Source organism: Flavobacterium sp. UMI-01, from assembly GCF_019656315.1.
In the GTDB taxonomy this organism is placed as follows: Bacteria; Bacteroidota; Bacteroidia; order Flavobacteriales; family Flavobacteriaceae; genus Flavobacterium.
The window spans coordinates 1-45273 of sequence record NZ_BPLU01000067.1 but is presented as its reverse complement, the minus strand read 5'-3'; the positions used below and the strand labels follow the sequence as shown (position 1 = coordinate 45273).

Below are 45273 nucleotides of genomic sequence, written 5' to 3'. Positions count from 1 at the left end.
CCAAACAGCCCTTTGTAATAAGTGGCAAACTATTGTAGAACAAGTAATCAAAAGTGAAAATGATACTACCCTTTAGCACACAACTCAACGGAAAACCCACTTATTTTGTTGAAAAAATATGGAAGTCATTAAAGCCAATAGATTTAAGTGAGGTCATTGCTGAAATAGATATGAAATATTTAGCTCCTTCATATAAACATAATGAACTCAAACCCAAACTCCACACCATCCGCCTCGACGAAAACGACCTTTGGGAAGCAGGAACAATAATTGACTTCTTTATCAATTGCCGTCAACCAAATATGTTTAGGTTTGCGCCTCAAATTCCTGTTGTTAGTGTTCAAGAAATATTTATGACCCGAAGAGGTTCAATGTTAGAAATTTCTATTGCAAAAGTAGATTCATATATAGGTGATGACGACTTTCAGTTAGATGCTTTTCAACAGGGAGATTTAGCCTTAAATGACGGCTTCGAAGATTACAACGACTTCAGAAATTACTTTTTAGATATTATTGAAAAGAAAGGAAAAGAGACAGGTAATTATTGGTTTAAAGGCAAAATAATTCACTGGACGGATTTAAAATATTAAATTATTTGTAAGACATATTGTAAAATAAATTAAATTTGAGCCAATTTTAAAACCAATTATCATGAAAAAGAAATTACTTATCGGGGCAATTGTAATTGCACTTACTGGCGCATTTTATGCCTTTAACTCAACTGATGCTACATGTACAGGATCAAAAAATTGTTCAGCTTGTAAAAACTGTAAATATTGTGGTCATTGTGCCAAAAATGGGGGTAGCTGTGGGGTTTGTAAATAAGTGTAACGAAAATAAGAATTTTTATGAAAGCAATTAAATGGATCGGGATTGTCTTTGTAGGACTCCTTTTATTAGGTTTGTTAATGCCAAAAAATGATAAAGATAAAAACCTAAACTCAGAAGCCGACAGTGAGCTAATTGTAGTGGACACAATGGATAGTAACTCAGGCAATTTAAAAGTTAATATAGATAGTGCTAAGATTAAAGAGTTAAAACCACTTTTTAAGCACAAGAAAGATGAATTTAGTGAAGAACAAACAGAATGGATTACACCTATCGCCTCAGCTCGTTATAGGAACGAAAATGGAATCTATTGTTATTTCTCTGAAAACAATTTAAGATTCGTTTTTCAATATCATGCAGATGATTGGTTATTTATCAAAAATTTCCAATTTTTGATAGATGATAAGCCCTATAGCTTCACGCCCGATGACATAAAAAGAGATAATGACGAAACGGGAATAACAGAATGGTTTGACTCAAGCGTAAACAGTAGCAATGGTTCCAGACAAATCGTAGAGGCACTTGCAAAAGCAAAATCAGCTAGGGTTAGGCTAAATGGTGATAATTATCATCACATAACTAATTTTACAGCAAAGCAATTAAAATCAATAAAAAACACTTTAGAGTATTACAATGCTTTAGGATATACTTTAAACTAAAATTGGAAAATGAAAAAACTATTATTACTCACCGCATTATTAATCGGTTTTTTTAGTCAGGCGCAAGATTACAGCAGCTATTTGGCCGCAGCAAACAAAGCTTTCGAGTCTGGAATGTATCGCCAAGCTTATGATAACGCTACGAAAGCCATCGAACTAAACGCCACCAACGAGGCTCGATGGTTAAGAGTGCAATCTTCACTTACTGCAAACGCTCCAAAGGAAAGACTGGAAACCGCAATAGTCGATTTGAACCTGATAGCTCAAAAAGAGCCAACGGCTAAAACCTATAAAACGCTTGGACTAGCCGAGGAGCAATTAGCGACATTCATTTTACATTTTAATAAAACAGTACCCGGATATTTAAATGAATCGGAAGCGCACTATCGAAAAGCAAGCGAGGCATATAAGAAGGCAGTGGGGCTGTCCCCGGAGCTTGAACCGAAGCTTAAGTATGACATAAAAAACATTGCCAACAAATTAGAAGAGATTAAGGCAACTAAAGCCTAAATTAAAACAATAAGCCCACCCGAAAAAGTGGGCTTTTTTTGTATGATAAAGTTTTCTATTTTTGTGATATGGCAGTAAAACCCAATACCGTTAGATTACACCAGGATATCAAAAAGGAATTTGATAAAATGAGTAATATCCGCGAATATGGAGTTCAAAAATACTCCACGGATTACATTTTACACGCGATTGCTCAAAAGTACTACAGAGCCGCAAAAACAGTCGAAAATATTGTTTTTGGCCGTGTAAATTACCCTAACCAAAACCAAACTGAATTATTTACGGATTAATGATGTAATTATTGTCTTCCTTTGGTTCTATAGCCACATCTAGAAACTCGCCCTCTTCCCACTCTTTACTTGCGCTATAGTCGATAAGCTCACACTTATAAGTAATAGTATATAAATTACCTGCGCCGCCCGTATCTACAGGTGAAAACGAAATACGGCGCATATTGCTGTAACCAATTCCCGTGCTGCCATGTAACAATTTATTAACCTCGTCAATAATGTCTAAAAAGGCAAGCGCCCCGTCCTCATTATAAGCCCCTTTATAGGTGTCTAAAAAAGTTTCGTAAAATAAAAATACATCGACCTGCATTTCTACTTTTTGCATTTTTGCACCCGCATCTTGCATTTGGTTACTACGGAACGCCAAAAATAAAGCAGGTGCCGGAAATGGATGTTCGCCCTCTAAATTGTAAACTTGAGAGTTCCATAAATCGAGCCACTCAATTGCCTCAATTTTGCCGGTTAGTAATGTGGCCAGTTCTTTGTATAATTCTTTAAAGTTTTGCATCGCTATGTTGTTTAAAACGTATTGAAATTTGATTTAAAAGCCATTTATCCAAACTGCTCATCATTTGCTTACTTTCGCCTATAAACTGGCGTTTTGGGTACCGGGTGTCTATTTTACGGCTATGAGCTTTTACTTGTTCCCGTTTCCCTTTTCGGGTTCTGTGGTGCGCTCTGACATATTGTACCGCTCGCATACGTTCCCCGTTGTTGTGTAAGCCTGCATAAGGCACGTGTGTTCCAAAGGAAATTTGCGTGTCGTTTTCCCCTAAAACACCCAAACTTTTACGTAAAAAAGTCGTGTCCTGCAAGATGGCTCCACCCGGTCTTTTGTCCGGTTCTTTTCGCTTTTCCCAAGCCTGAAAACTCGCATCTGTAAAGCCCTGATTTTGGAAACTATCATCAAACCATTGCAAACAAAACACTTTTGCGTAGCGTCTTGCATCGTCTTTAATACCCTCCGCAATGGCTAAAAAATCAGGAGTTTGTATTTTACTCATAATTATTTGTATATTTGCATTGTAGTTAAGCACGCGGGTTATTCCAAGTGCGTCCGCTACAGAAAAGCAATCTATTTTTTAGGTTGCTTTTTTCTTTTATACACTCTTACTTCCTTACCGTCTTTTGACACGATATAAACCGTTTTAATAAACGGATGAATGCCGTCTAACTTCAATACATTTTCAATTTTAGTATAAGCGTTATCAATGCTATCCTTGTTCACAGATAAGTCAAAAACAACTACCTCACATTGTTGGTCATTGGCCTTTTTCAATGACTTTTTATAATTGGTAGATTCCGGCGCTTTTCGCTCCCCTAAAACTCCATTAATTAAGTATTCCGGATTTTTATGTCCTTTAACAATATGCCCGTCTATATGTGGACGTATTTGGATATTTAAGCCCAGATTATCCACAAGCACAATAGCCGTTTTTACATTGCCTTTTAGGTCGGATTCATCGGCAAAAATGCTACCCTCTAATTTCTTACCCTCTTTGGATTTATAAACAAGCTCCACAGGGGCGTTAAGTTTAGAAAGCTCCGTATTTCTGAGGGCGTTGTCATTTGTTTTTAAAAGTTTAAAAAACGAACCTTTAGCCGTAAAAATTTCTTTATCCTTGGCCACATTGCCTTTAAATTGCGGTTGCGGTAAATCCTCTTCTTTGTCGCCCGTGATATCCTCAGCCGTAGCGACCACATCACAACGACAACGCCAGTCCAAAGGCGGGTAATATTTAGCCCAAAAATCGTCGTCAATGGGCTTGATTATCCCGTTTAGCCTTTCATGTTCCGGGCGCACTCTACTGTCTCCCACACTTTGGTATTTAAGGTTCGGGAATAAGTCTTTATTTTCCTGTAAGCGCTCCCATTTTTGCGCCATTTGTGCCGCCGTTCTTGCTGTTTGGTACTCCGCCTGTAAATAGTTGACGTTGTACTGCCTGTTAATACTTTTGGCAAGTTGTGCAAATTCATTAAAAGGTCTTAGTTTCCCGTCCTGATCATAAAGCAACTGGTTTAACTGCTCAAGCTGTGCGTAAGTTTTAGCCCCCGAAAAAACATAAATGTTCTTTTTTAGCTCATTTGGGAGCGAGCCTTTACCATCTGCGGGAAATTTAACCCAGTCTTTACCATAGCCTTTTTTTGCCCCGTCTGCTAAATCGGAGTAGGTTTTTGATACAAGTTCCTGGCTTAAATCTTCGGGCTTGATTTTTCCGTTGTGTAAATCATTGGCTAGTTTATCGATAAGGGCATCATAGCCACTAAAATCAACCGCCTTGAAGTTATCGGTCAAACAAGTTTCACAGCCGCAGTCTTCAGCGTGATAACTGGAAAATATTTGTTTATAAATGGCCGCTACTTCTCGCTCAAGCTTTTTTTTTTAATAGCATCGGCGGGCTCTGTTGGAACGGCTCTGGCGCTTTTTTGACCTAATATGGTAAAGCCCGTTTTTTGGCTTATTTCTTCGGGGTCTAGTTCGAATTGCTGCCCTAAAATATTAACCAAGTCGGCTACCTCCTTAGGTGTTTGCGATTCGGTATTATCCCAGTCAAAATAATGACCTTGCAGGACACCATAAGCGGGACTAATTTTTATAAGTCTTGGGAATAGCTGCTCGTTAATAATGTTTTTTACTAAAAGCTTATCACTTTCAAAACGGTCTTTTGCCAAACGAAATTGAATTTCGGAACTACCTACAAAGGCTTTTTCATCTGTTAAGCCTGCACCCCCTAAAATACGTTTTGCCATTTCGCCGTTGGCGCGTTCAATGAGTTTGTCAAAATTGTCCGGGTTTCCCCCGTCGGCTTTTCCAATCTCAAATTTTTCCTGACCGCGTCCCACCATAAAACCGTTACCTTTAAAATTACTGGCGGCTTCGAATAATTCTTTTAAACGGGTGTCGTCTTCGCGGTCTGTAGTAATGAATAAAGCGGGTACGCCATATTTCTCCACATAGTCCAACCATGAGCCAAAGCCTAATTTTTTAGCCAAAATAATAGGAGCCATTTGCGCGAGCATACCTAATTCGTTGTCCTTACCCACTTGAATATAAAACTGCTTTAACGCCCCCTCTTTATATGGCCAACCTTTGTTATCACCAGGCGTTTTTGTAATCAACCCTTTTGAGGCATTAAAAAATGGCATTGGAATTTCGTCCACCTCGGCAAGTTCCTGCGTTTCTGGGTTGATATCAAACAGCTCAATAAGCTTAGCCCCCTCAAAGCGTTTCATTAAAACCAGTCTTACGAACTCTTCAAACCAAGTGCGCTCAAAAAGCCATGATAAGTCCTCGTTTTCGTCGCCGTTTTCATTTACGATTTTAAAGGGGGAACGTTGACAAAATAAGATACGGCTGTCAATAATTGATGCTAAATGATTGTCTAGCATCAAATTTTTATACAATGCATGCAATGCCGTTTTATCCGGGTTCTCTGGGTCAGTTGCTAACATGATAGCCTGAGTCCATTCTTTTAAGGTTTGCCTTTGCATGGTCTCGGCCTCATAATTCAACTGGCTTGATGGCGCATTTCCATTTTTAGCCACCGCAACCGCATTTAATAAACGCGGGTCGGCTCTTAGAATGATTTTCTTTTCAATAGCGCGATATAGGGGTAAAAATGGATTTTTCATATATAAAAATTCGAGTTTGAATTGTTCCCCCAGAGGGTATTACTTTTAATAGGGTCGCCGTTGTCATCTACAGGAGTAGGCAAACCGTCGAGCGGTATTTTTCCAGTTGATATGTCGTTAAGCCATTTGATAGCCTCGTCATAGTCTTCTTTGTACTCAGTTGGTACTTTACGCGCGGCATTTCTTTTAATCACTCTATAAAGCACAATTCGGGAAATAATTTGTACTAACATTTCGTTGATTATTGGAGCGCCCTCTGTAAAAATTAAATTAACATTATAGCGGCTTCCAATCATTGTTTTTACAAAGTCAATAGCGCGTTTCTCGGCATTGTCTAAAACCGTTTCGTCGTCTTTTGTACTTTCGTCAATAAAGCGCTCGAAGGCGTCGGTTATAAGGTCTTCCTTTTCTAAATAAATCATTACCAACAATTTTTTTGTTTATACTTCCCGCTTGTATAACCACCTGATCCATTGCCCGAGCCATACACTACATATTTTTCAAGTTCGGCAATACCGCCTTGGTGTGCGTCGGGGTAATCGTCATGCGATTTATAACCCGGCTCAATCCCAAATAATTGGGCTAAACCTACCTGCATATCGTTGGAGTGCTTTAGCTTTTCATTGTAATAAATGCGCCCGTTTTGATAATAAGGTTGTAGCTGTGAAATGCGATCGTATTTACCCGTTTTCGGTCGGTCTCTTTTAATGATGTTTAAACGGCAATTATGTTGCTTTTGCCCCTCGTCAATAGCGCTTTGTACGGCATCGTTCCAAAATTGCGACTCAAAAACCCAATGTATGACCACAGTTTCGGGTAGCGCTTTTTGATACATACACATATAAGAAACCGCCTCTCTCATTTTGCATTGTTTGATAAATCCGTCAATTACCCAAAAATCCTTATCCTTTAGCCCTTGTATGGCAATGGCGTTGTAGTCAGAAGTGGCAGAACCCGCGTAAGCGACGTCCCAATAACCAAAAATGATTTTGAAAGTGTTAAGCTTTGGCAAAGGTGCGTATTGAATGTCTTTTTGTATAAAAATAGTACCTTCAATATGTGGCGAGTTGTTGTACTCCGAACGAGCGGCCAAAGCCCCAATTTCTTGCTCAATAGACCTAAAATAATCCGCCGTGTATTTACTTTTCCAAGTCGGCTCATAAGTAACCGGATCGTAGGCATTAACCCTGTGCACTACCCAATCGGGGTGACGTTCTTGCAAAATGGTTTGTATCATTCTAGCGGCAAAACGGTTGTTTGCCTGTATGAACCTCCTGTACTCGCCGTCCATAGTTGGAATTAAATCCCTTTCCACCCAATTAGCCATTTTCTCCTGTCTAGACGGGTTTTGAACTAAGTCCTTCGTTTCGCAGTCGTCCATTACTATAATTGTAGGACGTTTGTTTTTTACACGCAATCCCCTAACAGATTGCCCCATACCTAAAGCCTGCCCGATAAAGCCACCTTTAGTAATGAAAAAACCGTCTTCCCAGTTACCTGGATTATATTGTACGCCGTAATCATTTATAATTTGCGGGTTTGCCTCAAATTCGGCTCTAATGTCTTCTAGTAATTGCTTGCCCCTGTCCGCATTATTACCCACTAAAACCAAATAAACTGGCTCGTCGTTAATCCATAACCAAAAAGGAAGTAAAACGTCTGCAAAAACTGACTTTGCCTGAGCGCGTCCCCATTCTAAGAAAGCCTTTATAGCTTTGTTTTTTTTGGCTTTACTGGAAAAATCAATATGAAAGTCTGGAACCTCCGCCGTTGCATAGTGCGGAAAATAACGCTCAACACAAGCTTTAAAGCTTTTTTTTGCTTTATCTATGGCGGCTTTGCGTTCTAAGGGTGTCTCATACGGATTTATAGCACTTGAAGAGCCTATAAGCTCCAACTGCTTTAAATACCTCTGAACACTTTCTTTGTCGTTCCTTTTCATTACTTTTTGATTATCCTTTTATCAATAGTGTGATTGATTTTGTTTTCCCCGAAATCGTAGAAAATACCGGTTACCACTTTTACGCGTCTGCGCTCGTGATCAATTCTTTTGGAGTCGACAATTTGCCCAACTTGGACGTTACACCCTTTTTTCAAAAAGTGTGAGCCTATTTCTAAATAGTACTGTTTTTTAGAAGCCTTATTTACCATAAGGCTTAAGATTTTTTTAAATAATGACATAGTTTATCCTAGTTTTTGAGCAATACTTTGTAAATGGGCTTTTTGAAAGTCAAGGGTTTCTAAATAGGCTTTTTTATCAAAGTTTTGAAGCGCCTGAAAAATATCCTCCATTACTTCCAAATAGGTTGAAAGTGATATTTTGAAGTTTTTCTCCATTTTCTCCAAAGCCTTTTGATACATACCCACTTCCTGCGCGATGCGTGTAGTTTCTTTTTTGAGCGCCAAAGCAAGGGGCTTATCCCCGTTGAACTCGGCGACTTTAATTTGCTCTAATACATCTAAAGTAGAATCCGTAAGCTCCGCAATTACTTTCTTTATGTTTTCGGCTCTGTTAGTCGAGTTATTAAGACGTGCGTCGCGTTCCTGCTTCCAGTTGAATTTTTTAACCCAATCGCCAACCGTTTTTTCAGTTACGCCCAAATCCTCCGCAATTTCCTTTTGCGTTTTATAGAGTTCGACGTATAGCTTTTTAGCGACTTCCTGTTCTTTCTTTTTTGCCATTTAATACCAATTTATTAGCCTATCGTTGGTACAAAATTGCCTACTTATTAAGGCAAAAAAAAACTACTATTCTAACTCGATTTTTAATTGTTATTATTTTAGTATCAAATAGTTACTAAGTCGGTAAGCTAATTTTTTTACCCCCTTTTTTCGCTAAATCTTTGTAATCTCAAAATGCAGGAAAAACAACTTTTTTAGATGAAAAACAGACTAATACCTATTGTAACCGCTTCTTTAATGATTGCCTTTAGTGGCTTTGATATAGTGGCGATGTCTCAAAAGTATCCGCTTAGTATTTCGGCAGTGGCAAAAGATGATACTGCCGAAATACGAATAAGTGGCGTAATCCACCAATGGCAAAACTCGGCTCAGGAATTTAAACTACAAATTGACGGCTTACTGGCTAAAGGTGTTACTAATGTTAGACTTTATATCAATACGCCCGGCGGTTCTGTTTTTGAGGCTAACGAAATAGCCAACGAGATAAAACGCTTTACGGGTACGGTTTCTGGCTTTGGTGGCGCGTTAGTAGCCTCGGCGGGTTCTTACCTAGCTCTAATATGTGACACTTTTGAAATGGCCGAAAATGGACAATACATGTATCATAAACCTATGGGAATGATTTCCGGTAATGAGGACAAAGTTAAAGCCGACTTAAAACTACTTGAAAACCTTACGAACCAATACCGCACCGCCTACGCTGAAAAAACGGGAATGTCTGAGGACGAGATTGAAGCGAAGTGGTCAAAAGGCGACGTTTGGCTGTCTGCTAAAGAAGCAATGGAACAAGGCTTTATTACGGATGTATCCACTAAAAAAGAAAAAATTACGGAAGACCAAAAGGCGCTTTTTGTGGCCTGTGGTGCCCCAAAGATTCCTGAAGTAAAAATTTTAAAACCTGAAAACAATATGAAAAACAGAAACGAGCTTATCGCAAAGCTGAAATTAGCGGCTGATGCAACGGATGAGCAAATCCTTGAAGCAGTTAGCAAGGTGACCGAAAAGGCGGGTCAGGTAGATGTGCTTCAACAGTCTCAAGCTGAATTTTTGAAAAAGCAAGCCGAGACATTAGTTGACAACGCCATTACTGCCGAAAAGAAAATCACGGCAGATGTTAGAGACCAATGGGTTAAAGCGGCCACGAATGATTTAGAAGGGACAACTGCTATTTTAAAAGCAATGCCAAGCATCACTAAACCGTCTGCACAACTTCCAAGCGGTGACCCCGCGGCAACCGGTAGAGAAAAATGGACTTTAGAAGATTACCAGACTCAAGACCCAAAAGCGCTTGAGGAAATGATGGTGAAAGACCCTGAGGCCTTCAAAAAATTAGAGGACGCTTATTTCGCAAAATAGCAATCTGAAAAACAAACGTATCAAAGAGCCTTGACAATGGCTAAGGCTCTTTTTTTAAAAAGCAATTAAATACACTTTAAAGAAAATGAAAAACTATTTTAAACTATTGATGTTGTCATTACTTATGATTGTGGCAACCGTTGTGGCTCACGCTACTAATATGGGCGCACCTGAGGGGGTAGCAATGGCGACCTTAACCTTAAGCCCTTTGCAGTTAAAAAATACAACTGCCGAAAAAGAAATGATCAAACAGTTACGCCACGAGCATACGTGGGTTTCTGAAATCAAGTCAAAGCAAAATTGGGTAAACCAGGATACGATTAAAATTCCTAAACGTGGGCAAGCCCCAAAGGTGTTGATTGACAACACGAACTACCCAATCGTTAAAAATGAGCGTGATGATAGCCACGTAATTGTAGCCTTACACAAATTTGATACTGAAAACACAGTAGTAACAAAAGACGAGTTATACGCTTTACCATACGAAAAAGTATCTGATGTACAGGAACAACACCGCGAAACCTTGGAGGATAGTACTCTTGAATATGGTTTATGGGGATTAGCTCCACAAGCTCACGACGCAGCTAATAACTTGTTCGTATTAGAAACTACCGGAGAGGACGACGGAACGGGGCGTTTGAGATTAACTACAAAAGACCTTAGAAGCTTACAGGCTACAATGAATAAGGCGGGTATTGATAAAAACGGTAGAATCCTGATTTTGTCAGACGATCACGTTTCTGACTTATTGGACGAGGATAAAAAATTCTTTACTCAATACCATAATCAGGCTGAGGGAGTAATCTCTAGTAAATACTACGGCTTCAAAGTTTATGAGGACTCCACTACACCTGAATACAACGACACTACATTAGAAAAGCTTCCTTTTGAGTCTGTAACTGTTGGACGTAAATCGTCTGTAGTATTCCACAAGGGAACTACTGCCAAAGCAGTAGGAACTGTAGAGCGTTTCGCAAGACCTGCAGAACTTGACCCAGAGAACAGAGAAAACACAATCGGGTTTAGATTATACCACATTATCGTTGCCTACGGTATTGAGGGGTCTGCCGCGATTATTTCAGGCAAGGCAGCCTAATTTAAAAATGGCGGTCTCAGGCAATGCGCCTAGACCGCACCCAGTGGGGTAATATGGAAGCGAAAAACATAAAATTTATAGCGGTGCATTGCTCCGCGGGTTTTGGAGATGTCAAAGCCATTCAAGCTTTTTGGAAGTCTAAAGGCTGGGTTTCGCCTGGATACCATAGACTAGTAGCCGTTGACGGCACAATACATAAGCTATTAGACTTTAACAAAGTCAGTAACGGAGTTTTAGGCTTTAATTCCCAAACATTAAACATTTGCTACATAGGCGGTGTTGAAAATAAAGGAACTGCTAAAAGCCCAATTTGGAAAGCTAAAGACACACGAACAAATGACCAAAGAACGGCATTGATTACGTGTATTAATGAAGCTTTACAATGGTTAAAAGCCAATGGCAATGACTGCTCTAAAATTATCATTAAAGGACACAGAGATTTTAGTCCTGACAAGAACGGTAACGGAGTAGTTGACAGTTGGGAGCGAATCAAGGAATGTCCTTCATTCGACGCCATCCCAGAGTACAAACATTTATTAAGCTAAAAGATGAAATTCAAATGTCTAATCTATTGGTTTTTGATGCTGTTTATCCTCTTATGGATGACCAGTTGTAAAACGGCAAAGCCGACGGTAATTACCAATACGTACAAAGAAACCATTAAAGAAACGGTACACGATACTGTTTTTGAAATAGCGGCAGACAGTAGTGCCTATCAAGCTTTACTAGATTGTCAAAACGGTAAAGCAGTATTGAAACAAATTACCAAAGCCACACCAGGGAAAAACTTAGCCATTCCAAAAGTAACAATAAAAGACAATCAACTTATTGTTGACTGTTTGGCGGAAGCCCAACGATTATTTGCGCAATGGAAATCATTAGAAGTGTATAAAACCCTAACGAAACAACAACCGGTTTACATAGAACACGAGTTAACTTTTTGGGAGCGTTTCTTTATCGGTTTAGGAAAAATTGCCCTTACTCTTGGAGTGATTACGGCAACCATTTGGATCATTAAAAAACAAATCACGGCTTACGGCCTTAAAAATTAAAGTATGAAAAAAGTTCTAACAGAAGACCAGTTAAAGGAAAAAGCAAACGAGGTCTTTAAACAATATCCAAAAGCAAAACAAGCTTTTGCAACGGTAGACGGGAACGTTTTCCTTGAAAAAAACCGCGCTGAAATACATGCAGGGAAACAGGGGACTGTATTGACCTATGACCGACCAGTTCCGGAGGCTTCGGAATCGGCATTGGGGAATAAACCAGCTAAGGCAGATGATGTAATTAAAGCCATTTCGGAGGTTCAAACAATTGAAGAGCTTGAGCCATTCAAAGCCGACATTAGAAAATCGGTAATCAAAGCCGTTGAAGAAAAAACCGCAGCCTTATTGGCGGCTAACGCGTAATAGTAATGGCTAGATTAACAGGTGTAACTACAGAAAAGCTACAAGGCGGTTTAAACCGCCTTGCTACTGGAACGGATAGCCATATAGCAATTATTTGTGCGGGTGTTCCAGCTGGGGAAATTGCTACGGCAATAAACAATGCGGGTAAAGGCGTAGTTCTTACTGCGGCTTATGATGCGGAGGTTTTAGGAATAAACGAAAGCTTTGACGCTAATAATGGTATTAAGCTTTATGAGGACATAGTAGAGTTTTTTGACCTTGCGCCTACAGCAACATTGTACCTTTTTAACTCGGCCGTAAAAGCAGATATTAAAGGGTTTATCAATCAGAATAAAGAGATTAAAGGCTACGGATTTAATATTGCTTATAACGAGGACGTTCCAAACGTGACAACCGTTGTAAATGAGCAACAACTTATTGTTGACGAGTTTGCCGCCGAAAATCGCCTACTTGATTTTGTAATGGTTGGGTTTGACGGCCTTAATGATTTCTCTTTAGACCTTTACTCTCTAACAGCGGCTAACGTATCCGTTTGCGCCGCTTGTTCTGACGATTCAGGGATTATTCGAGTAGGTTCGGCGTTAGGAATGCTTGCCGCCAGAAAAATCAATGAAAATTTAGGATCGGTTAATATTGAAAATAAACCGCTTGCTAAACGTGGAACTCAAGACTATCCACTTACGGACGAGAAAAAAGGCAGATGGCTTGACGCTTATTTGCCAACTGGAGAAACCGTGGACTCCATTGATAAAGCCGTTTTGAACGCTATCCGTGCAAAAGGTTATATCGTAGTGGCAGCTTATGAGGGCTACGCGGGATTCTTTTTTGAGAACTCCTACACCTGCATAGACCGAGAGTCTGACTTTGCCTTTATCGAAAATAACCGCACTTGGAATAAAGCGGCTCGAATTATTAGAGCTACGCTATTACCAGAGGTTAAAGGGCGCGTTAAAAAAGACCCACAAACGGGGTTTATTGCCTCCACAACTGTGGGGCGCTGGACGGGCTTAGTTAACAAGGCTCTTGAGGGGATGGTAATTGCTGACGAAATAAGCGGCTTTGATGTCTACATCAACGAAAAACAAGTAGTAACCGAAACTTCTCCCGCGAAGGTAAAGGCCTCAATTGTTACGGACGGTATTGTCCATGAATTTGAGGTAGCGGTAGGATTGACAAATAGCATTTAACTATGGCAACAATTATAAATAAGTTTGGTACAATGCAGGGGTGGAACTCCATCATGTGTAACCTTTTAGGCCGCGATGTTGAGGGCTTTACAACTTTAAAATATACCGACAACGTAGATAAGCAAAACGTAAAAGGTGGCGGAATGTACCCAATAGGGCGCTCACAATCTAATTATGAGGCGGAGGCCTCGATTACTTTGTATAAAGAAGAGGTTGACGCAATTCGCAAATCTCTTCCGCCCGGTAAAAGACTACAGGACATTGCGCCTTTTGACATTACCGTTGATTATGTTAACGACGAGGGCGTAATTACCAGAGACCGAATCCGTACTTGTGAGTTTACAAATGCGGGTAACGAAGTTTCCCAAGGCGACGGAACTATCGCCCTGGAGTACAAACTGATTATTTCACATATTGAATACAACGTAATCTAATGGACGATATTGAAAACATGGAAGTGCAGGCGGAACAAGTAATTCCGCCTACAGTAATCCGACCATACTCGGATACGGAGATTGAGGCTCATGCCGCTAAATGTGGAGGTAAAAGAAACTTGCGCGAAATTCCAATTACAACTGACAACAACGAGCAATTTGTGTACTTGGTGAAAAAGCCAACCAGAAACGTAATGCAGGCGTTAGCCGAGGAGGAAAACAAAGGCGAAAAAAAGAATGTAACCACCATTCAAAAATTAATGTTAGGCTGTGTTTTAGAGGGTGATAAAGACGCCTACGAATATGACGGGGCGATTTATTCTCAACTTTTAAAGTCTATTGGCTCACTCGTAAAAACGGCTCAGTCTGACATAAAAAAGATTTAGACGGGTTTTGGCTAAACCCCGAGGATGATAAAGGCTCGGAGGACTGGATTCGTAAGATAAATGCAGTTATCCGGGTACATTATAAAATAAATCCCGAAGAGCTAACAGATCAGGAATGGACACAGCGCTTTCAAGACTGGGTTTATGTCAACCGATTGAATTTAGAAGCTCAGGAGGCCATGCTTGAAAAAACATTTAGAAAAGTACTGGTAGAAGTTGTAAACGAAGCCTTTGGGAGTAATAATCAATAGTAATTTATGGACGTAACTACATCATGGATACTGGAATTTGTTAACCACATTACCAAGCCTGTAAAGGACGTAATGAAATCGGTTAATCAAATGACTAGCGGTTTAGACGATGTTAGCGAAGCCGTTAAATTATCTGAAAAGGACACCCGTATAGCCCTTACAAAATCAAAGGAGTACTATAAAGATTTAGAAAAGTCGATTAAGGAAGTCGAAAACGAGCTTAAGGATTTAGAGAAAGCTAAAAAAAGTGATTCCTGGGCAGAACAGCAAAAAGCAAATACGGCCTACGAACAGGCAAAGATTAAAGTTGAAAAATACCGCCAAGCTTTACAAGGGGCAGAGGACGACGTTAAAGACTTAACGAACCAAGTAGATAAATTCGATCAAAAGGCGCAAAAGTGGACAGACTTAGCCACAGGGATTAACCAAGGAATTGAATTAATCCAAAAGGCAACCGACAGCTTAGATTTTAATGTAGACGTTCAGAACCTTACAACTCAGGTGCAACGTATGACCGACTTAACCGGTGATGCTCTTGACGAATTTGTAAAGCGCTCCCGAAATATCGCTGCGGTTTATGATCAAGACGCGGAAGATATTGCAAGGGCGGCAAATGCCATGACAAAGCAAAACGGCGGCACTTTTGAGGAAAACTTAAAACTTATTGAGGAGGGCTATAAAAAAGGGGCAAATGCTAACGGCGATTTTATAGACCAGTTAAAGGAGTACCAACCCTTTATTAAACAATTAGGACTAGACCAATCGGAAGCCATTGCGTTAATTGCTAAATCAGGTAAAGACGGCGTTTTTTCGGATAAGGCAATTGACAGCATTAAAGAGGCTGATTTGTCACTTCGTGAAATGACAAAAGCACAAGTTACGGCATTGGCGGGTATTGGTTTAAAGCCCGAGGATTTAGAAGGTAAATCCACCTTTGACGCTGTAAAAATGATTAGTGCCAAAATGAAAGGTGCAACGTCCCAAGCCCGGCAAACTATCATAGCCGATATTTTTAAAGGCGCGGGAGAAGATGCCGGTATCGCATTTGTAGATGAGCTTGGAACCATGGACTTAGACCTTACAAAACTTCCAAGTGTTGAACAAGCGGGAGCGGGTATAAAAGGTTGGTTTGCGGATATTAGTACATGGGCGGGTCAAGCCTTTGGAGATATCGGAATTTATGCGCAGCAACTTTCGCCAATGATACAAATGGTAGCGGGTGCAATTCCAATCTATCAGGCTTTGACAAAGGTAACTTGGTTGCAAAATATAGCGTCAACAGTTTTAAGCGGAACTCAAAAAATATTGAATGCCTTATTTGTAAGCTCACCTATTGGGTGGGTTGTTTTGGGAATTGGGGCGCTTGTTGCGGCCATTTCGATTTGTTGGGAAAAATTCGAAGGATTTAGACTCGTTGTGTTTAAAGGTTGGGAAGCCATTAAATTATTCGGTAGCGTAATTAAAGATTATGTTGTAGATCGAATTAAAGGGCTACTCTCTGGAATAACAGGACTCGGAAAAACTCTAGTACAGTTCTTTCAAGGCGACTGGAAAGCGGCTTGGGAAACGGGCAAACAATCCGTATCGGATATCATGGGGCTTGACGCGGGTAAAAATGCGGCTAATAAATTTAAAGAGGGATGGTCTGGAGCTATGGCAACTGGTCAGACAAAATCAGACGCCTATACCGCAAGTAAAAAGTCGCAGGAAAAGCCAAAAGCTCCAAGTGTAAACGACTACTTAAAGAAATCGCCGGACGTTTTAGGCGCTGCCGCCACCGGTGATACTAAAAAAAGTACAGGAAAAGGAACGGGCGACGGGCTTAATGTAGGCTCAGGTTCTAATGGTATTAAATCCATTGTAATGAATCTTACCGTTAACAACGCCTTTAGTGTTGCTAAAGGTGAAAATATAAGAAATATAGCCGACCAAATTACGAGTCATATTAATGACCGTTTGCGCGATTCGGTAGTTAATTTAGGAGGATAATGGCAGACATAAGATATAACGTTTCTCAGCTTTTTCAGGCGGCTTTTGGTATTAACAGTCCTGTTTATATTACTGAGCCACTACAGAAACAAGCCCCCGCAAATTTAAGTTTTAAAGGGATTGAAACGCTACCGGAATATTATAAGGCCGATGCGGTTAGTTGGATGGGTACGCCCATTATGTTTTCCGCTAGTTTTTTAGGACGTTCTTATAAAAGGTATACACCACAGGGAGAAATTGAACTTGTTAAAATGAGTGATTTTAGATTACCTGCGGCGACAATGTTTAGTTTCAGACGGGCGCACAACATTACCAGAACGAACTTACTGGGGAACAACGGAACGGTTAAAGAGATTTACGGTTTTGACGACTGGGTTATCGATGTTAGAGGGCTTTGCCTTGATGAGCCAAACCAGTCGGCTCACGAACAACTTGAGCAGCTTTTGCAGTGGGAGAACTTGGCCGACGGTATTGACGTAAGCGGCGCCCTTTTTGAACAACGCCGAATTTCAAGGGTTTGTTTTTCAGATTGGAGTGATAACCTACAGCAAGGAAGCTCGGGAGTCATTGCCTTTCAATTTCAATTATTTAGTGATGAGGATATAATTCTAGCGACATCATGATTTTAACGATGACTTGTAAAATAGCGTTTCATAAAAATGAACGCCGCGACGAAATTATATTAAACAGGGTAACTGAGATTGAGCTTGAGAGCTCTTGGAAAGAAGTAACCGACAGGGGCTCGTTAACCTTGCCACGTAACGTAAGCTACTTTAATAAGTACAACGTCCGAGAAGTATTTAGAAAGGGTGATGCCATTACGATTTACTTCGGTTATGACGGGAATAACGAAAAAGAGTTTGAGGGTTATATCTCTGAGGTATCGGCAGATATTCCAATCGTGATCAAGTTTGAGGACGAAATGTTTAACGTGCGTAAGATTCCCGTTAATTATTCGGCGGCCAATACAGGATTAAAAGAGCTTTTACAAACGATTATTCCGGGCTACGAAATTGACGCACTTGAGGGCGTACAACTTGGGGCTGTCAGACTTGCAAAAACAGGCGTTGGCGCGGTACTGGATAAATTACAAAGCGATTGGGGGCTATATACCTATATGCGTGGTAAAACGGTGGTGTGTGGTAAATACTATGTGGATGAAAGTGAATATAAGCCCGTCAATTTTAACCTTGAGCGTAACTGTGTTTCAACGGCATTAAATTATAAGAAAAAGGAAGATGTAAGCCTTAAAATTAAAGTGGTTTCCACGCTCTCCAACGGTAAAAAAATTGAGGTTGATAATATTGGGGATAAAGACGGTAACGAACGCCAGTTGACTTTTTACAATATTGAACTTAAAGCCGAACTAGAGCGATTAGGCAAACTGGAATACGAAAAATATAAGGTTGACAAATTCGAAGGCTCTTTTACAGCCTTTGGAATTCCAACCGTAAGACACGGTTTAAAAGTGACCATAAAAAGTAATTTATATGAAGACCGTAATGGTAATTATTATATCGAAAAAGTGGTCAAAACATTTAAGCCGGGAGGAATAAGACAAGAAATAACCTTAGGGGATAAAGTAGCATAATGAGTCAAGTAGCCGAATTTAACCGATTGATTAGCCAAAAAATGAAGGAGTTAATTCCCATTCAAACGGCTTGGGCTACGGTTAAAGACGTGGACTGGGAGAAAAAGACAATGACTGCTACCGGTCTTGCCGACGATTTGGATTATCCCGGCGTCTTATTAGGTTTAGGAACTGAGTTTAGAAAGCCAAAATCAGGCACTAAATGCCTCATTGGAATTGTAAGCAATTCGGCAAACTCATTTTTGATAACCGCTGATGAAGTTGAAGAAACCATAATTAAAAACGGTAATAGTACCCTAACGGTAAAAGAAGACGGGTTTATTGTTAAGCAATCGGATGAAAGTCTTAAAACCATTTTTAACGATATGATCAACGAAATCAATAAAATAATTGTTGTTAACGGGCGCTCAATAAACGTGGCCGCTATGAACGCAATTAAACAACGTTTAAACACTGTTTTAATAGAGTAAAATGGCAGCAATTACAGAGGCACAATTAGCGAATTTAATAAAAGAGGCTTTTGACTTTGACTCAGATAAAGAGGGCGTAAATCCCGCTGAGGCAAGACAACGTCAGGCTAATAAAATAGCCTCGGCAATTAAGCAGTTTGTTGTAGGCCGAGAAACCACGGTTACCGGTACATCGGCCACAGGAGGCGCAGTAACCGGAACAGGAGTAATAAAACCGTAAAATGGCAGGAAAAGGGATATTATTAGACGAAAACAACGACTTGCTTATTACAGGCGGGCAAATGGTTGTAGGAGATTCCATAATGCAGGAAGTAGCCATTATTATCGAAATGCCACAAGCCGCCTTAAAGTCAAACCCATTGTTAGGAGCTGACTTAATAAAGCTTTTGAAGGCAAATACCTCAAAGGTTGACATTGAACGAACAATAAGAATTCAACTAGAGAAAGACCGAAAAGACTATAGCACTATTAAGAATAAAATAAAGACAACTATTAAATGATTGATTTAATACAACCTTATTTAAGTGAATCAATTACCGCGTTATTAGGTGGTTTTATCACTTGGGTTTTTACCCGAAAAAGACAAAGTGTGGACATTAATACTACGGAAATTGATAACGGTTCTAAGGTTGTTACCCTCTACAAAGAAGCACTAGACGATTTAGAGGGGCGCTATGAAAACAAGTACAAGCATCTTGAGGAAATGTCTAAAAACATTGAAAGTTTGTTTGAGAAAAAAGAGCAGGTCTTGTTACAGGAAATAGACTACCATAAAAAACAAGCGGCATTGTATAAAAAAATGTACGACGATAAAGTTCGGGAATTTAATAAATACAAAAAGGAGCATCCATGAAAGTAATTGCGGGACAAAGCTTATCTGACGTAGCTGTACAGGAAGACGGGAGCATCGAGACTGTTTTTGAATGGGCTTTAAAAAATGGCAAGTCGATAACTGAAAAGCTAACTCCTGGGGAAACACTCATAAACCCAAACAGCAGTTTTATAAATAAGGATATCTCAACCTATTTTCAGGGCGTCCAAAAAAAGATTGCTACAGCATTAACCAACCAAAACCACGAGCTTATTGTAGCCGATGAAGGCATAGGCGCAATGATTATCGAATCAACATTTATAGTAAGATAATGGGAAGAACTAAGAAACAAATAAAGGCAGAAATCACAACGCCATTTATGGCAAATGAAACTTTGGCGGCAAAATATGGTTTTGCGGTTGGAGCTTCATTTGATGCTGAGTTTTCGCTGGTGAGTTTGGAAAACATTCTTTTTGAAATTATGGCTTTGGCGCTGTTTATTCATGAGCTCTTTTTTGACCAACATACCAAGGAAGTTAACGAACGTCTGGCAAACGAAAAAGCAGGTACAAAACCTTGGTACCGAACGATGGCTTTACGCTTTCAATATGGTTTTGACTTGGTACCCGACAAAGATTATTTTGATAACGGTACCGCCACGGCTGAGCAAATAGAAAACTCTAAAATTATAAAGTATGCAGCGGTTAATGAGGCACAAGACAGTAGCCGTGTTATTCTTAAGATTGCAGGTGAAACGGATGGAGTGTTAACTGATTTTGATGATCCCGCACAAGTTGAAGCTATTGAAAGTTACATAAACGAAATACGTGTAGCGGGTGTTGAAGTTACAATCATTAATTACAAAGCGGATAGGCTTTATTTGAATTTAAGAATTAAGCGTGACCCATTGGTTTTAAGTGCAGACGGATTGAGCAAACTAGACGGGAACTACCCTGTAAACGAAGCTTTACAGGAATTTATGAAGGAACTGGATTTTAACGGCGAATTACGCTTGTCGGCTTTGGTTGATAAGTTGCAGCTAGTTCCTGGTGTTTTAGACGCTACTTTATTAAGTGCCTCTAGCTCATGGATTGACCCCGCTCTTGACGGTTACGGAGTTCCACAACCGATTTTTATTTCTAAAATAGCCGAAAGTGGGTATTTTGAAATAGTAACTTTTGATAACATCGCTTATGTGGTATAACCCTTCGACTTCGCTCAGGATGACAAAAAAAGGAAATTATGTGGTATAACATAGACTGGAACATTTTTGCGCTAGATCAAATACTGATTTCATTACGTAAACCCTCGGTTTCGGCATTGGGACAAATTATATTGAAGCCTTTGAACTCACTTTATTACAAATGGTACAACTGGCGCATTGACAACATATACAAGCTAGAACACACTGGACAAATATGTTATTTAAGAGGTTCGCTCAATGATAAGTTTGACCCAGTTGATAGGCGCATATACATAGGTAACGGCTTATTATACGATACGCAGTACATTTTTACTGAGGCGGAAGAGCAGGACGTTTGGCTGGACACAGAGGCGGAAGAGGACACAATTTGGCTTAGAACCGAAGCCGAAACGGCTGACACAGGACTTGACTTTATTGTTTACGTTCCTGAGGCAATTTATAATACACAACTTGACGGGCTTAAGGCTCACATTGATTTTTACAAAGCAGGTGGTAAACGATATAGCATTTTCATAGATGAATAAATCAACTTTTATACAAACAGGGGGGTATCCGCTTAAAGCGGAACGATTACAGGAATTAGAAACAGCCTATTCTATTTTTAATTCGCTTGGAGCATTGGCGGGTAACTTGACGATTATTTCGGGTTGTGTCTTGAGTGGCTCTACTATTGGGGACGGCTTTGTCTATATCAATGGTGAATTGCTTGATTTTAGAGAAGCTGATGTTACTGAGGGTTCGACCGTGATTATTATTGAAGAACCTGTAGAACGTGGCTTTAAAAATGGAGTAATTAAGCAAGTTCACACGATACGTTATGCGACATTTGGAACGGCTGACACTTCGTGGTTGTGGACTGACTTCAAACGTGTTGACCCAATGGTGGTAATGATGTCACGTTTAGAAACACTTGAGAAAAAAAGTGCGGTATTTCAAGCTGGTGGTGGTATGGTGTTATGGAATAAACCCGCTGCCGATATTCCTGCGGGGTGGCAGGAAGTGGTTGACTGGCGTGGACGTATGCCCGTTGGGTTTGACGCTACGCAAACGGAATTTAATGTTATGGGTAAACCAGGAGGTGCGAAAAATAAAACCCTTTCCATTGCTGAACTGCCACAACACGATCACTTTATGTTTTCTAATGATACAGTAGATGCTGGAGTCGCAATTACATCATCAAATTCGCCTGTAAAAGAGGGATATAATGCAGGTGGAGATGGAAACCAAAATTATCGAATTAGAAGTTCTAACAATACGCCAACTGTTGGTAAAACAAGCCAAAAAGGTAGTGGTCAAGAGTTCTCAATACTTAACCCATACAGAGTAGTAATGTTTATTGAATATATAGGATAACCCTTCGACAGGCTCAGGATGACAAAAAAACAAATTATATGGCAACATTAGCAGAAATATACGATTGGTTCATGACGGGTAAAAAGCCCACACAAGCGCAATTTTGGGCTTCGTGGGGTAGTTTTTGGAACAAAGGAGAAACAATACCACAAAGTGCGGTTTCGAACCTTACTAGCACATTAGCGGCAAAGGCTGAAAAAGCGCAATTTGATGCGCATAAAACGGCGGGTGATGCTCACCAGGCGTTGTTTGATTTGAAGCAAAGTTTAGACGAAAAAGGCGAAGCCAATGGTTATGCTCCACTGGATGAACTCACCAAGATAGCAGCTATCTATTTGAATATCGTAGATGACTTGGTTACGGGTGGCTCTGATGCTTTGGCTAGTGCTGAGACGGTTAAAACGTTGAAAGCTCAAATCGATGCGATTAACTTGATATTAACCTCAGACGATGTGAACTTAGACACAGTTCAGGAGATTGTGGACGCCATTAAAGAGGTAGAAACTTCGCTTGAAACGATCTTGGTGAACGACCTGACCACGGGCGGAACTACGAAGGCTTTAACGGCTGAAATGGGGAAAACGTTGAAGGGGTTGATTGATGCGCTTACTGCGATTGTAACAACTAAAATAGGAGGTAGCGGAACAACTGACTATATTCCTAAATTTACAGGAACTGGAAATATTGGAAATAGTTTAATTTATGATAATGGTACTAATGTGGGTATAGGCACTACTATATTATCATCAAAATTATCAGTTGTAGATCCATATTCTCCATTTAACTTTAAATCTACTCCTTCAGTAATTGGTAGCGGAACAGGAATGGAGTTTTTGGTTAATGCTGGTGTACCAAGGTTTAACTTTTTAGTTGACGGTGCATACGTTGGTCAATTTAGGTCAGATGCAAGTGGCCTTTTTGCAATAAAAAATAATGTTGATAACATTGGAGATATAAGTTTCTTAACTACAATGTTGAACGGGGCACATACTAGAGCTGTAATTAAAAATAATGGTAATTTTTTAATAGGTACAACAGTAGATAGTGGGCAGGGTAAATTACAAGTCATCGGCATAACTTCAACTAATTCACTAAAAATCCAAGATACCCCCTCAACGGCAACAGGAACACCCCTTTTTCTTACATGGAACAGTAATACAAAAGATGTAGAAAAAGTTCCAATGAACTGGGTTAATTTACAAAGTATTGCCACGGCTACTACTGTAACCCCCACTGCTTCTGATGACATGGTTAAGATTACAGCATTAGCCCAAAACTGTACTATTGCGAATCCCACAGGAACTTGGACAGAGGGTCAGCCATTTGTTATTAGAATCAAGGATAATGGAACCTCAAGAACTTTGAGTTATGGAAGTAACTACAGGGCTATAGGTGTAACGCTTCCTACGGCTACTACGATTGATAAAACAATTTATCTGGCAATCATATATAATGACACAGACACTAAGTGGGATATTATTGGAGTTAAAACTGAGGCATAATGAAAAAGTACAACAGGATAATATGGATGATGCAGGATGATGTCAGTGCTTTAAATCAGATGACACTGACTTTTACTGACATCTCCACCACCGCTACTTGGTTAGGTATTGGGGATTATACAGATATAGCTGAGTGGAATGATTATTTTAATATGCAAGGTAGTTTGGAATTTGATTCTGTAGATGTAGTTGGTAATGTGGCTACTTTTACAGTAGCTTCGGTTCCAGCAGATTCTTATCTTTATTTGTACAATCTGTATTTAGCGGATTTCTCGTTATCTGGAACATTTGAAGGAAACATTCTTGAAATATCAGTTGAAGAAAATGACTTGACAGCTTATCCAGATAGTGTTTATCCTTCTGGTTTAACTTCTTTAGATATTAGTGGTAATAGTGGTATTACGGTATTTAATCCTGTAAATGCTTTACCTAATAGCATAGAAGCCTTAGTATTGAGTCAATGTGGTTTGACAACATTCAATCCCTCACTTGCATTGCCAAGTAGTTTAATATGGTTGTACTTGCAGGATAACGAAATAAGTGAGTTTAATCCCAGTGTGGCACTTCCGAATAATACTCAATTAATGTTTTTATCTGGAAACCAATTAACGTCCTTTAATCCTTCTCTTCCTCTACCAAGTAGTTTGTTCTTGCTGACACTTGGTAACAATCAGATGACTGTATTTAACCCTTCAAATTCTCTACCAAGTGGATTGGTGGTATTGGTATTAGCAGGTAATTTATTAACAGCATTTAATCCCTCAATTGCTCTTCCTAATAATTTAGATGTTTTAGATTTACAATCAAATCAGCTAACGACATTCAATCCATCCATTGCGTTACCAAGTGGACTAAGCATATTGTTACTTTCAAACAATCAGCTAACGACATTCAATCCATCCATTGCTCTTCCCAATAATTTAGCTCTTTTAGATTTACAATCAAATCAGCTAACGACATTCAATCCATCCATTGCGTTACCAAGTGGACTGAATAATATAAATATTTCATCCAATTTGATAACAACCACTGCTTGGAATGATGACACTGCTTGGATTAGTAGTCTAGGAACTGGCGGCACAATATACACGACTGGCAATACAAATTCAATAATAGGTACAAATTCAGAAACATTACTTCTAGCTAAAGGCTGGACAATACACGCTTAAAATTAAAACAATATGAAACTAATAGCACCAATTTATGTAAGCCCTCTTGATTCTGAGGGGCAATTCCAAAACGTTGAAATCAATGATACAGAAATAATCATACAAGGAGAGAATTTCTTTTCTGTAAAGTTTGATATGACTTATCAGAAGAATGATAGAACTATTTTACTTGGAAGTCATACGCTTTCATTTTTAGGGGATGAAGGGGATGAACAAAGTAGCAATAGAACCACCAAAATTTCAATTCTTAATCCCGAATATGACTCGGAAGACCCAGAGTCTAAACCAAGACTAACAGTGCCAATGCTTGCTTATATAGCTGAGAACGGTATGCCAGAAGATTATCAAATGGTAGATTGGGGATTTCCTACTGCCGAAAAAGCAAGACAAATGTTTACAGGTGGTTCGTTAGATGACCCTAGAGTGGAATTAACAGACCCTTTTGCAAGACAATGGCTTTTGAATACATTAAATTTTAAAGGAGAAAAAGCTATTGTTCAATTTCAATTTGTCTAATAATGGGCTTCTTATTATCAATAATCGCTTTAATTCTGTTTGTTTTCGTGTATATCCTTGACGAAATAACCGTCTTGGTTATTGACGTAAAAAACAGGAAGTGGTTTAAAATTACCGCTGAGCGAAAGTTTAAAAAAGCTTTCAAAGTCGATGTTTTTGCCAATAACTTATTTCCTAGTTTTTGGAATGCTGCTTTATCAAAAGGCGGTTACCAGTTTGGGAGGTTCGGCGAAACGCTATCGAGTGTTTTCGGTAAAAAAAGGCTTGAAAAGTCGCTTAGTTGGCTGGGTTGGTTGGTTTCAATTTTAATTGATGCCATTGATTTTACCAAATGGAATAAAGGCGGGCATTGTATTGCAAGCATAATGACTGATGAGGCTATTGAAAGCTTTATAGTTAAGTAGTTCCTATGGAGGACGGTCTCTCGACTTCGCTCGAGATGACAGGGAAAAATAATAGTCCTCCGCTTTAAAAAAGTATCTCACCCCAATTTTAAACACGAGCTCAAGAGCTACGGAGGACGTATCAATGTCTTCTTTAGTTCTTGAGCTTTTTTGTGTTTTATTGAGGTGAGAGGTACAAATGTAAACTAAATTAATATATATGGCAAAGCAATTTTTATACAAGCAACAATACGGGGTTATTGTGATTTGTAAAGATGAAGAAGAACAAAAAAAGGTGTTCGAAGAGTTACAAAAAAAAGGGCATAAACTTAAAGTGGTCACAACATGAAAATAACAATTGAAAACAGCACGAAGGATTTTGAAAGCTACCGTGCGCAAAGAGTAAAGTCCCTGTTTAATGCCGAAAGTGGCGCAAACTGGACACAAGAATTTAATATTGAAATTGATGACCTCGACTGGGGTATTGGATTAATTGTGGGAACGTCTGGAAGCGGTAAGACCTCATTAGGTCGCCAGTTCTTTGGTTCGGATAAGCTTCACGACCTTTATAAAGGGTGGGATAATTCAAAGCCTATTATTGACTGCATTTTGCCCAATGGCGATTTTAACGAAACCACCGCCGCTTTATCGTCTGTGGGCTTGGGCGATGTACCTAGTTGGTTACGACCTTTTGGCGCACTTTCTAACGGTCAGCAGTTTAGGGCGGGATTAGCTCGATTGGTTTCTGAGGCTCCCGATGAATCGGTTGTTGATGAGTTTACGTCCGTAATTGACCGACAGATTGCTAAAATTGGGGCTATGGCTTTCGCTAAGAATTGGCGCAAGAACAAAGGCAAAAAAGTAGTTTTATTATCGTGCCACTATGATATTATCGAATGGCTTCAACCAGACTGGGTGTATGATGTAAACACCAAAGTATTAAAAAAAAAATTGCTATCGCCAACCGACCCAATATCAAGCTTGACATTTGGAAGGTCAACGGAACTTACTGGAAGTATTTTAAAGAGCATTATTATTTAGACCTTCCGCATCCACCCGCCGCTGAGTATTTCGTTGGTACGGTAAACGGCGAATTGGTGGCGCACGTTGCCGTTTGCCCTTTGTTTACCGCTACGGCTTACCGTGCCACCCGATTAGTAGTAATGCCCGAGTGGCAAGGTGCGGGCGTTGGAACTGCTTTTTTGAATGAAATAATGCAATACCATTTGGAAGGAAACGGGCGCTGCAACCGAAAGTACCACACTTTTTTTCACACCTCACACCCGCAACTTTGTGGCTACTTGAGGCACTCTAATAAGTGGAATCAAACGGCTGCGATGCTCTACGGGTCGAATAAAACACGTAGTAATGCCAGTATCATGAAAACGGGTAAAAGTGAAGGTATTAAAGGCTGTGGCTACGGCGGACACTTTAGAGCAATACAAAGTTTTAAATATTTAGGAAAATGAAGAAATTAAGAGTTTTTATAAGTGGGCAAAAGTATTTTGGGGAGTTGGTTCTCAACCTTTGCAATAATATGCCTTTTGTTGAGGTTGTGGGTGTTTGTGCGCCACTAGATGATAAGTATATTACTAAAACCGCCCGCATTTTTAATATTCCAGTAATTCCTGCGGGCACATTAAACGCCGATACTATGCCCGATAATGTGGACGTGGGTATTACGGCTCACTCGTTTGATTATATTGGCACACGTACAAGATATAAGGCTAAAATTGGCTGGATAGGTTACCACCCGAGCTTATTACCTCGTCACCGTGGGCGTTCGTCTATTGAGTGGGCGGTGCGTATGCGTGACGCCGTTACAGGAGGTACTGTGTTTTGGCTGAATAGCGGGATTGACCGTGGTGATATTGCTTATCAGGATATTTTATTCATAGACCCGAAGCTATACGGTATGGAGCCTAAAAAGGCGGCAAAGTTACTGTGGGAGCATCATTTGCAGGGCTTAGGGCTATCACTGATTGAAACGGCTTTAACGGATATTAATAAAGGGATTATCATAAAGAAACCGCAACATAATGCCTTTAGCACGTTTGAGCCTAATACAGACGTCAAGGACGTGTTTAAACCTGATTTATTGATGCTAGAGCGGTACTCTTCTAAAAGTAGCTAAAAAAGCCCCGTTTGGGGCTTTTTAAATATATTTTAAACGGTGATTAAAACATTCTTATATTTGTCTCAAAAATGGAAATTTCGTTTTACAAAAGTGGAAATTTCGATTTTTCGATTATAAATAAAAGTTGCTTTGTTAGAATGATACGTTTTTAAAATAAAGTTGGATGAGGCAATTACTCTAAAAATACCAAGGTCGATTAAGCAATATCACTTTGTAACGTTTTGCGAAATCAGGAGGTGCAATTCCATAAAAAACTATTTTTTATTCATACAACGCTTTTATCTTTTTCCACAACGCATCATCAAAATCCGATAAAGCAAAATTGGAACCATCGGCAGCATCGCCCATACGGATGACTACCATTTTTTTACTGGGAACGATATAAATTTTTTGATCATTTTTGCCCAAAGCCATATACATATCATTAGGTGCTGACGGAATTATACTCCCTGGTATTTGCAATTGTGATTGTGGTAGGTGGTAACTGCTTTTTCCGTTGAGCCACCATAAATAACCGTAACCTAAATTGATATTTTGAGAAGTGTTGGTAGCTTCGTTCCAAAAGTTTTCATTTATTATTTGAGTGTTTTCCCATTTCCCTTTATTAGCAATTAACAAACCAAAACGAGCCATGCTACGACTGGTGCTAAAGTAAACCGAGTTATTGTCTATTTGAAACCAATTACCCTCCATGCCTATTTTATCTCTTAGTTTGGCGTTGAAATAATTGTTCCAAGATTGTTTAGTAGCTTGAGCCACTACGTCTTGTAATTTTACATAGACATTGTGATACGCCCATCGAGTACCCGCATCAGCTTTATAAGTAAGACAAGCTGGTGTTACACAGTCATTGCTATCGTCTAGACCTGAGGTCATGCTGAGTAAATGCTTGTTAGTGATTAAGTTTTCCTTGGCCAATGGTAAACTAGTCCACCCAGTTCCTATGTAGTCGGATACTTTATGGTTGATGTTAATATAGCCTTCTTGTGCTGCTATACCTGTTACTGCGGATGTTAAGGTTTTGCCAGCACTAGCCCAGTACCATCCTTTGCTAGCGGTATGACCATTAAAATAGTTTTCCATCACAATTCGTCCGTCAATTAAAAGGATAAAAGATTTAGAGTTTTTGAGTTCTAAAAAATCTAGTAAGGATTGAACTGCATTTTGATTCCAACCCAAACTAGAAATACTTTTGGTTTCCCAAGTATTGCCTGCTAATGGAGGGAAATAAGTAGTTTCAACAGGAGAATCATTATCATTACTACAAGCGGTGAGTAGGAATAAGAATAAAATACGACTGCTTCTTTTTAAGTAGTGATTGATTAATTCCATTGAGTTCCTGTTTAAAATTTACTTTTTTAGTCTTATGAACTGATTCAATGTGTTTTTGACTAAATGTAATTTAAAAAGTTTAAAGTGAGTACTGTTTTTTTTATTTTGTTTGCTGTTTTTAAGTTTAACTTTGTAAATGGAAATAATGTGTTACGCTTGCCATTGTCATAACACTGGCTTGCTAACAATTGCAGGACTACATGCAAGCGAACTAATGAATGTAATTTGCATCTATAAAATAATAAAGTATGAAATGGTTTTTTAAATGGTTGTTTTTTTGTTTATTCTTTGTTTCTTGTCAACATAAAATAACACCTGAGGATGTAGTAAAACTCAATGGCTACTGGGAAATTGAAAAAGTTGAGGTAGCTGAAGGAGAAGATAAGAATTATAAAATCAACGAAAATTTTGATTATTTTGAAATCAAAAATAACGTAGGTTTCCGTAAAAAAGTAAAACCACAATTAGACGGAACTTTTATAGCTAATGACAGTTATGAAAAGATAAAAGTACGTTTTGAAAAAGAGGCGGTTTATTTGGATTATTCAACTGATTTTGCCAAATGGTCTGAGGAATTAGTAAAGGTAACGGACGAGGAATTAGTTGTGAGAAACGAGGAGAATAAAGAATATCATTATAAAAAAACAGGAGCAATAAATTTAACTGGAAATGGCGAAACGACTAAATAATGAAAGTACTGTGGGGGCTGTGATTCAACAATTTATTGAAGGGCACAGACTGCAATCAGGTATGGATCAGGTAAACGTGAAAGAAGCTTGGGCTAATTTGATGGGCAACGGTGTAAATCGCTATACCCAAAACGTAGCGTTGAAAAACAGTACCTTGTATGTAGAATTGACTTCATCTGTTCTCAGGGAAGAACTGAGTTTAGGGAAATCCAAAATCATCAAAATGATTAATGAAGAAATAGGACGTGATGTCGTAACAAATGTAGTTTTAAGGTAATGATTTAAAATTCAGGATTTTTATTTAGGATTTAGCACCGCAAATCCTAAATAAAAAAATCCAAATTCTTTATTTATTTAAAACTGCTCTCTCCCTGAAAAATGAAAAGCACTTTCAATTGCAGCATTTTCATCGCTATCAGAACCGTGAACAGCATTTTCGCCTAATGATGTTGCGTATAATTTACGAATCGTACCTTCGGCAGCCTCAGCTGGATTAGTAGCTCCAATTAAAGTTCTAAAATCAGTAACGGCATTTTCTTTTTCTAAAATTGCCGCCACGATAGGTCCGCTAGACATAAAGTTTACTAATTCACCGAAAAAAGGTCTTTCAGCATGAATTGCATAAAATGCTTGTGCATCAGCTACAGTTAGTTGCGTCAATTTTAGCGATACGATTTTGAATCCTGCATTCGTTATCATAGCAAGAATATTCCCGATATGACCATTTGCTACAGCATCTGGTTTAATCATGGTAAAAGTTCTGTTAGTTGTCATGAGTTATGTTTGTATTTGTAATTATTAGGTGTTTTAGGGTACGAAAATAACTAAAAATATTAGTTTGATAGAGGTTATAATGTAATTATATCAAAATTTTGTGCAAGAGGGTTTAAGGTGTGCAATAATTTGGGAAGTAAATGAATCCCTTCTGTCAAATAAAATTCAGAGAAATTATTTTGACGTTCTTGTAATCCTTGGTTAGGAAATAATTCGTTTTGTAAATCAATGGCACGCTCTAGCTGGTCTTTTAATTTTCTTTTTTGAGCTTTGAACAATCTTTTTTCAAGATTTTCGAGTCCTTTTAGCTGCTTTTTTTCTTGTGCTTTTACCGCTCCTACAAAAGATTTATCTGTTTGTAAAGCCATTTCATAAAGACTTTGAAATTGGTGTTGGAGGTATTTTTTTTGTGTAGAAAAATCAATAGGAAAAGCAGAGTATTTATGAGTAAGTGCGTTGACTAGTTCATTTTGCTTTTTAAATAAATCAGCCCAAGAAAGTTCGAGTTTTTCTGCTTTGTTGACCTGTTTTTGAGTGGCTAAAACTACAGCATTTCGGACTAAAAGAATAGGAAAAGGAACTTTTACAGTATCAAAAAACGCCTTTAGTTCCAGCCAATAAGCGATTTCACCACCACCTCCAATGTAGCAGAGATTAGGTAAAATTACTTCTTGGTATAAGGGACGCATAACCACATTGGGACTAAATTTTTCTGGATTAGTATCCACTAAGTTCAAAATTTCATTTTTAGAAAAGGCCAAGTTGGTATTGTTGACTATAAATGTATCATTCTTATAAATTATTCTTTCACGTAGTTGGTCTTCAAGGTAGAAGAGATTGATTTCACGCGGATTTACTTGAATCGCATAATCACTGAGCTTGTTGATGGTTTCTTTTACAGCTTTAAATGCAGTTTGTTGGGTTAATTCTTCTTTGATGTAAGGAGCAAATAGCTGTTTTAAGTCGGAATTATCGGCATCAAGGATAACCAATCCATATTCACCAAATAAAGCATTCGCCAAAAATCTTGTGGCATCGGCCAAATTGGAGTGGTGTAAATAAGCTTGGGTGAAAAGTGTTTTTAAGGTGTTAGCATTGGTAGTGTGTCCTAATTCTAGTGCAAATATTTCTAAAAACTCATCTAGTCCCTCGGTGTTTAATCGTCCTACTGCTCCAGTGCTTGCTGTGTTCCAGCGAAATTTTTTTCCTTTGAAATTAAAATAATTGATCTCCTCAAAGTCATGGTCTTCTGTAGCCATCCAATAAACAGGAACAAAATTGTAGGCGGGATAGGTCGCTTTTAGTTTGTGAGTTAAATTAATTGTCGAAATGATTTTGTACAAAAAATACAATGGACCGCTAAACAAATTCAATTGGTGACCAGTGGTGATGGTAAAGGTATTGTTGACTTTTAAAGCTTCAATATTTTCTGCTGTCAAGTCGGATATCGTGGTGTTTTGATATTGTTTGTGTAAAACAGAAACCAATGTAGTTCTTGTTTCAAGACTAAACTGTTCTCTTTTTTCTTGTATTTGTGCTTCAAAATTTTCCAAAGTTGGAAATCGGTTATACAAAGAGTCAAGATTTGATTTTTGGTTCAAATAATCGATCATCAAAGGGGTGAAATAACCTGAATTTTGATAGCTAATACAGTCGTTTGGCATGTTTTTTCATTCTAAATTTACTGCTAAAATAAGAAAACTATAATGATGTTTTCAGGGATTAAGAAATGTTTAGGAAATGATGATTATCGTTTTAGACTAAAATGACCTCTGTATTCCTTTTCGTTTTCTCTTGTAACCACAAACCAATAATCAGTTGCTGGAAGTTCTCTTCCATTATAAGTACCATCCCAACTGTCGTTCTGCGAAATAAAAGTCTTGATTAATTTTCCATATCGGTCAAATATTTTTATCGTGATGTTAGTTTCCATTTCCGAAAATTGAATGTTCCAAGTGTCATTGTATCCATCCCCGTTTGGAGTGAAATACTTAGGATACATTAATAAATATACTTCTTCGCTAACGGTACCACAACCATTTTTATCTTTAACAGTTACCTCATATTTTCCATTTCTTAAACTGGTAAATTGGTTGCTGTCTTGAAAAAGATTACCGTCAATGGAATATTCATAATCACCATTCCCAGTTACAAATACAGAAATACTATTTTCAGTATCTGTCCAATCTACCGTTGAAATATTCGTAATAGTTGCTTTATTCGATAAAACAACTTCAAATTCTTTACGGCTGGTACAATGTATTGTTCCGTGATGGTCTTCTACTTCTACCCAATATTTACCTTCTTGATTGATAAGTAGGGATGAAGCTGTACTTCCTGTGGACCATAGGTAGCTATTGTGATTTCCCGCATCTACCAAGGCTGAGGTGTTTTGACAAATAGGAACGATGTTGTTAATAGGAACCAAAGGTTTTGAAAACAAGGTGAACTTTAATTCGGAAATGGCATAACAAGGAGTATTGGAGTTAATACGAACATAAAGGGTATTTACTCCTAATGATAATTTATAGTTTTTAAAGTCAACTATTTTGTTGGATAATACTTGGTTTTCAGCCCCTATAAGTGAGGTGTAATAGTGAAACTCATACTGATTAGGGTTTGCAATAAGTGATGGGTTATAGGAAGATAAATCAATGGTTTTTGTTTTTTCATCAAAATCGTCGCAAAATGAGACATTGTAATTATTGGCGGGTAAGCTGGTAATAAACGAAATGCTTACGGCCAATTTTTGAGTGCTCTCACAGTTATTAAGCGTTTGAGTTGCATAATACGTTTCGCCATCAGTGAGAGAAGTGTTTGAAGGCAATAGAATTCCAGTACTGTTGTACCATTGGATAGTGGTGCCAGTAACTGTAATTGTATTTAGGGTTGGATTTTGATTGGTACAAAAAGATTGATCAGCGTCACCTAAAGGAGCGGGTGTATCTTGAATTTTTATCAATACTGCTTCTCTTTCGCTTTCACATCCGTTAATTGTTTGAGAAGCATAATAAGACGTATTGTTTTGTAATAAGGTATTAAGAGGGACACTATTTCCATTAGTTGCTTGGTCATACCATTGAACGTTTTGTCCTGTAATGTTTATAGTACCTATAGTAGCATTTTGTTGAATGCAAAAAGTTTGTGTGGCGGATGCAGTAGGTTTAGGTGTAAAATCGGTAAAAGGGATTAGGGTAACTTTTGTAGCATTGGAAATACAACCCAAGTTATTTTTAACTTTTAGGTAATAGGTGTCAGGAGTGAGGTTGGTTTGGATAGCATTTGTAGTCCAACTGGCTCCATTATCAAAACTATATTCTTGTGCACTATCGGTAATAGAGATGGTTCCTGTAAGAGTATGACAGTCTGGTTGAACGGCTGTAAACTGGGGGTCATTCGGATAATCAGTCGGGGCATTAATGGTTACCGAAGATGCTGTAGATTCACATCCATTTGTGTTTTTAACTCGTATAAGATAGGTTCCAGCGGCTAAGTTTCCTGAGTTAGGATTTACTGAATAGCTTTGTCCATCATCAAAACTATATTGATGTGCAGTGCTTGTTATAGCGATTGAGCCAAAAGGGTTGCTACAACTTAAGGGATGTACAACCGTTACACTTGGAGGAGAAGGCGCATTTTCGGGTGGATTAATAGTGGCAGAAAATGCCGGTGAAGGACAGCCATTTGTGTTTTTTATACGAATTAAATAATTTCCGGGAGCTAAACTAGCGGTATTGTCGGTGTTCCAGCTAAGACCATCATCAAAACTATATTGATTTGCCACAGTAGAAACCGTAATTGTACCTAATGAACTAACACAGCCTTTTGGGTCAGCCACTATCACTTTTGGTACTCCAGGAACAGTAGGTGCAGTATCTATGGTGACAGGTGTACTAAGCGAAATACAACCAGAATGGTACTTTATCATGACATCATAAGTCCCGGCTGAAAGATTAGTCTTAGTGTTAGATGTTCCAAAGGTAAGTCCATTGTCAAAACTATATAAATCTGCTACGGTATCAATGGATATCGTCCCTGTAAATTGAGAGCAATTGGGTTGGGTTACTTTGTACAAAGGAGCGGGAAGGTCAGAGAACGGTGAAATAGTCACTGTTGCTGGATCAGAAATACAACCCGAAGCATCTTTGATTTTAATAAAATAAGTTCCTGGAGAAAGATCGGTTTTAGTATTGCCATAAACATACGATAATCCATTGTCAAAACTATAAGTAGCAGCATTTGTTGTTATAGTAATAGTTCCTTTTGGCGCGCTACAATTAGGTTGTGTTGTAGTAAAACTAGGAGCTGCAATCGTGGTTCCTGAATTTAAATTTACAATTGTCGATAGCGATTCACAACTAGATGAAGTAGGTTTATATTTAACAATATAAGTGCCTTCTCCAATATTTAATTTGGTTGGGTTGGTGGTCCAGCTATTTCCATCATTAAAACTATAACTTATTCCCATGCTGTTTATAGTAATGCTTCCATCTGTGGCGCCACAGCTTGTAGGTTGGGTAATTTTAACTACAGGAGCAACTGGTTTCGCAGGCGGCGCATAAATATAAGCGGAGGTGGTGTTTGATATGCATCCTAAACTATTTTTAATAATTATAGAATAGGAGCCTGAAGACAAGTTCTGTAATGTGGGGTTAGTTGTCCACGTTTTACCTCCGTCAAAGCTATATTGATCAGATGCAGTATTTATGGTTATTGAGCCACTGGGAGTATTACAATTAGGTTGAGTAACAAATATACTAGGTGATGGTAATTTGTATTTATAGATATAAGTAGATTGAGGTTGTGATTTACACCCTAATGCATTTTTGACAATAATATTATAATAAGAAGCAGTTGGGTTCAATAAAACAGGATTTGTTGTCCAAGTAACACCATTGTCAAAACTATAACTATCAGCAGCTGAAAATACAGTAATACTTCCTCCATCACCGCAACTAGGTTGTACTGTTTTTATATATGGTGATTGTAAGTAATACGGGTTAAGGTAAATAGAGATGTTATAGGATTTACAACCAAGTGCATTTTTTATGGCAATGGAGTAACTGCCTGAAGTAATATTGGTGAGGGAAGAATTTGTTGTCCAAGTTACACCTCCGTCAAAACTATAATAATCTGCAACCGTTGCAATATTGATGCTTCCATTTGTGCCGCATGAGGGTTGTATGACAGTAAAGTCTGGATTGGGTAAAAAATAGGGGTTGAATCTTGCAATGGTGGTATAGGGACTTGAAATACAGCCCGAGGCATCTTTTACAACTAGATAATAATTAAAATCAGTTGTGAGATTAGTAAAGGTATTAGAGATTTGCCAAGTTTTTCCACCATCTATACTGTATTCTTTATATAGAGGACTAAAGGTGACACTAGCGGCGCTTCCACAACTCGGTTGAGTAGTTGTATATATAGGATTAGGTAGATAAAAGGCTTGAATGTTTACACTACTTGATCTCGAAATACAGCCGTTTGCGTTTTTTATCAGTGGATAATAGTATCCGGGAGCCAGATTTGAAAAGACTGGGTTTGTAACCCATGATTGGCCGTTGGTGATACTGTAAAAATCGGCTACAGTATTGATAGTGATAGTACCTTGTGTACTACATGTAGGTTGTGTAACACTGTATTTAGGTGTAGCTAAATAGTTGTTATCTAAAAAAATGAAGATGTGTTTGGAAACACAGCTCCCATTTTTTATTTTTAAGTAGTAATAACCTAGAGTTAAATTACTAAAAACATTATTAGAACTCCAGGTTTTTCCATTGTCGATGCTATAAAAATCAGCAACAGTATTAAACGTAATTGTTCCGGAGTTGCCACAACTGGGGTTGACTAAAGTAAAATCAGGATCAGGGAGATTGGGCTCATTAATTAAAATATTAACACTTTTTGAGATACAACCCAAACTGTTTTTTATTAAAATAGTATGATAAGTATAAGAACTTATGTTGGATAAAGTTGGGGTGGTTTTCCAAGTATAACCTCCATCAAAACTATAATAGTCTGCTGTTGTGTTTATGGTGATACTCCCTGTGAGATTAGTACATGAAGGTTGTGTAACCGTATAAGAGGGTTCGTCTATATTAGGATTGTAAAGATAAACGGGGGTGCTATAGGAGATACAGCCAAGATTGTTTTTAATCAATACAGAGTAAATTCCTGGCGGTAAAGATTTGGAATTGAGTGTGGTCCAAGTCACACCATTGTCATAACTATAATAATCAGCTAATGAGTTAATAGTTATTTTTCCATTGGTTCCACAAGTAGGTTGTTCTATACTAATTGTAGGATAAGGGAGGAAGGATCGATATAAATTAACAAAGCTAGCCTGACTGATACAGCCGGCTTTGTTTTTTACTTTTATGAGGTAGTTTCCATGAGGTACATTGGCAATGTTGTCTGTAGTCCAAGTTACACCACCATCAAAACTATAGAAATCTGCAACTGTAGAAATGATAATGCTTCCATTGTTGCCACATTCAGGATAAATTAGACCATATTCAGGAAAGGTATCTTTAAGGTCGTTTGCATATACATAGGTGAAATTTGAAGTACATCCAATAGCATTTTTAATACCTATAGCGAATGTTCCTGAGTTTAAAATGTTTTTAGTATTGCTTTTTACCCATGTAACTCCTCCGTCAAAAGTGTAAAAATCAGAAACCGTATTGATAGTGATGCTTCCAGGTTGTGAACATGCTGGATTTATTAACGTATAAAAAGGAGTGGCTAGAGTATTGCTACTAATAAGAACATTACTAGCTGATGAAATACAGCCTTGGGAATCTTTGGTTCGAATTTTATAATTACCGGGGCCAAGATTTGAGGCAGTAGCAGTAGTCACCCATGTAACTCCATCATCAAAGCTAAAGTAAGCAGGGTTCCCCAAAATTGTTATCGTACCTACATCGCCACAAAATTTTGGATTGGTGGAGGTGTATTGGGGATAAAGTGTGGTTGCGGTTTTAATGGTAACACTTTGAGAATAAGAAGTACAACCGTTGACTGTTTTTATTTTGACTAGATAAGTTCCTGGATTTAAATTGCTTTTGGTGTCATTAGTAGTCCACGTAACTCCGTCATCAAAACTATATTGTGCTGCAGGCGAGGTGACTTTTATAGTTCCTTGTGGAGAGAAACAAGAAGGTTGTGTGATTTGAAGGGTAGGTAAAACGGCAGTTTGACTGCTCTCAATGACAACATTTGCCTCACTACTACAGCCAAATGAATCTGTAACGGTCACTGAATAAGTGCCAATAGAGGTAATGGTTATATTTTGTGTTGTTTCACCCGTGCTCCATAAATATGAGGCCCCAGGGGAAGTTGTTAATACGGTACTACCAGCACAAACGTTTAGTATTCCAGTAATATTTGCGGTTGGATTTCTTAATTCCAAACTGGCCGAAATAATCTTATAACAACTAACGTCTTTATTTACTTTTACATAAATAGAGGTACTAGGGCTCAAATAACTGGTTGGGTTGCTGATAGCATTCAAGTTGTTTACGGCCTCGTCGTAGGTCATGTAATAACTAAAGTTTAACCCAGTAGTCGTATTAACAACCAAAGGATTTAACTTGGTTAGGTCAAAATTTTCAGTTCCATCGCGATTCGAGTCACACTGTGATATTTTAGCGGTTTTTACATTGATGTCACAACTAGCGGTACAATTTAAAAAAGAGATATCCCAGCCGGGATTAGCATCTGCATCTATAGCTGAATTAAATGTCGTTCCAGAACATGAGGTTCCTGAAATATCATAATCCACTTTTACTCCTACATTGTAATTCGCATTGGAAACATCAGGAAAATCAGTGGCTTTTAATAAGAAACAAAACGTTTTATTGGCAGTGTCTAAAGAGGAGGTGGTCGAAGTGCTATAAACCGCAATATTGCTGCTGTCGTAAACGGTCAAAGTAATTTTTTTTAAGGAAGCAGAAATACCACCCGAATTTGGAATGGTATAATTTCCGCAAACAGATATAGGTAAAGTGGAACAAACTTTATTTAAGGGTTCTAGTTCAACGGAGCCTTGTAAGTTTTCAGTAGAATGTAATAAACAAATATCATCAACATACATATAACCAAAATGACCTCCTAATCCACATCTTGAAGCCATAAATTCGATAGTAAATTCTTCATTATTAGGTAGGGAGGAAATATCCAATAGTCCAGATTGCCAATTAGCAGTATATAAAGTAACATAATGGGAAGTTTGACTCGGCACTTTCGTGAATATGCAATTTTTTTCATCACCTACTAAGCAAATTTCATTGACGACACTCCCTTTTTTGTCTAAAATACGTGCTTTAACAAAGGGTTGGTTGTCAGTATGACTATTGTCATAAACCGTTTGTAAGACTGCTTTGTAATTGAATTTGAGGTATTTTTCATTATTTGTTTTAAATCTTTTTCCTTGTACAATTGAGCCGTAGGTGGAGCTATTCTCGTAGTTGATTTTAAGAGCATATTGGTCAAAAGCCTTTATATCTCCCATGTAGGTATCAATGTAGTTTGCGGGTACTCCCGTAGCCATAATATTCAGGTTTGAGGGATTAAAACGATTGATATATGAATTGGCTGTATTCGAAATAGAACGGCATTGTGTAGGTCCAGCAGGGTCTCCTATATTATATAAAAAATTTTTAAGATAACTATTCCCATTGATGGTTTCATATTGTTCCAAACCACCATTGGTACACATTTCTACAGCTTGTTGAACAGCACCCGTTTTTGAAGTGATATTTGCTTTATTTAAATTTTGTTGCTCAAACTTTCTTTTTTCTTCTCGAATTTTCAAAAATTCTTTTTGTTCTTCCAGATTTTGAATAAGATGCCCGTGAGAATCTTCAAGTAAGTGGTGGTGTGTAGCATCGTGATTTTCCTCTTGCGAAAAAACAATAAGTGAGGATAGGAATAAAAGAAATAGTAAGAGGTCTTTTAGCTTCATTTATAGTAATGTTGGAAAACAAATGTAAGTAAAAAGATTCAGTTTTTTATTATGAAAGAATGGAATTTTGTGTAGGTAAATTTCAGCTGATTTTAAAGATTTTTTTGTGGTTTTTTAAAAAATAAAATAGTTCTATTATTTCTTGAATTGTGTTTTTTTTATTCTAAAAGTGAGACGTTTTTTTCTATTTCCCATAAAAAGATCTTTAGTTGAATAATAATTAATAAACCTTATTTTTGTACAAAACAAAATTCCCTTTGACACCAAAACTTCTTTTAATTACGCCCCCTTTTACGCAACTGAATACACCTTATCCAGCAACAGCTTATATAAAGGGATTTCTAAATACTAAAAATATTGATTCCGTTCAAGCGGATTTGGGTATTGAAGTGATTTTGAAATTATTTTCGAAAGAAGGATTGATAGATTTATTTCAGGTGTCAAGTGTCAAGTTTCAGGTTGAAGCCGTTTCGGATAATGCCAAAAGAATAATTGCGCTCCAAGACGAATACATCAAAACGATAGATTCGGTTATTGCTTTTTTACAAGGAAAAAATCCCACCTTGGCACTTCAAATTTGCCAAGAAGATTATCTGCCTGAAGCCTCTCGTTTTGCTCAGTTGGAAGAATTGGATTGGGCTTTTGGTTCTATGGGAACTCAAGATAAAGCTAAGCATCTAGCGACATTATATCTCGAAGATATCTCTGATTTTATTGTCGAATGTGTCGATGCTAATTTTGGTTTTAGTCGGTATGCTGAACGTTTGGGACGTTCTGCCAATTCATTTGATGAATTGTACGAAGCCTTACAACAACGGCAAACCTATATTGACGAAGTATTACTTTCGATACTGAAAGAAAGAATTGAAACCGTTCAGCCTAATTTGTTTTTGATATCCGTTCCTTTTCCAGGGAATTTATATAGTGCCTTTCGTTGTGCACAATGGGTGAAAAAAAATCATCCCCAAATTAAAATTTCAATGGGTGGCGGTTTCCCAAATACCGAATTGCGTTCGCTATCCGATACCCGTGTTTTTGAGTTTTTTGATTACATTACTTTGGATGATGGGGAGCTGCCAGTAGAGTTATTAATCGATACCCTTTGTCAGAGGGAGCCTGTCGAAGTCTTTTTTAGACGTACCTTTTTATTAGAAGACGGTCAAGTCGTTTATAAAAACAATTCCACCAAACCCGATTACAAACAATCGCAAGTTGGGACACCCGACTATTCGGATTTGTTGTTGGATAAATATATTTCAGTTATCGAAATTGTCAACCCGATGCACCGCATGTGGAGTGACGGTCGCTGGAACAAACTCACGATGGCACATGGTTGTTATTGGGGGAAGTGTACTTTTTGCGACATTTCGTTAGATTATATTAAGGTGTACGAACCCGTGGCGGCGAGTTTGCTTTGTGATAGAATTGAAGAATTAATGGCTGCTACAGGGCAAAATGGATTTCATTTTGTTGACGAAGCCGCACCGCCTGCTTTGATGCGGGCCTTGGCACTCGAAATTTTACGCAGAAAATTATCCGTGACTTGGTGGACAAACATTCGATTCGAAAAAAGTTTCACGGCTGATTTGTGTATGTTACTCAAAGCTTCAGGCTGTATTGCTGTATCTGGTGGACTGGAAGTAGCTTCTGACCGATTATTGAAATTGATTGACAAAGGCGTTACAGTGGAGCAAGTGGCTAAGGTGACCCAGCATTTTACGCAAGCTGGAATTATGGTACATGCTTATTTGATGTATGGTTATCCCACACAAACGATTCAGGAAACCGTGGATAGCTTGGAGATGGTGCGTCAATTATTTGAAGCAGGCGTGTTACAATCGGGTTTTTGGCATCAATTTGCGATGACGGCGCACAGCCCCGTGGGAATGTATCCAGAGCAATTTGGCGTGGTCAAAGAAACGGAAGCCATTGGAACATTTGCCAATAATGATATTAATTATAAAGACAAAACGGGAATCAATCACGATAAATTTAGTTTTGGCTTGAAAAAATCCTTGTTCAACTTCATGCACGGCATTTGCTTCGATTATCCGTTGCAAGATTGGTTTGAATTTAAAATTCCGAAAACCAAGATTCCAGCTGATTTTATCTACAATGCTTTGGAAAACGAAGGAAGTTTAACGATCAAACCTACAGCAAAAGTAGTTTGGTTAGGCGGAAAGCCAGCAGTGGAATATTTTACCAAATCTAAAAAGGGAAAGAGTTGGGAAATGATGAGTCTGACTTTTCATGATAAAAAAGAAAGTTTTACCATTCAAACCAATAAAGAAGAAGGGAAATGGTTAGTCTCGATTTTGGATAAAATAGCGGTTGCCAATACAAAGGTATATTCGTTCCAAGAAATACAAGCCGATTTTGAAAAGGAATTGGAGGATTTTGAATTGTTTTGGTATTCCAAACCGATACATATAATAAGGAGTTATGGTTTGTTAGTTTTGTAAAACTAAAGATAAAATTAAAGTTTGTTGTCAGGCTGAGCTAAGCCTGCCCTGAGTATATCGAAGGGTCGAAGCCCTTTTTGCTATAAAGTTATAGGTTGTAGTTAATGACAATCTCATAGGAAAATAAAAAAATAAAGACATGAAATACAACAGATGTGGAAAAAGCGGTTTGTTATTGCCTCAAATTTCTTTGGGCTTATGGCACAACTTTGGTTCAGTAGATAATTTTGAAAATGGAGAAAGCATCGTTAAGGAAGCTTTTGATAAAGGAATTACCCATTTTGACTTAGCTAATAATTACGGACCAGTTCCTGGTTCAGCGGAAACTAATTTTGGAAGGATTTTAAAAAATAACTTTCAAGGCAATTTAAGAGACCAAATGGTGATTTCGACCAAAGCAGGTTATACGATGTGGGAAGGACCTTATGGAGACTGGGGTTCTAGAAAGTATTTGCTTTCTAGTTTAGACCAAAGTTTGAAACGAATGGATTTAGAATATGTAGATATTTTCTATTCTCACCGTCCTGACCCCGAAACGCCTATTGAGGAAACGATGATGGCTCTAGACCATGCTGTTCGTTCGGGTAAAGCATTGTATGTAGGAATCAGCAATTATTCGGCGGAGCAAACCAAGGTAGCTGTAGAAGTTTTAAAGGAATTAGGAACACCTTGTTTGATTCATCAAGCCAAGTATTCAATGTTTCAGCGTTGGGTAGAAGATGGTTTATTGGATGTATTAGAAGATAAAGGTGTCGGTTGTATTGCTTTTTCGCCTTTGGCACAAGGTTTATTGACGGACAAATACTTAAACGGAATTCCAGAAAATTCTAGAGCGCATAATCCTAATGGACATTTAAAAAGAGAAGAAGTATCAGAAGAGCGCATTCAAAAAATCATTCAATTAAATCAAATTGCAAAAGAAAGAGGCCAGTCTTTAGCTCAAATGGCGTTGGCGTGGTTGATGAAAGACAATAGAGTGACTTCTGTTTTGATAGGAGCAAGTTCTGTTGGGCAACTAAACAACAATTTAGAAAGTCTCCAGAAATTGTATTTTACCGCTGATGAATTAGCAAGTATAGAGGAAATTATAAAATAGACACATTAACATTTTGTTAAGTTATTTGAAAAGGTCTCCAATGGTGTTGGAGGCCTTTTTTAGGTTTAAAAACGAGATTTTCTAGATATAAGAACAATATTGATGGTGGTATTTATTTTTTTTAATTAAAATAAGCACCCCCTGTTTTTTAAAGGGGGTATTCTTTTTAAGAGTTGTTTTTTGTGGATTTTAAGTGATTTTTTTTGATTGTTTTGTGTTTGTTGGTGTAAAAAATAGGGGTTGTGTTAAAAAATAGCGTTGTGAATAGTGTATTTTTTAGTGCCAATTTGTGCAAAAAGACTATTTTTTTGTTTTTGATTTTTGATTATTAATAAAACGACCAAAATTGGCTCAAAAAATGAAGTATTTCTTGTTTTAGTTAATTTTTACTTAATATATTCGCTACAGAAAAATAAATAAATGCAGTGTATTTGTGTTTTTTGAAACAAAATAAAAGTTAGAATTCTAGTCGTTCTAAGTAATAAAGAATAGGAAAAAACCATTTACATTAATTATTAAACCAAAACAAAATTAAACATGAAGAAAGTAATTTTTATTTTAGCTTTAGCGCTAACAGGAAACATGACATTTGCTCAAGACACACCATTAGAAATTTCTGGATCAGCGGATCTTTATTACAAGTATGACTTCGCTAAAGGTGAAAACATTGGAACAAGTTTTGCAACAGATCATAATTCAATTTCTTTGGGTATGATTGATATCGCTTTAAAGAAAACTACTGGTAAAGCTTCTTTCGTTGGTGAAGTTTCTTTCGGACCAAGAGGACAATTTCAATCAATTCCTAATTCTGATAATACATATGATGAAGGGAACGGATTTAATTCATTCCATATTCAAAATTTGTATGCTACTTATGCAGCAACAGATAAATTAAGCTTCACAGCTGGATACATGGGGACATTTGTAGGGTATGAAGTAATCTCACCTGTGGCTAATTTCCACTATTCTACTTCTTATTTATTTACTAACGGACCGTTCCAAAATGCAGGGGTAAAAGTAAATTATGCTTTCTCTGACAAAGTAGGTTTGATGGTAGGTGCTTTTAATGACCAATGGAATTCATATAAAGCAGATCCAATTAAAGGGTTAAACGCAATTGGTGCTCAATTATCGTTGGCTCCTACAGAAGGTGTAAGTGCTTACATTAACTTTATGGATGGTTCAGAAAGTGGGACAATTGTAGATTTAACAGCTTCTTTCCAATTATCTGAGAAATTCTCATTAGGATTGAATACTGCTGATTTTTCAAATGGAGACAAAATTGGTTACACTGGTGTAGCTTTATATCCAGCGGTTGCAGTAACTGAAAACTTTGGTTTAGGTTTACGTGGGGAATATTTTAAATTCAAAGAAAATTCATCAGTTGATGAGTCTTATACAGCATTGACTTTCTCTGCTAACTTAAAAGCAGGTGGATTGACTATTATTCCTGAGTTTAGATTAGATAGTAGCTCAGAGGATGTGTTTGCAAAATCTAACGGTAACGCTACTAAATCAGCTTCACAATTTGCTGTAGGTGTGGTTTACGGATTCTAAATCTATGATTAATTGAAAGGTAGGTAAACTATCTATTACATATAAAAATATTTTTTTACTGTCAAGACATTCTTTTATAGATGTTTTGGCAGTTTTTTTTTCTAAATAAAAAATATAATGATTAGTGTTCAGGGAAAAGGACTACCGATTGAAAAAGTTTAGTTTTAATATAATGATAGTATGCCTAATGGTATTTTATTCCGTCTTGGAATGTTTTGAAGGATTATTAGGGGGCATAATCAAAATGTGCCCTTTTAATGCCTTTTTTGTTTTAACTTAGGTATTTTTCGATTGTATTAAAATTATCTGTTCTACAAATGGATGCCCAATATAATAATAGGATTGGATCAAGTTCAAAAGTTGGGGATTAGGCAAAAAGATTGGATAATCTAAACAGGAAAAAATCAATTTTTCTAACACCTCTAAATTGCGCTCTAAAAGCTTTGATTTTTGCATTAAAAGACTCCGCTGAAGCATTTGTACTTCTATTATCAAAGTAGTTTAGTATTGATTGGTAATTAATCTTTATGGTATTGAGGACAATGTTGAAGT

The 45273-nt window shown here is 37.9% G+C and carries 49 protein-coding genes; 37 read left to right on the top strand and 12 right to left on the bottom strand.

What is annotated here, in order from left to right:
• The first annotated feature begins 59 nt into the window (after positions 1–59).
• From K5R64_RS14085 to K5R64_RS14065, 5 genes are all read left to right on the top strand, one after another.
• Positions 60–590 carry a hypothetical protein gene (locus K5R64_RS14085; protein WP_220764806.1) on the top strand — a complete coding sequence of 177 codons (531 nt, stop codon included), beginning with the start codon at positions 60–62 and terminating at the stop codon, positions 588–590.
• A 61-nt stretch (positions 591–651) separates the two neighbouring features.
• Positions 652–825, top strand: a complete 174-nt coding sequence (locus K5R64_RS14080; RefSeq protein WP_220764332.1) for a hypothetical protein — start codon at positions 652–654, stop codon at positions 823–825.
• A 23-nt stretch (positions 826–848) separates the two neighbouring features.
• Positions 849–1487, top strand: a complete 639-nt coding sequence (locus tag K5R64_RS14075; RefSeq protein ID WP_220764330.1) for a hypothetical protein — start codon at positions 849–851, stop codon at positions 1485–1487.
• Between the two features lie 9 nt (positions 1488–1496).
• A complete protein-coding gene (locus tag K5R64_RS14070; RefSeq protein WP_220764328.1) occupies positions 1497–1997 on the top strand; it encodes a hypothetical protein in 501 nt (166 codons plus the stop codon).
• 68 nt (positions 1998–2065) lie between these two features.
• Positions 2066–2287, top strand: coding sequence for a hypothetical protein (locus K5R64_RS14065; RefSeq protein ID WP_220764326.1), 222 nt, complete (start codon positions 2066–2068; stop codon positions 2285–2287).
• Here K5R64_RS14065 and K5R64_RS14060 read toward each other — a convergent pair.
• From K5R64_RS14060 to K5R64_RS14030, 7 genes are all read right to left on the bottom strand, one after another.
• A complete protein-coding gene (locus tag K5R64_RS14060) occupies positions 2277–2795 on the bottom strand; it encodes a hypothetical protein (RefSeq protein ID WP_220764324.1) in 519 nt (172 codons plus the stop codon). The two genes, K5R64_RS14065 and K5R64_RS14060, sit on opposite strands and share 11 nt — an antisense overlap.
• Positions 2782–3291: a phage virion morphogenesis protein gene (locus K5R64_RS14055; protein WP_220764322.1), complete on the bottom strand. Its 510-nt coding sequence runs from the start codon at positions 3289–3291 to the stop codon at positions 2782–2784. The genes K5R64_RS14060 and K5R64_RS14055 overlap by 14 nt, the downstream gene beginning before the upstream one ends.
• Before the next feature lie 71 nt (positions 3292–3362).
• A complete protein-coding gene (locus K5R64_RS14050; protein WP_220764321.1) occupies positions 3363–4583 on the bottom strand; it encodes a phage minor head protein in 1221 nt (406 codons plus the stop codon).
• A 62-nt stretch (positions 4584–4645) separates the two neighbouring features.
• Entirely contained in the window at positions 4646–5920 is a 1275-nt protein-coding gene (locus K5R64_RS14045; protein WP_220764320.1) for a hypothetical protein, read from the bottom strand.
• Positions 5917–6342, bottom strand: coding sequence for a phage protein Gp36 family protein (locus K5R64_RS14040; RefSeq protein ID WP_220764319.1), 426 nt, complete (start codon positions 6340–6342; stop codon positions 5917–5919). The genes K5R64_RS14045 and K5R64_RS14040 overlap by 4 nt, the downstream gene beginning before the upstream one ends.
• The gene (locus K5R64_RS14035) at positions 6342–7862 is read right to left on the bottom strand and encodes a hypothetical protein (protein WP_220764318.1); all 1521 of its coding nucleotides are present in this window, start codon (positions 7860–7862) and stop codon (positions 6342–6344) included. The genes K5R64_RS14040 and K5R64_RS14035 overlap by 1 nt, the downstream gene beginning before the upstream one ends.
• A 242-nt stretch (positions 7863–8104) precedes the next feature.
• A complete protein-coding gene (locus tag K5R64_RS14030; protein ID WP_220764317.1) occupies positions 8105–8602 on the bottom strand; it encodes a helix-turn-helix domain-containing protein in 498 nt (165 codons plus the stop codon).
• Positions 8603–8800: 198 nt separating this feature from the next.
• On the opposite strand from K5R64_RS14030, the gene K5R64_RS14025 reads away from it, so the two are divergent.
• From K5R64_RS14025 to K5R64_RS13900, 27 genes are all read left to right on the top strand, one after another.
• A complete protein-coding gene (locus K5R64_RS14025; protein WP_220764316.1) occupies positions 8801–9958 on the top strand; it encodes an ATP-dependent Clp protease proteolytic subunit in 1158 nt (385 codons plus the stop codon).
• A gap of 85 nt (positions 9959–10043) precedes the next feature.
• Positions 10044–11054 carry a hypothetical protein gene (locus tag K5R64_RS14020; protein WP_220764315.1) on the top strand — a complete coding sequence of 337 codons (1011 nt, stop codon included), beginning with the start codon at positions 10044–10046 and terminating at the stop codon, positions 11052–11054.
• 23 nt (positions 11055–11077) lie between these two features.
• Entirely contained in the window at positions 11078–11599 is a 522-nt protein-coding gene (locus tag K5R64_RS14015; RefSeq protein WP_220764312.1) for an N-acetylmuramoyl-L-alanine amidase, read from the top strand.
• 3 nt (positions 11600–11602) lie between these two features.
• Entirely contained in the window at positions 11603–12106 is a 504-nt protein-coding gene (locus K5R64_RS14010; RefSeq protein WP_220764311.1) for a hypothetical protein, read from the top strand.
• 3 nt (positions 12107–12109) lie between these two features.
• Positions 12110–12463, top strand: a complete 354-nt coding sequence (locus K5R64_RS14005; RefSeq protein WP_220764310.1) for a hypothetical protein — start codon at positions 12110–12112, stop codon at positions 12461–12463.
• Positions 12464–12468: 5 nt separating this feature from the next.
• Entirely contained in the window at positions 12469–13650 is a 1182-nt protein-coding gene (locus tag K5R64_RS14000; RefSeq protein ID WP_220764309.1) for a DUF2586 family protein, read from the top strand.
• Between the two features lie 32 nt (positions 13651–13682).
• Positions 13683–14084, top strand: a complete 402-nt coding sequence (locus tag K5R64_RS13995) for a hypothetical protein (protein WP_255580389.1) — start codon at positions 13683–13685, stop codon at positions 14082–14084.
• On the top strand, positions 14084–14470 hold the full coding sequence (locus K5R64_RS13990; protein ID WP_220764307.1) for a hypothetical protein: 387 nt from the start codon (positions 14084–14086) through the stop codon (positions 14468–14470). The genes K5R64_RS13995 and K5R64_RS13990 overlap by 1 nt, the downstream gene beginning before the upstream one ends.
• A gap of 257 nt (positions 14471–14727) precedes the next feature.
• Positions 14728–16710 carry a phage tail tape measure protein gene (locus K5R64_RS13985; protein WP_220764306.1) on the top strand — a complete coding sequence of 661 codons (1983 nt, stop codon included), beginning with the start codon at positions 14728–14730 and terminating at the stop codon, positions 16708–16710.
• The gene (locus K5R64_RS13980; RefSeq protein WP_220764305.1) at positions 16710–17333 is read left to right on the top strand and encodes a DUF6046 domain-containing protein; all 624 of its coding nucleotides are present in this window, start codon (positions 16710–16712) and stop codon (positions 17331–17333) included. The genes K5R64_RS13985 and K5R64_RS13980 overlap by 1 nt, the downstream gene beginning before the upstream one ends.
• 128 nt (positions 17334–17461) lie before the next feature.
• Positions 17462–18301 carry a hypothetical protein gene (locus K5R64_RS13975; protein WP_220764304.1) on the top strand — a complete coding sequence of 280 codons (840 nt, stop codon included), beginning with the start codon at positions 17462–17464 and terminating at the stop codon, positions 18299–18301.
• The gene (locus K5R64_RS13970; RefSeq protein ID WP_220764302.1) at positions 18301–18771 is read left to right on the top strand and encodes a hypothetical protein; all 471 of its coding nucleotides are present in this window, start codon (positions 18301–18303) and stop codon (positions 18769–18771) included. Before K5R64_RS13975 ends, K5R64_RS13970 begins: the two co-directional genes overlap by 1 nt.
• Before the next feature lies 1 nt (position 18772).
• Complete coding sequence (locus K5R64_RS13965) at positions 18773–18991, top strand: hypothetical protein (protein ID WP_220764300.1); 219 nt, start codon at positions 18773–18775, stop codon at positions 18989–18991.
• Position 18992: 1 nt separating this feature from the next.
• Positions 18993–19271 carry a hypothetical protein gene (locus K5R64_RS13960; RefSeq protein ID WP_220764298.1) on the top strand — a complete coding sequence of 93 codons (279 nt, stop codon included), beginning with the start codon at positions 18993–18995 and terminating at the stop codon, positions 19269–19271.
• The gene (locus K5R64_RS13955) at positions 19268–19624 is read left to right on the top strand and encodes a hypothetical protein (RefSeq protein ID WP_220764296.1); all 357 of its coding nucleotides are present in this window, start codon (positions 19268–19270) and stop codon (positions 19622–19624) included. Before K5R64_RS13960 ends, K5R64_RS13955 begins: the two co-directional genes overlap by 4 nt.
• Positions 19621–19914 carry a hypothetical protein gene (locus K5R64_RS13950; RefSeq protein ID WP_220764294.1) on the top strand — a complete coding sequence of 98 codons (294 nt, stop codon included), beginning with the start codon at positions 19621–19623 and terminating at the stop codon, positions 19912–19914. Before K5R64_RS13955 ends, K5R64_RS13950 begins: the two co-directional genes overlap by 4 nt.
• Positions 19914–20786, top strand: a complete 873-nt coding sequence (locus K5R64_RS13945) for a nucleotidyltransferase (RefSeq protein WP_220764292.1) — start codon at positions 19914–19916, stop codon at positions 20784–20786. The genes K5R64_RS13950 and K5R64_RS13945 overlap by 1 nt, the downstream gene beginning before the upstream one ends.
• A gap of 38 nt (positions 20787–20824) precedes the next feature.
• Positions 20825–21310, top strand: coding sequence for a hypothetical protein (locus tag K5R64_RS13940; protein ID WP_220764291.1), 486 nt, complete (start codon positions 20825–20827; stop codon positions 21308–21310).
• Positions 21303–22139 (top strand): hypothetical protein, encoded by an 837-nt coding sequence (locus tag K5R64_RS13935; protein WP_220764290.1) that lies wholly within the window; start codon positions 21303–21305, stop codon positions 22137–22139. The genes K5R64_RS13940 and K5R64_RS13935 overlap by 8 nt, the downstream gene beginning before the upstream one ends.
• Positions 22140–22177: 38 nt before the next feature.
• A complete protein-coding gene (locus tag K5R64_RS13930) occupies positions 22178–23641 on the top strand; it encodes a hypothetical protein (protein ID WP_220764289.1) in 1464 nt (487 codons plus the stop codon).
• A gap of 59 nt (positions 23642–23700) precedes the next feature.
• The gene (locus K5R64_RS13925) at positions 23701–24810 is read left to right on the top strand and encodes a hypothetical protein (RefSeq protein WP_220764288.1); all 1110 of its coding nucleotides are present in this window, start codon (positions 23701–23703) and stop codon (positions 24808–24810) included.
• Positions 24811–24822: 12 nt separating this feature from the next.
• Positions 24823–25326, top strand: coding sequence for a hypothetical protein (locus K5R64_RS13920; protein WP_220764287.1), 504 nt, complete (start codon positions 24823–24825; stop codon positions 25324–25326).
• A gap of 2 nt (positions 25327–25328) precedes the next feature.
• Positions 25329–25730 (top strand): hypothetical protein, encoded by a 402-nt coding sequence (locus tag K5R64_RS13915; RefSeq protein WP_220764286.1) that lies wholly within the window; start codon positions 25329–25331, stop codon positions 25728–25730.
• Positions 25731–25929: 199 nt separating this feature from the next.
• Positions 25930–26058 carry a hypothetical protein gene (locus tag K5R64_RS17255; protein ID WP_255580388.1) on the top strand — a complete coding sequence of 43 codons (129 nt, stop codon included), beginning with the start codon at positions 25930–25932 and terminating at the stop codon, positions 26056–26058.
• Entirely contained in the window at positions 26055–26750 is a 696-nt protein-coding gene (locus K5R64_RS13910; RefSeq protein ID WP_220764284.1) for a hypothetical protein, read from the top strand. The genes K5R64_RS17255 and K5R64_RS13910 overlap by 4 nt, the downstream gene beginning before the upstream one ends.
• A complete protein-coding gene (locus tag K5R64_RS13905; protein WP_220764804.1) occupies positions 26648–27178 on the top strand; it encodes a GNAT family N-acetyltransferase in 531 nt (176 codons plus the stop codon). Before K5R64_RS13910 ends, K5R64_RS13905 begins: the two co-directional genes overlap by 103 nt.
• Entirely contained in the window at positions 27175–27843 is a 669-nt protein-coding gene (locus K5R64_RS13900) for a formyltransferase family protein (protein ID WP_220764282.1), read from the top strand. The genes K5R64_RS13905 and K5R64_RS13900 overlap by 4 nt, the downstream gene beginning before the upstream one ends.
• A 264-nt stretch (positions 27844–28107) precedes the next feature.
• Here the strand turns inward: K5R64_RS13900 and K5R64_RS13895 are convergent, their stop codons facing one another.
• Positions 28108–29178, bottom strand: coding sequence for a serine hydrolase (locus K5R64_RS13895; RefSeq protein ID WP_220764281.1), 1071 nt, complete (start codon positions 29176–29178; stop codon positions 28108–28110).
• Between the two features lie 248 nt (positions 29179–29426).
• Here K5R64_RS13895 and K5R64_RS13890 point away from each other — a divergent pair, with 248 nt between their 5' ends.
• The gene (locus K5R64_RS13890; protein ID WP_220764280.1) at positions 29427–29867 is read left to right on the top strand and encodes a lipocalin family protein; all 441 of its coding nucleotides are present in this window, start codon (positions 29427–29429) and stop codon (positions 29865–29867) included.
• The gene (locus K5R64_RS13885) at positions 29848–30144 is read left to right on the top strand and encodes a DUF721 domain-containing protein (RefSeq protein WP_220764279.1); all 297 of its coding nucleotides are present in this window, start codon (positions 29848–29850) and stop codon (positions 30142–30144) included. Before K5R64_RS13890 ends, K5R64_RS13885 begins: the two co-directional genes overlap by 20 nt.
• 77 nt (positions 30145–30221) lie before the next feature.
• On the opposite strand, the gene K5R64_RS13880 is transcribed toward K5R64_RS13885, so the two are convergent.
• The 3 genes from K5R64_RS13880 to K5R64_RS13870 form a co-directional block, all read right to left on the bottom strand.
• Positions 30222–30641, bottom strand: coding sequence for a nucleoside-diphosphate kinase (locus tag K5R64_RS13880; protein ID WP_220764278.1), 420 nt, complete (start codon positions 30639–30641; stop codon positions 30222–30224).
• A 74-nt stretch (positions 30642–30715) separates the two neighbouring features.
• On the bottom strand, positions 30716–32305 hold the full coding sequence (bshC, locus tag K5R64_RS13875) for a bacillithiol biosynthesis cysteine-adding enzyme BshC (RefSeq protein ID WP_220764277.1): 1590 nt from the start codon (positions 32303–32305) through the stop codon (positions 30716–30718).
• A gap of 83 nt (positions 32306–32388) precedes the next feature.
• Positions 32389–39606, bottom strand: a complete 7218-nt coding sequence (locus tag K5R64_RS13870; protein ID WP_220764276.1) for a T9SS type B sorting domain-containing protein — start codon at positions 39604–39606, stop codon at positions 32389–32391.
• Between the two features lie 257 nt (positions 39607–39863).
• Between K5R64_RS13870 and K5R64_RS13865 the strand changes: the two genes are divergently transcribed.
• The 3 genes from K5R64_RS13865 to K5R64_RS13855 all read left to right on the top strand — a co-directional run bounded on the left by K5R64_RS13865 (position 39864) and on the right by K5R64_RS13855 (position 44721).
• The gene (locus K5R64_RS13865; RefSeq protein WP_220764274.1) at positions 39864–42068 is read left to right on the top strand and encodes a radical SAM protein; all 2205 of its coding nucleotides are present in this window, start codon (positions 39864–39866) and stop codon (positions 42066–42068) included.
• 139 nt (positions 42069–42207) lie between these two features.
• Positions 42208–43164: an L-glyceraldehyde 3-phosphate reductase gene (gene mgrA / locus K5R64_RS13860; protein ID WP_220764272.1), complete on the top strand. Its 957-nt coding sequence runs from the start codon at positions 42208–42210 to the stop codon at positions 43162–43164.
• Between the two features lie 537 nt (positions 43165–43701).
• Entirely contained in the window at positions 43702–44721 is a 1020-nt protein-coding gene (locus K5R64_RS13855) for a porin (protein ID WP_220764270.1), read from the top strand.
• A 367-nt stretch (positions 44722–45088) separates the two neighbouring features.
• On the opposite strand, the gene K5R64_RS13850 is transcribed toward K5R64_RS13855, so the two are convergent.
• Positions 45089–45273: transposase (locus K5R64_RS13850; RefSeq protein WP_220762118.1), on the bottom strand; the 185-nt coding region annotated here is incomplete at its 5' end.

Bases quoted from the DNA above. Each gene is read 5' to 3' on its own strand.
- K5R64_RS17255 (WP_255580388.1), top strand. From the start codon at position 25,930: ATGGCAAAGCAATTTTTATACAAGCAACAATACGGGGTTATTGTGATT.
- K5R64_RS13945 (WP_220764292.1), top strand. From the start codon at position 19,914: ATGGGAAGAACTAAGAAACAAATAAAGGCAGAAATCACAACGCCATTT.
- K5R64_RS13885 (WP_220764279.1), top strand. From the start codon at position 29,848: ATGGCGAAACGACTAAATAATGAAAGTACTGTGGGGGCTGTGATTCAA.
- K5R64_RS13920 (WP_220764287.1), top strand. From the start codon at position 24,823: ATGAAACTAATAGCACCAATTTATGTAAGCCCTCTTGATTCTGAGGGG.
- K5R64_RS14045 (WP_220764320.1), bottom strand. From the start codon at position 5,920: ATGAAAAATCCATTTTTACCCCTATATCGCGCTATTGAAAAGAAAATC.
- K5R64_RS13915 (WP_220764286.1), top strand. From the start codon at position 25,329: ATGGGCTTCTTATTATCAATAATCGCTTTAATTCTGTTTGTTTTCGTG.
- K5R64_RS13930 (WP_220764289.1), top strand. From the start codon at position 22,178: ATGGCAACATTAGCAGAAATATACGATTGGTTCATGACGGGTAAAAAG.
- K5R64_RS14070 (WP_220764328.1), top strand. From the start codon at position 1,497: ATGAAAAAACTATTATTACTCACCGCATTATTAATCGGTTTTTTTAGT.
- K5R64_RS13965 (WP_220764300.1), top strand. From the start codon at position 18,773: ATGGCAGCAATTACAGAGGCACAATTAGCGAATTTAATAAAAGAGGCT.
- K5R64_RS13950 (WP_220764294.1), top strand. From the start codon at position 19,621: ATGAAAGTAATTGCGGGACAAAGCTTATCTGACGTAGCTGTACAGGAA.
- K5R64_RS13900 (WP_220764282.1), top strand. From the start codon at position 27,175: ATGAAGAAATTAAGAGTTTTTATAAGTGGGCAAAAGTATTTTGGGGAG.
- K5R64_RS14065 (WP_220764326.1), top strand. From the start codon at position 2,066: ATGGCAGTAAAACCCAATACCGTTAGATTACACCAGGATATCAAAAAG.
- K5R64_RS13980 (WP_220764305.1), top strand. From the start codon at position 16,710: ATGGCAGACATAAGATATAACGTTTCTCAGCTTTTTCAGGCGGCTTTT.
- K5R64_RS13940 (WP_220764291.1), top strand. From the start codon at position 20,825: ATGTGGTATAACATAGACTGGAACATTTTTGCGCTAGATCAAATACTG.
- K5R64_RS14085 (WP_220764806.1), top strand. From the start codon at position 60: ATGATACTACCCTTTAGCACACAACTCAACGGAAAACCCACTTATTTT.
- K5R64_RS13870 (WP_220764276.1), bottom strand. From the start codon at position 39,606: ATGAAGCTAAAAGACCTCTTACTATTTCTTTTATTCCTATCCTCACTT.
- mgrA (WP_220764272.1), top strand. From the start codon at position 42,208: ATGAAATACAACAGATGTGGAAAAAGCGGTTTGTTATTGCCTCAAATT.
- K5R64_RS14015 (WP_220764312.1), top strand. From the start codon at position 11,078: ATGCGCCTAGACCGCACCCAGTGGGGTAATATGGAAGCGAAAAACATA.
- K5R64_RS13970 (WP_220764302.1), top strand. From the start codon at position 18,301: ATGAGTCAAGTAGCCGAATTTAACCGATTGATTAGCCAAAAAATGAAG.
- K5R64_RS14055 (WP_220764322.1), bottom strand. From the start codon at position 3,291: ATGAGTAAAATACAAACTCCTGATTTTTTAGCCATTGCGGAGGGTATT.
- K5R64_RS13910 (WP_220764284.1), top strand. From the start codon at position 26,055: ATGAAAATAACAATTGAAAACAGCACGAAGGATTTTGAAAGCTACCGT.
- K5R64_RS14025 (WP_220764316.1), top strand. From the start codon at position 8,801: ATGAAAAACAGACTAATACCTATTGTAACCGCTTCTTTAATGATTGCC.
- K5R64_RS13895 (WP_220764281.1), bottom strand. From the start codon at position 29,178: ATGGAATTAATCAATCACTACTTAAAAAGAAGCAGTCGTATTTTATTC.
- bshC (WP_220764277.1), bottom strand. From the start codon at position 32,305: ATGCCAAACGACTGTATTAGCTATCAAAATTCAGGTTATTTCACCCCT.
- K5R64_RS14010 (WP_220764311.1), top strand. From the start codon at position 11,603: ATGAAATTCAAATGTCTAATCTATTGGTTTTTGATGCTGTTTATCCTC.
- K5R64_RS13985 (WP_220764306.1), top strand. From the start codon at position 14,728: ATGGACGTAACTACATCATGGATACTGGAATTTGTTAACCACATTACC.
- K5R64_RS13890 (WP_220764280.1), top strand. From the start codon at position 29,427: ATGAAATGGTTTTTTAAATGGTTGTTTTTTTGTTTATTCTTTGTTTCT.
- K5R64_RS13935 (WP_220764290.1), top strand. From the start codon at position 21,303: ATGAATAAATCAACTTTTATACAAACAGGGGGGTATCCGCTTAAAGCG.
- K5R64_RS14030 (WP_220764317.1), bottom strand. From the start codon at position 8,602: ATGGCAAAAAAGAAAGAACAGGAAGTCGCTAAAAAGCTATACGTCGAA.
- K5R64_RS13855 (WP_220764270.1), top strand. From the start codon at position 43,702: ATGAAGAAAGTAATTTTTATTTTAGCTTTAGCGCTAACAGGAAACATG.
- K5R64_RS13990 (WP_220764307.1), top strand. From the start codon at position 14,084: ATGGACGATATTGAAAACATGGAAGTGCAGGCGGAACAAGTAATTCCG.
- K5R64_RS13955 (WP_220764296.1), top strand. From the start codon at position 19,268: ATGATTGATTTAATACAACCTTATTTAAGTGAATCAATTACCGCGTTA.
- K5R64_RS14000 (WP_220764309.1), top strand. From the start codon at position 12,469: ATGGCTAGATTAACAGGTGTAACTACAGAAAAGCTACAAGGCGGTTTA.
- K5R64_RS13960 (WP_220764298.1), top strand. From the start codon at position 18,993: ATGGCAGGAAAAGGGATATTATTAGACGAAAACAACGACTTGCTTATT.
- K5R64_RS13925 (WP_220764288.1), top strand. From the start codon at position 23,701: ATGACACTGACTTTTACTGACATCTCCACCACCGCTACTTGGTTAGGT.
- K5R64_RS14060 (WP_220764324.1), bottom strand. From the start codon at position 2,795: ATGCAAAACTTTAAAGAATTATACAAAGAACTGGCCACATTACTAACC.
- K5R64_RS14035 (WP_220764318.1), bottom strand. From the start codon at position 7,862: ATGAAAAGGAACGACAAAGAAAGTGTTCAGAGGTATTTAAAGCAGTTG.
- K5R64_RS13880 (WP_220764278.1), bottom strand. From the start codon at position 30,641: ATGACAACTAACAGAACTTTTACCATGATTAAACCAGATGCTGTAGCA.
- K5R64_RS14075 (WP_220764330.1), top strand. From the start codon at position 849: ATGAAAGCAATTAAATGGATCGGGATTGTCTTTGTAGGACTCCTTTTA.
- K5R64_RS14040 (WP_220764319.1), bottom strand. From the start codon at position 6,342: ATGATTTATTTAGAAAAGGAAGACCTTATAACCGACGCCTTCGAGCGC.
- K5R64_RS14080 (WP_220764332.1), top strand. From the start codon at position 652: ATGAAAAAGAAATTACTTATCGGGGCAATTGTAATTGCACTTACTGGC.
- K5R64_RS13995 (WP_255580389.1), top strand. From the start codon at position 13,683: ATGCAGGGGTGGAACTCCATCATGTGTAACCTTTTAGGCCGCGATGTT.
- K5R64_RS14005 (WP_220764310.1), top strand. From the start codon at position 12,110: ATGAAAAAAGTTCTAACAGAAGACCAGTTAAAGGAAAAAGCAAACGAG.
- K5R64_RS14020 (WP_220764315.1), top strand. From the start codon at position 10,044: ATGAAAAACTATTTTAAACTATTGATGTTGTCATTACTTATGATTGTG.